The sequence below is a fragment of the Bacteroides sp. AM07-18 genome, assembly GCF_003602695.1.
Lineage (GTDB): Bacteria > Bacteroidota > Bacteroidia > Bacteroidales > Bacteroidaceae > Bacteroides > Bacteroides uniformis.
This window is the reverse complement of the sequence record NZ_QTLM01000011.1, coordinates 57,672-115,342: the sequence shown is the minus strand read 5'-3', so window position 1 is coordinate 115,342 and position 57,671 is coordinate 57,672. Positions and strand designations below refer to the sequence as shown.

41 protein-coding genes (2 of these 41 cut by a window edge) are annotated in these 57,671 nt (G+C 48.5%); 24 read left to right on the top strand and 17 right to left on the bottom strand.

Annotated features, from left to right (window positions below; all coding sequences use genetic code 11):
* Positions 1 to 1,127: the 3' portion of a prolyl oligopeptidase family serine peptidase gene (locus tag DW096_RS13625; protein WP_118931142.1), read on the top strand. Its footprint begins 1,411 nt before the window's first position; only the last 1,127 of its 2,538 coding nucleotides appear in the window; its start codon lies off the left edge, out of view; it ends in the stop codon at positions 1,125 to 1,127.
* A gap of 88 nt (positions 1,128 to 1,215) precedes the next feature.
* On the opposite strand, the gene DW096_RS13620 is transcribed toward DW096_RS13625, so the two are convergent.
* Both DW096_RS13620 and DW096_RS13615 read right to left on the bottom strand, forming a co-directional pair.
* Positions 1,216 to 1,398 carry a hypothetical protein gene (locus tag DW096_RS13620; protein WP_005828596.1) on the bottom strand — a complete coding sequence of 61 codons (183 nt, stop codon included), beginning with the start codon at positions 1,396 to 1,398 and terminating at the stop codon, positions 1,216 to 1,218.
* Between the two features lie 222 nt (positions 1,399 to 1,620).
* On the bottom strand, positions 1,621 to 3,048 hold the full coding sequence (locus DW096_RS13615) for a sigma-54 dependent transcriptional regulator (protein WP_005834908.1): 1,428 nt from the start codon (positions 3,046 to 3,048) through the stop codon (positions 1,621 to 1,623).
* 93 nt (positions 3,049 to 3,141) lie between these two features.
* Here DW096_RS13615 and DW096_RS13610 point away from each other — a divergent pair, with 93 nt between their 5' ends.
* The 7 genes from DW096_RS13610 (at position 3,142) to DW096_RS13580 (ending at position 16,947) form a co-directional block, all read left to right on the top strand.
* Positions 3,142 to 3,981 carry a peptidylprolyl isomerase gene (locus DW096_RS13610; protein WP_117866638.1) on the top strand — a complete coding sequence of 280 codons (840 nt, stop codon included), beginning with the start codon at positions 3,142 to 3,144 and terminating at the stop codon, positions 3,979 to 3,981.
* A 24-nt stretch (positions 3,982 to 4,005) separates the two neighbouring features.
* Positions 4,006 to 5,244, top strand: coding sequence for a pitrilysin family protein (locus tag DW096_RS13605; RefSeq protein ID WP_005834912.1), 1,239 nt, complete (start codon positions 4,006 to 4,008; stop codon positions 5,242 to 5,244).
* 1 nt (position 5,245) lies between these two features.
* A complete protein-coding gene (locus DW096_RS13600; RefSeq protein ID WP_008665947.1) occupies positions 5,246 to 6,589 on the top strand; it encodes an MATE family efflux transporter in 1,344 nt (447 codons plus the stop codon).
* 4 nt (positions 6,590 to 6,593) lie between these two features.
* Complete coding sequence (locus DW096_RS13595; protein ID WP_005828587.1) at positions 6,594 to 8,888, top strand: hybrid sensor histidine kinase/response regulator; 2,295 nt, start codon at positions 6,594 to 6,596, stop codon at positions 8,886 to 8,888.
* A gap of 107 nt (positions 8,889 to 8,995) precedes the next feature.
* Positions 8,996 to 13,546: a translocation/assembly module TamB domain-containing protein gene (locus tag DW096_RS13590; protein ID WP_120028814.1), complete on the top strand. Its 4,551-nt coding sequence runs from the start codon at positions 8,996 to 8,998 to the stop codon at positions 13,544 to 13,546.
* Between the two features lie 9 nt (positions 13,547 to 13,555).
* Positions 13,556 to 15,910, top strand: coding sequence for a BamA/TamA family outer membrane protein (locus tag DW096_RS13585; RefSeq protein ID WP_016274230.1), 2,355 nt, complete (start codon positions 13,556 to 13,558; stop codon positions 15,908 to 15,910).
* Between the two features lie 125 nt (positions 15,911 to 16,035).
* Positions 16,036 to 16,947, top strand: coding sequence for a nucleotidyltransferase (locus DW096_RS13580; protein ID WP_005834919.1), 912 nt, complete (start codon positions 16,036 to 16,038; stop codon positions 16,945 to 16,947).
* Between the two features lie 44 nt (positions 16,948 to 16,991).
* On the opposite strand, the gene DW096_RS13575 is transcribed toward DW096_RS13580, so the two are convergent.
* From DW096_RS13575 to DW096_RS13545, 7 genes are all read right to left on the bottom strand, one after another.
* Entirely contained in the window at positions 16,992 to 18,662 is a 1,671-nt protein-coding gene (locus tag DW096_RS13575) for an ABC transporter ATP-binding protein (protein WP_022402241.1), read from the bottom strand.
* Between the two features lie 22 nt (positions 18,663 to 18,684).
* Positions 18,685 to 19,848, bottom strand: coding sequence for a nucleotidyltransferase family protein (locus tag DW096_RS13570; protein WP_044467568.1), 1,164 nt, complete (start codon positions 19,846 to 19,848; stop codon positions 18,685 to 18,687).
* An 8-nt stretch (positions 19,849 to 19,856) separates the two neighbouring features.
* Positions 19,857 to 20,123 (bottom strand): PqqD family protein, encoded by a 267-nt coding sequence (locus DW096_RS13565; protein WP_005834925.1) that lies wholly within the window; start codon positions 20,121 to 20,123, stop codon positions 19,857 to 19,859.
* A 12-nt stretch (positions 20,124 to 20,135) separates the two neighbouring features.
* Complete coding sequence (locus DW096_RS13560) at positions 20,136 to 20,576, bottom strand: S24/S26 family peptidase (RefSeq protein ID WP_016274227.1); 441 nt, start codon at positions 20,574 to 20,576, stop codon at positions 20,136 to 20,138.
* Positions 20,577 to 20,602: 26 nt separating this feature from the next.
* Positions 20,603 to 21,529 carry a hypothetical protein gene (locus DW096_RS13555; RefSeq protein ID WP_016274226.1) on the bottom strand — a complete coding sequence of 309 codons (927 nt, stop codon included), beginning with the start codon at positions 21,527 to 21,529 and terminating at the stop codon, positions 20,603 to 20,605.
* Between the two features lie 246 nt (positions 21,530 to 21,775).
* Positions 21,776 to 25,354 carry a fimbrillin family protein gene (locus DW096_RS13550; RefSeq protein WP_120028813.1) on the bottom strand — a complete coding sequence of 1,193 codons (3,579 nt, stop codon included), beginning with the start codon at positions 25,352 to 25,354 and terminating at the stop codon, positions 21,776 to 21,778.
* Between the two features lie 13 nt (positions 25,355 to 25,367).
* Positions 25,368 to 25,583 carry a hypothetical protein gene (locus DW096_RS13545; RefSeq protein ID WP_016274224.1) on the bottom strand — a complete coding sequence of 72 codons (216 nt, stop codon included), beginning with the start codon at positions 25,581 to 25,583 and terminating at the stop codon, positions 25,368 to 25,370.
* A gap of 1,557 nt (positions 25,584 to 27,140) precedes the next feature.
* Between DW096_RS13545 and DW096_RS13535 the strand changes: the two genes are divergently transcribed.
* Both DW096_RS13535 and DW096_RS13530 read left to right on the top strand, forming a co-directional pair.
* Complete coding sequence (locus DW096_RS13535) at positions 27,141 to 27,473, top strand: DUF3795 domain-containing protein (RefSeq protein ID WP_118931140.1); 333 nt, start codon at positions 27,141 to 27,143, stop codon at positions 27,471 to 27,473.
* A gap of 233 nt (positions 27,474 to 27,706) precedes the next feature.
* Positions 27,707 to 28,483 carry a class I SAM-dependent methyltransferase gene (locus DW096_RS13530; protein ID WP_165853733.1) on the top strand — a complete coding sequence of 259 codons (777 nt, stop codon included), beginning with the start codon at positions 27,707 to 27,709 and terminating at the stop codon, positions 28,481 to 28,483.
* A gap of 74 nt (positions 28,484 to 28,557) precedes the next feature.
* Here DW096_RS13530 and DW096_RS13525 read toward each other — a convergent pair whose 3' ends face one another.
* Positions 28,558 to 29,406, bottom strand: a complete 849-nt coding sequence (locus tag DW096_RS13525; protein WP_118931139.1) for an AraC family transcriptional regulator — start codon at positions 29,404 to 29,406, stop codon at positions 28,558 to 28,560.
* A gap of 220 nt (positions 29,407 to 29,626) precedes the next feature.
* Here DW096_RS13525 and DW096_RS13520 point away from each other — a divergent pair, with 220 nt between their 5' ends.
* The 9 genes from DW096_RS13520 to rodA all read left to right on the top strand — a co-directional run bounded on the left by DW096_RS13520 (position 29,627) and on the right by rodA (position 42,964).
* Complete coding sequence (locus tag DW096_RS13520) at positions 29,627 to 31,120, top strand: ATP-binding protein (RefSeq protein ID WP_044468188.1); 1,494 nt, start codon at positions 29,627 to 29,629, stop codon at positions 31,118 to 31,120.
* Positions 31,121 to 31,224: 104 nt separating this feature from the next.
* The gene (locus DW096_RS13515) at positions 31,225 to 33,186 is read left to right on the top strand and encodes an ABC-F family ATP-binding cassette domain-containing protein (protein ID WP_120028815.1); all 1,962 of its coding nucleotides are present in this window, start codon (positions 31,225 to 31,227) and stop codon (positions 33,184 to 33,186) included.
* Positions 33,187 to 33,206: 20 nt separating this feature from the next.
* Complete coding sequence (locus tag DW096_RS13510; RefSeq protein WP_118931138.1) at positions 33,207 to 35,243, top strand: M13 family metallopeptidase; 2,037 nt, start codon at positions 33,207 to 33,209, stop codon at positions 35,241 to 35,243.
* Between the two features lie 160 nt (positions 35,244 to 35,403).
* A complete protein-coding gene (purH, locus tag DW096_RS13505) occupies positions 35,404 to 36,927 on the top strand; it encodes a bifunctional phosphoribosylaminoimidazolecarboxamide formyltransferase/IMP cyclohydrolase (RefSeq protein ID WP_009037258.1) in 1,524 nt (507 codons plus the stop codon).
* 122 nt (positions 36,928 to 37,049) lie between these two features.
* Positions 37,050 to 38,072, top strand: a complete 1,023-nt coding sequence (locus tag DW096_RS13500; protein ID WP_005828544.1) for a rod shape-determining protein — start codon at positions 37,050 to 37,052, stop codon at positions 38,070 to 38,072.
* Positions 38,072 to 38,917: a rod shape-determining protein MreC gene (gene mreC / locus DW096_RS13495; protein WP_005828542.1), complete on the top strand. Its 846-nt coding sequence runs from the start codon at positions 38,072 to 38,074 to the stop codon at positions 38,915 to 38,917. The genes DW096_RS13500 and mreC overlap by 1 nt, the downstream gene beginning before the upstream one ends.
* A 106-nt stretch (positions 38,918 to 39,023) precedes the next feature.
* Complete coding sequence (mreD, locus tag DW096_RS13490; RefSeq protein WP_005828540.1) at positions 39,024 to 39,527, top strand: rod shape-determining protein MreD; 504 nt, start codon at positions 39,024 to 39,026, stop codon at positions 39,525 to 39,527.
* A gap of 19 nt (positions 39,528 to 39,546) precedes the next feature.
* A complete protein-coding gene (gene mrdA, locus DW096_RS13485; RefSeq protein WP_034525656.1) occupies positions 39,547 to 41,415 on the top strand; it encodes a penicillin-binding protein 2 in 1,869 nt (622 codons plus the stop codon).
* A 91-nt stretch (positions 41,416 to 41,506) separates the two neighbouring features.
* On the top strand, positions 41,507 to 42,964 hold the full coding sequence (rodA, locus tag DW096_RS13480) for a rod shape-determining protein RodA (protein WP_009037257.1): 1,458 nt from the start codon (positions 41,507 to 41,509) through the stop codon (positions 42,962 to 42,964).
* A gap of 317 nt (positions 42,965 to 43,281) precedes the next feature.
* On the opposite strand, the gene DW096_RS13475 is transcribed toward rodA, so the two are convergent.
* The 5 genes from DW096_RS13475 to DW096_RS13455 all read right to left on the bottom strand — a co-directional run bounded on the left by DW096_RS13475 (position 43,282) and on the right by DW096_RS13455 (position 49,347).
* Positions 43,282 to 43,767: a gliding motility lipoprotein GldH gene (locus DW096_RS13475; protein ID WP_005828535.1), complete on the bottom strand. Its 486-nt coding sequence runs from the start codon at positions 43,765 to 43,767 to the stop codon at positions 43,282 to 43,284.
* A complete protein-coding gene (gene ricT / locus DW096_RS13470; protein WP_171030125.1) occupies positions 43,745 to 45,121 on the bottom strand; it encodes a regulatory iron-sulfur-containing complex subunit RicT in 1,377 nt (458 codons plus the stop codon). The genes DW096_RS13475 and ricT overlap by 23 nt, the downstream gene beginning before the upstream one ends.
* Positions 45,122 to 45,194: 73 nt before the next feature.
* On the bottom strand, positions 45,195 to 46,322 hold the full coding sequence (holB, locus tag DW096_RS13465) for a DNA polymerase III subunit delta' (RefSeq protein WP_117963524.1): 1,128 nt from the start codon (positions 46,320 to 46,322) through the stop codon (positions 45,195 to 45,197).
* Between the two features lie 72 nt (positions 46,323 to 46,394).
* The gene (metF, locus tag DW096_RS13460) at positions 46,395 to 47,348 is read right to left on the bottom strand and encodes a methylenetetrahydrofolate reductase [NAD(P)H] (RefSeq protein WP_008665978.1); all 954 of its coding nucleotides are present in this window, start codon (positions 47,346 to 47,348) and stop codon (positions 46,395 to 46,397) included.
* 91 nt (positions 47,349 to 47,439) lie between these two features.
* Complete coding sequence (locus tag DW096_RS13455) at positions 47,440 to 49,347, bottom strand: fimbrillin family protein (RefSeq protein WP_034525653.1); 1,908 nt, start codon at positions 49,345 to 49,347, stop codon at positions 47,440 to 47,442.
* A gap of 339 nt (positions 49,348 to 49,686) precedes the next feature.
* Here DW096_RS13455 and metA point away from each other — a divergent pair, with 339 nt between their 5' ends.
* From metA to DW096_RS13430, 5 genes are all read left to right on the top strand, one after another.
* A complete protein-coding gene (metA, locus tag DW096_RS13450) occupies positions 49,687 to 50,604 on the top strand; it encodes a homoserine O-succinyltransferase (protein ID WP_005828529.1) in 918 nt (305 codons plus the stop codon).
* Between the two features lie 18 nt (positions 50,605 to 50,622).
* Positions 50,623 to 52,488, top strand: a complete 1,866-nt coding sequence (locus DW096_RS13445; protein ID WP_118931137.1) for a U32 family peptidase — start codon at positions 50,623 to 50,625, stop codon at positions 52,486 to 52,488.
* 41 nt (positions 52,489 to 52,529) lie between these two features.
* Entirely contained in the window at positions 52,530 to 53,585 is a 1,056-nt protein-coding gene (locus tag DW096_RS13440) for a hypothetical protein (RefSeq protein WP_005828525.1), read from the top strand.
* A 76-nt stretch (positions 53,586 to 53,661) separates the two neighbouring features.
* Positions 53,662 to 53,949 (top strand): hypothetical protein, encoded by a 288-nt coding sequence (locus tag DW096_RS13435; protein ID WP_005828523.1) that lies wholly within the window; start codon positions 53,662 to 53,664, stop codon positions 53,947 to 53,949.
* 37 nt (positions 53,950 to 53,986) lie between these two features.
* The gene (locus tag DW096_RS13430) at positions 53,987 to 54,349 is read left to right on the top strand and encodes a type II toxin-antitoxin system VapC family toxin (RefSeq protein WP_044468412.1); all 363 of its coding nucleotides are present in this window, start codon (positions 53,987 to 53,989) and stop codon (positions 54,347 to 54,349) included.
* A 112-nt stretch (positions 54,350 to 54,461) separates the two neighbouring features.
* Here DW096_RS13430 and DW096_RS13425 read toward each other — a convergent pair whose 3' ends face one another.
* Both DW096_RS13425 and DW096_RS13420 read right to left on the bottom strand, forming a co-directional pair.
* Positions 54,462 to 56,918, bottom strand: coding sequence for a TonB-dependent receptor (locus DW096_RS13425; protein ID WP_118931136.1), 2,457 nt, complete (start codon positions 56,916 to 56,918; stop codon positions 54,462 to 54,464).
* 264 nt (positions 56,919 to 57,182) lie between these two features.
* Positions 57,183 to 57,671 carry the 3' portion of a LuxR C-terminal-related transcriptional regulator gene (locus tag DW096_RS13420; RefSeq protein ID WP_005828517.1) on the bottom strand. 123 nt of this gene lie beyond the right edge of the window, so only the last 489 of its 612 coding nucleotides appear in the window; the start codon falls outside the window, past its right edge; the stop codon is at positions 57,183 to 57,185.

Genomic DNA, 57,671 nt, shown 5'->3' with positions numbered 1-57,671 from the left:
TCAATCCTACAGTGTCTCCCGTGCAGTGGAACCGTGTGGACGGATGTATCTATTTCGATACGACTGATGGGGATTGCAGGCATATATACCGTTATGTTCCGAAGACGGGCGGCTTTGAAATGCTTCCGCTTGAAGAAGATGTGATTACTTCCTTCACGCTGGCCAATGACAATCCGGTTGTGGCTGCCTATGTGGGTGGAGGAAACACCAGTACGGGCGTAGCCTATACGTACGACACGAAGAAAAAAGTTTCTACCCTGCTTGCCAACCCCATGAAGCCCGTCCTCGACAAGATTGAGCTGGGACAGATGGAAGAGTGGAACTTTACAGCTTCGGACGGTACGGAGATAAAGGGAATGATTTGCCTTCCGCCGTCTTTCGACCCGAGCAAGAAGTATCCGCTTATCGTGTACTATTATGGAGGAACGACTCCTACGACTCGCGGTATAACTTCCCCGTACTGTGCACAGTTGTTTGCGTCACGTGACTATGTGGTTTATGTTATCCAGCCCAGTGGTGCCATCGGGTACGGCCAGGAGTTCTCTGCACGCCATGTCAATGCATGGGGTGAGCGTACGGCCGATGAGATCATTGAAGGTACGAAGAAATTCTGTGCAGCCCATCCGTTTGTCAACGATAAACGTATCGGATGCCTGGGTGCCTCTTATGGAGGATTCATGACGATGTATCTGCAGACTAAGACGGATATGTTTGCTGCCGCTGCCTCGCATGCTGGCATCAGCAATGTAACGAGCTATTGGGGCGAGGGTTATTGGGGATATTCCTATAACTCTGTTGCGGCAGCCGATAGCTATCCTTGGAATAATCCCGATTTGTTTACGAAGCATGGAGCATTGTTCAATGCGGACAAGATTAATACCCCTCTGTTGTTGCTGCATGGCACGGTAGATACAAACGTGCCTATCGGTGAAAGTATCCAATTGTATAATGCGCTGAAGATATTGGGTAAGCCGGTGGAATTTATTACCGTAGATGGTGAAAACCATTTTGTACTTGATTATGCAAAACGTGAATTGTGGCACAATTCAATCATGGCTTGGTTTGCCCGTTGGCTGCAGGATAGTCCGGCATGGTGGAATGACCTTTATCCAGAAAGACATTGGTGATGTTTTAATTAACAATTGATAATTAAAAAAAGCCGTTTCCCAGAATAGACAAGGAGGAAACGGCTTTTTTGTTGTAGTGTGCTTACTGTTATTGGGCCACTTTTGCTGTGTCTTGGACGTTCTCGGCTTTCTGCAAAGTATCCGTTACCACAGTGTCGTTAGACAAGGTTGTTGTCTTACTCGGCTGTTCTACCGGAGCCTTAGCTTGAGCCAAGAACGTTCCGCCACAAACAAACATAAACAGGGCTGCTACTAATACTAATTTTTTCATAATTCATTTGCTTTTAGGTTGGTATATCTTATTGTTAAGTCTAAGTGCTTGCTTGTTGTAGCGCTTGTTGCTTACGTCTAATATAGGTCAAATGGTGTGCCAGAAAGAGTGTGTGTTGGATAATGTTCTGATAGTTAGTGATATATGTTTCTATGCAAAGTGTGGCATAGTGTGGAAAAGTGTGGAATGTGTGGAGGGGAGTGTGGAATAATTCCACACCTTTTAGTCGGATATGTTATAAAGCTTCAACTTGTTGTACAGCGTTTTGCGGTCAATGCCCAACAGTTGTGCAGCGCGGCTCTTGTTGTTTCCCGTCTGCCGCAAGGCTTCGATGATTTGATGCTTCTCTGCCTCCTCATTGCGGAGAGGGATACCGATGATGGCCGGTGCGGGTTCTTTCAGTTCATTCAGTTCGTTGATAGTAATGAATTTGCCTTGTGCCAGCAAGGTTGCACGGCGTACCATATTCTTCATTTGGCGTAGATTGCCGGGCCAGGGATATTCCAATAGGGCGCGGGATGCCTTGTCATCAAAGCCGGTCAGTTGCTTGTCCATTTCGCGGTTGGCCTGGTCCAGAAAGAAATTGGCAAAGAGCAGGATGTCTTCACGGCGGTCTTTGAGTTGCGGCATGCGTAGGGTGAATTCATTGATACGGTGATATAAATCTTCACGGAACGCCCCTTTTTCGATGGCTTGCTCCAGATTTTCGTTGGTGGCGGATACCAGACGTATGTCCACGCTTATCTCTTTGTTTGAACCTACCGGACGTATCTTGCGCTCTTGCAAAGCACGCAGCAACTGTATTTGCACTTCATAGCTCAGATTACCTATCTCATCCAGGAAGATGGTACCGCCGTTGGCTTCGACGAAAGCGCCCGTTTTGTCGGTCAGTGCGCCGGTAAAGGCGCCCTTTATGTGCCCGAAGAACTCCGAAGCGGCCAATTCTTTGGGAATAGAACCGCAATCGATGGCTACAAACGGCTGGTCGGCACGCTTGCTGAGCTGGTGGATGCGGTGAGCTACGTATTCTTTGCCCGTTCCGCTGGCACCATTGATGAGTACAGACATATTGGTAGGTGAAACCAGTTTCACATAATTGTAGAGTTGTTTGGCTGCGTCGCTCTCTCCCTCAAGGAAGTCGGAGGAGGACAATGAGCCTTCTGCACCCTTCAGAGGCTGATTTTTCATCTTGTCGGAATGCATCGTCTGTTTGGGTGAAACGGATGGTCTGTTTGGGGTAAACGCATCATCTGTTCGGGACGAATGCATCATCTGTTTCAAAGCGGAGGATGATGCATTCAAGGCTTCGCCTATTTTTTTCAGTAATTCGTCCGGGTTCACAGGCTTGGCAATGTAATCGCAGGCTCCCAGTTTCATGGTTTGGACGGCCGACTGTATGTCAGCGTATCCTGTCATGATGATAAGCGGTATTTGCAGGCCGTGTTCGCCCAGCCATTTCAATAAGTCAATGCCATCCTTGTCGGGCAGGCGCAGGTCAGACAATATCAAATCTACGGTTTCCGACTCAATATGTTTTTGAGCACGGGCAATGCTGCTGGCGGAGGTTACTTGGAAACCTTTTTTGCCGAGCCATGTTTTTAGCATCATGCCGTAAGTAATATCATCTTCTACAATTAATATGGATGTCATTGCTTTAGCCTTTTATCTCTTTTATGTAGGCAAAGGTAAGTGCTTTTGTCTGATTTTAGTATATTTGCAAACTTAAATTAAATAAAAAACAAAATGAAAAGAAATCTTATTGTATTATTAACTATACTGGTTTGCGGTCTGGCTGCTTGCAAGCCGGGACAAAAGAAAGAGGAAGATATGGAAAAAGAAACGAAGCTGAAGATTGAAACAAGTGCGGGTGACATCACCGTGAAACTGTATAATGAAACCCCGAAACACCGTGATAACTTTATCAAGCTGGTGGAAGACGGCACGTATGAAGGTACGCTGTTCCACCGTGTCATCAAGGACTTTATGATACAAGCAGGTGACCCGGAATCGAAGAAGGCTCCGAAAGGCAAGATGCTGGGGGCAGGCGACGTGGGTTATACCGTTCCTGCCGAATTTGTTTATCCGAAGTATTTTCACAAAAAAGGTGCTTTGTCGGCTGCACGCCAGGGTGATGAGGTGAACCCCGACAAGGCATCATCCGGCTGCCAGTTCTACATTGTGACCGGAAAAGTGTATAATGACTCTACCTTGCTGGGGATGGAACAGCAGATGAATCAGATGCGCCTGAACAATGCTTTCAACGCGTTGGCGCAGAAGCATATGAAGGAAATCTACAAGATGCGTAAGAATAATGACCAGGACGGTCTGATGGATTTGCAAGATTCCTTGATTGCGCAGGCAGAGGCTCAGGTTGCCAAGGAACCGGAGTTCAAGTTTACCCCCGAGCAGGTGAAGGCTTATACTACCGTGGGCGGTACTCCGCATTTGGACGGTGCATATACCGTGTTCGGTGAAGTGCTGGAAGGTATGGATATTGTTGATAAAATACAGAAGGTCAAGACTGACCGTAACGACCGGCCCGAAGAGGATGTGGTTATTAAAAAAGTGACAGTGATAGATTGATGATAGATTCTGTCATTCCATTTTATGAAGATAAACAAAAAGATATTTGACAACGGTCTGCGGTTGGTGCACAATGAGGACACCAGCACGCAGATGGTTGCCTTGAATATTGTTTATGATGTGGGTGCCCGTGACGAACATCCCGAGCATACGGGTTTTGCCCATCTGTTCGAGCATCTGATGTTCGGAGGTTCGGTGCATATTCCTGATTATGACGCTCCTTTGCAATTGGCAGGCGGGGAGAATAATGCATGGACCAATAATGATATTACCAATTACTACCTGACGGTTCCAAAATCGAATGTGGAAATCGGCTTCTGGCTGGAGTCCGACCGCATGCTGGAACTGGCATTCAGTGAGCAAAGTCTTGAAGTGCAGCGTGCGGTGGTGATGGAGGAATTTAAACAACGTTGCTTGAACCAGCCGTATGGTGATGTGGGACATCTGCTTCGTCCTTTGGCTTATCAAACGCATCCTTATCGCTGGCCTACTATCGGGAAAGACCTCTCTCACATTGCCAATGCCACGCTGGATGAGGTAAAGGAATTCTTTTTTCGTTTTTATGCACCTAATAATGCAGTGCTGGCCGTTACCGGAAATATTTCGTGGGAAGAAACGGTTAGGCTGACAGAAAAATGGTTTGCTCCCATTCCCCGTAGGAATGTGCCCGTAAGGCAATTACCGCAAGAAGTTGTACAGACGGCAGAACGCCGGCAGACGGTGGAACGGAATGTTCCTCTGGATGCTTTGTTCATGGCTTATCACATGTGTAGCCGTGAGGATGCCGATTATTATGCCTTCGATATTCTGTCGGATATTCTGAGCAATGGACGTTCCAGTCGCTTGACCCGCAGGCTGGTGCAGGAGCAGAAGTTCTTTTCCAGTCTCGATGCCTATATCTCCGGTACACGGGATGCCGGCCTGCTGCATATCAGTGGAAAACCATCTGCAGGCGTATCTTTGGAACAAGCCGAGGCTGCTGTCCGGAAAGAGTTGGAAGAGTTGAAATCCGGGTTTGTTGGAGAGCAGGAATTGGAGAAAGTAAAGAACAAGTTTGAGTCTACACAGATATTCGGCAACATCAATTATCTGAATGTTGCCACGAATCTTGCCTGGTTTGAACTGACCGGGCAGGCGGAAGACATAGACCGTGAAGTGGACAATTACCGCTCTGTGACGGCAGAACAGCTTCATAGGGTCGCCCAACAGACCTTCCGCGATGAAAACGGGATTGTGCTTTATTACCAAAAAGAAAACCTTTAGTATGAAAAAATTATTTGATACGTATAAGCAGCACTATAAAGCATTGCTTCTCCTGGGGCTACCCATTGTGGTGGGGCAGTTGGGAGTCATTGTGCTTGGTTTTGCCGATACGCTGATGATTGGGCATCACAGCACGGAGGAACTGGGTGCCGCTTCTTTCGTAAACAATCTGTTTACTCTTTGCATTATTTTCAGTACGGGCTTCAGCTACGGGCTGACACCGGTTGTAGGGGGCTTCTACGGTAACCGCCGCTTTGCCGAGGCAGGGCAGGCGTTGCGGTGTAGCCTGGTTGCCAATGTGCTGGTGGCTTTGTTGCTGACTCTTGTCATGGCTGTTCTCTATTTCAATGTGGAGCGGCTGGGACAGCCCGGAGAATTGTTGCCTCTAATCAAGCCTTACTATCTGGTGTTGCTTGCTTCACTGGTCTTTGTCATGCTGTTCAACGGTTTCAAACAGTTTACGGACGGCATCACCGATACCAAGACGGCCATGTGGATTCTGCTCGGAGGGAATGCGCTTAACATCGTAGGAAACTATATACTTATCAATGGAAAGCTGGGCTTTCCGGAGATGGGACTGCTTGGTGCGGGTATCAGCACTTTGTTCTCCCGCATTGTGATGGTGGTGGTCTTTGCGGCGATTGTGCTTCGCGGCCGCCGGTTTATCCGTTACAGGCTCGGCTTCATGCGGCTGGGGTGGTCGATGCCGATGTTCAGGAAGCTCAATGCACTGGGCTGGCCCGTGGGTATGCAGATGGGTATGGAGACCGCTTCCTTCAGTCTGAGCGTCGTCATGGTGGGCTGGCTGGGGACACTTGCCCTAGCATCGCATCAGATAATGCTTACTATCTCTCAGTTCACCTTCATGATGTATTATGGCATGGGCGCTGCGGTTGCCGTGCGTGTCAGCAACTTCAAGGGGCAGGGAGACGGGCAGAATGTGCGCCGCTCGGCGTATGCCGGCCTTCACATCATCCTGTGTATGGAGGTGGTGTTGCTGGGTATCGTCTTTGCGCTTCGCGGTCAGGTAGGGGGATGGTTTACGGACAATGCGGAAGTGTCCGGCATGGTTGCCGCTCTCTTCTTCCCGTTCTTGATTTACCAGTTCGGCGATGGGTTGCAGATTAACTTTGCCAATGCCCTGCGCGGCATCTCGGATGTGAAACCGATGATGATTATTGCATTTATATCCTATTTTATTATATCTTTGCCCGTAGGGTACCTTTGCGGTTTCGTTTTCGGTTGGGGGCTGACGGGAGTCTGGATGGCTTTCCCGTTCGGACTGACCAGTGCGGGAGTGATGCTGTGGTTGAGGTTCCGTAAACAGACCAGGGAAAGGATTTGATAGTATGAATAATGTCTCCAAAGTAAAGATTGCCGTAGGCTACACTTTGTTGCTGGCGGTATTGTTTTTTTCCTTGTTTTTCGTACACCGGGAAATGGAGAACCTTATTCTTACTGATGACCGCGATGTACAATGGACAGACAGCGTGCTTGCTTTGATACGCGAGAAGGATACCAATACGATAAAAATGCTGCGCACGCTGAGTGAGGCGAATGACAGCATGGTATCCACCAGTGACATTGAGCAGATAATTGCCCAGCAGGACTCGGTAGTGACCCAGCAGCGTGTGCAGCACCGTATCATTACACATCGGGATACCGTCGTGACACGCCCTCGGAAGAAGGGGTTTTTCCGTCGTTTGGGTGAAGTGTTTGTCCCCCCAAAGAAAGATACGGCTATCCAGGTAAAGACCTCCCTTGAATTTGCAACGGATACGGTGATTGAACCCTATAATCCGGCCGATTCTTTGCATGAGAAACTGCGTGCCGTGGCCCAGCAGAAAAAAGCTGTAAACACTGTTATACAGCGACGTAAACGCTATCTGCAACGCTTGGACCATATGCTGACCGCTCGTATTGACAGCTTGCTGAAAGATTACGAGACGGAAACTCTGCTGCGTGCACGGACGGAAGCCGAGTATCAACAAGCGGTCCGACGCCGTTCGGCCAAGATTATCAGTGGCATTGCCGTAGGTGCGGTGTTGCTTTCCGCTTTTTTTCTTATTATCATCGGCCGCGACATAACCCGAAGCAACCGTTACCGTCGTGAGTTGGAAGAGGCCCGTCGTCGTGCCGAGGATTTACTCGCTGTCCGTGAAAAACTGATGCTTGCCATTACCCATGATTTCAAAGCCCCGCTCGGTTCTATTATGGGCTATGCCGACTTGCTTTCCCGTCTGACGGTGGATGAGCGTCAGCGGTTCTATCTGGACAATATGAAAACCTCATCGGAACATCTGCTGAAGCTGGTCGTTGATTTGCTCGACTTCCATCGTCTTGATTTGAACAAGGCCGAAATCAACCGGGTCACCTTTCATCCTTCCCGCCTGCTTGAAGAGATACACGTCAGTTTTGAACCACTTACGGCTGCCAAAGGACTGGCGCTTCATTGCGACATTGCCCCGGAGCTGGGCGGTACCTATATTTGCGACCCCTTGCGTCTGCGCCAGATTATCAACAATTTGCTGTCCAATGCCGTGAAGTTTACGGACCAAGGCAGTGTTACCATGACTGCCCGTTACGAGGACCGTCGACTGGTAGTTGCCATTGCTGATACCGGTAAAGGTATGGAACCTGCCGACCGGGAACGTATCTTCCAGGAGTTTACCCGCTTACCGGGTGCTCAGGGTAAAGAGGGGTTTGGACTTGGACTTTCCATTGTCCGTATGCTGGTACAGTTGCTTGAAGGCACGATTGATGTAGACAGTGTGCCAGGCAAGGGAAGCACTTTCACCATATATATTCCTATCTATCCCGTAAGGAGTGAAGGACGGAGAATGAAGGATGAAGAATCGGGATGTGCTGCCACGCCGAATGGCAATTCTTCATTCCCCGTTCCTCATTCTTCACTGAAGAATGTCCTCCTTATCGATGATGACCGTATTCAGCTTACCCTTACTGCCGCCATGCTTCAGCAGAGTGGTATAAATTCTGTCTCTTGTTTACAACTGGATGAACTGCTGGATGCCTTGCGCACTGCAACCTTTGATGTTCTGCTTACTGATGTGCAGATGCCTGCTATTAATGGTTTTGATTTACTGAAACTGCTTCGTGCTTCGAACATACCGCAGGCACAGTCTGTTCCGGTGATTGCTGTCACTGCCCGCAGTGACATGCAGCGTGAGGAATTTACGGTGCATGGATTTGCCGGATGCCTGCATAAGCCGTTTACCGTCAGTGAATTGCTACATGAATTGAATATGGAGGACAAAGGGATGGAGGTTATGGAAGTTTCGGAAACTTCGGCTTGCCCGGGGTATAAATTCTCTTCGCTCACTGCTTTTTCGGTCGATGACCCCGAGGCGGCAAAGTCCATTCTGGAAAGTTTTGTGGCTGAAACCCGCCTCAATGCGGAGCGTTTGCAGAAGGCTGTGGAGAATGAGGATGTGGACGAGATGGCTGCTGTCTCCCACAAAATGATTCCCCTCTTTACTTTAATTGGAGCAGCGGAACTGGTTGCATTGCTGAAACTGTTGGAAACTTCTCATGGAGTGCCTTTTACCGGAGAGTTGAAAGAACACGCCCTTGCCGCCCTCGTTTTGATAGAGGATGTCATTACTCAGGCAACAGCTTTTCCGTAATGGGGGAACAGAGAAGAATACGTGATTTTTCTCTGTCGGGAACCAAATGTCGAAAGAAATTGTTTACTTTGTAGGACTTTTAAATACGATGAAAGATTGACGTTCCGATGAGAAGAAAATGGTTGAGAACAGCACTGTGGGTGTTGCTTACTCCTATTATACTGTTTATAATATTGATGATATTGCTTTATGTGCCTCCCGTACAGAATTTGATACGGAAGCAGGCTACGGCAATTGCATCAGGTGCTACGGGTATGGACATATCCGTGGAGCGGATTGACCTTCGCTTTCCTTTGAATTTGTTGGTCCGCGGTGTATTGGTGGTACAGCCTGCCGACAGTGCTGTTGATGTGCAGCATCCCGATACCTTGCTGAATCTTGGAAGTTTGAACGTACGGGTACAGGCATGGCCTTTACTCAAAGGGAAAGTGGAGGTGGATGACATTACCTTGAAACAAGTTGCTGTCAACTCCTCCAATTTAATGGAAGGTATGTGCATCAAAGGAGTACTGGGGCATTTCTTTTTCGAAAGCCATGGCATAGACCTTACAAAAGAAGATGCCATCCTCAATAATATAGAATTGAGCGATACCCATGTGCAGGTGATGCTTGTAGATACCACTGAGACTCCCAAGGACACTACTGACACTGCGTTAAACTGGAAAGTCACACTCCATACTCTGAAGTTGAAGAACGTCTCGGTCGATTTACAGATGCCATTGGACTCCATGGGGCTGAAAGCCCATATAGGAGATGCTGAGATTGCGGACGCTGCTGCCGACTTGAAACACCAGTTCTATGGCTGGAGAAAATTCCTGCTGACTGGAACTTCTGTCAATTATGATACCGCTGGCCCGGGGAGTGCGATAGGCTTCGACCCCTCGCACATTGCTCTTCGCGACATTCGCCTGGGCATTGATTCTGTGATGTACTACGGCAGAGATATGAATGCCGTTATCCGGGAATTTTCCATGTATGAGCGTTCCGGTTTGAGCGTCACCTCCCTGACCGGGCGGTTGTTTGCCGATTCTACCGTTATCCGTATCCCTTCTTTGAAGTTGCTGACACCTCATAGTGAGATGAACCTTACGGCACAGACTTACTGGGAACTGATAAATATACCTACCACCGGCCGTCTGACAGCCCGTTTCAATGCCCGTATCGGCAAACAGGATGTACTGCTTTTTGCCGGTGGCTTGCCGGAAGCTTTCAAGGAAGCCTATCCGTTCCGTCCGTTGGTGATTCATGCCGGTACGGAAGGAAACCTGAAGCAGATGCAGATTTCCCGTTTTACGGCTGAGCTGCCCGGAGCCTTTTCGTTGAGTGGGGGAGGAGAATTCTGGAGCTTGACCGACAGTGTGAAACGCAATGGAAGCATGGACTTCGAAATGCATACGCAGAACTTGAACTTCCTGACCGGACTAGCTGACATTGCTCCCGATGGCTCCATCATTGTGCCGGACAGTATGCACCTTGCGGCACGTCTCGGTATGGAGGGGGCGCAGTGCACTGCCGCCCTGAAACTGAAGGAGAAGGAAGGCGCCTTGAATTTGGACGCCGCCTATAATCTTGCTACGGAAGCCTACCATGCCGACCTTGCCATCAACAACTTGCAGGTGCATCACTTCCTGCCCAAGGACTCTATCTATACTCTTACGGCAAAGATGTCCGCTAAGGGGCAAGGGGTGGATGTGGCATCACGAAAAACTGTGGCCGCTTTGAATGCCTCCTTGGAAAAACTACAGTATGGCCATTGGGACATTTCCGGTGTAGATGTGCATGCCGGACTCAAGTCATCCGTTGCTACCGTCCGTCTTGCCAGCGATAATGTCCTTCTCAAGATGCAGGGAAATGCGGATATGCGTCTTGACCGCAGCTATCTGGATGGCGCTTTGGATTTAAATGTGGAAGAGGTGAATCTGCATAAGCTGGGTTTGGTGCCCCGACCATTGAAACACCCGTTTGCCTTTACAATGGGAGCGGAGGCACGTCATGATTCTCTCAAGTTGAGGCTTGATGCCGGTGACTTGAATCTGCGTTTCCGCGCTCACAGCACGTTGAAGAAGTTGATGGAACAGTCGGATAAATTTGTCTCTATCCTGACAAAGCAGATTGATGAACGGCGTTTGGACCATGCCGCTTTGCGCCAAGTCCTTCCTTCAGCGGGCATGCATCTGGAAGCCGGTAACCAGAATCCCGTCAGCTATTTCCTGGCTGCAAAGGGTATTTCCTATAATGATTTCAAACTGAGCTTCGGATTTACTCCGCAAGTCGGCATCAATGGACGTACAGCTGTTCACGGATTGCGCATGGACTCCTTGCAGCTCGATACGATATTTTTTACAGTAAAGCAGGATACTGCCCGCATGAAGTTGCAAGGTGGTGTCATAAACGGTCCCAAGAACCCGCAGTTTGTGTTCCGTAGCACACTGACGGGTGAAGTCCGTAATGAAGATGCGGAACTGACTGTGGATTATGTGAATGGAAAAGGGCAGACCGGTGTTCTATTCGGTATTAATGCCCGTCCGTTGACCGAAGGACACGGTCGCGGTAATGGTGTGCTGCTGAACCTTATTCCTGCCGAGCCGATTATCGCTTTCCGTAAATTCCACTTTGCGGACAATAGTAACTGGATTTATCTGCATAAGAATATGCGCGTCTATGCCAATATTGATATGGACAGCGACGATGGTCTGTGTTTCCGTATGCAATCCGACAAGAATGATACCCTTTCCTTGCAGAATATAAACGTAGAACTGAGCCGATTGCGCTTGGATGAACTTACGGAGGTACTTCCTTATATGCCCCGGCTTACGGGATTGTTCTCCGCCGAAGCAAATTATATACAGACTGCCACTTCCCTGCAGGTGTCCGCCGAAGCCAATGTAGAGAAACTGACCTACGAACGCCAACCGGTTGGAGACATCGGCCTGGGGGCTACCTGGTTGCCGGGCGACAAGAATACGCACTATCTGAATACCTATTTTACATATGATAATGAAGAAGTGATGACCGCCGACGGTATCTTGACGCAGAAGAACGGAAAGGATACCCTGGAAGTGTCCACCCGTTTCGAGCATTTTCCATTGAAGATGGCCAATGCATTCATCCCTGACCAAACGGTGGCCTTTACCGGAGATATTGATGGAGGGCTTTATATTTATGGTTCGCTGGACAAGCCTCAAATGCATGGTGATATTGTTTTGGACAGTGTGTCTGTCTATGCACGCCAGGCGGGAGCACGTTACTGGTTCGACAACCGTCCGGTACAGATAAAGGACAATCAGTTGATATTTGATAAGTTTGCCATTTATACCACCAGCAAGAATCCGTTTACGATTGACGGTAAGGTTGATTTCCGGAATATGGAGCGTCCTACTGCCAACCTCAATCTGCTGGCAGAGAACTATACGTTGCTGGATGCACCGCGTACTCGCGAAAGTCTGGTGTATGGAAAGGTGTTCGTCGACTTGCATGCCACGGTGAAGGGGCCGCTTGACGGGCTCACGATGCGTGGAAACATGAATTTGCTGGGCAATACCAACGTAACCTACGTGTTGACCGATTCCCCTTTAACGGTGGAAGACCGTCTCAGTGGGCTGGTTACCTTTACCTCGTTCACCGATACGACGTCGGTAAAAGCAGATGAGGTTCCTGCCATGTCTTTGGGAGGATTGGAAATGTATATGTCCGTCCATATTGACGATGCTGTCCGTCTTCGTGCCGACTTGAGTCCCGACCGTAGCAAATACATCGAACTGGAAGGTGGCGGTGATTTGAATATGCAGTATACTCCCCAAGGGGATATGAGCCTTACCGGACGCTATACCCTTTCGGGTGGCGTCATGAAATATTCGCTGCCTATCATCCCGTTGAAGGAGTTCCAGTTCAATCCCGGCAGTTATGTGGATTGGCGGGGGAATATTATGAATCCTACGCTGAGCCTGAAGGCTACGGAACGTATGCGTGCTTCTGTGGCCGATGGTGACGGGGACGGTTCGCGCATGGTGAACTTCGATGTTTCCATTTCCATCAAGAACAGGCTTGACGCTCCCGATTTGATATTCGATATTTCGGCGCCCGAAGATGCCGCAGTAGAGAATGAGCTGCAGGCAATGGGTGCAGAAGAGCGTAGCAAGCAGGCCATTGCCATGCTTGCCACGGGTATTTACCTGAACAGTGGTGCCAAAGGAGGAGGTTTGTCAATGGGAGCCGCCTTGAACTCAGTACTTCAGAGCCAGATAAACTCCTTGGCGGGAGGTATAAAAGGGGCCAATATCAGTGTAGGTGTGGAAGACCGTACCTCTGCTGAAACGGGTGACACGCAGAAAGACTTCAGTTTTCGTTATTCCCAGCGTTTCTTCAACGACCGCGTACAGATAGTCATCGGTGGAAAAGTGTCCACCGGGGCCAATGCCACGAACGATGCGGAATCATTCATTGACAATATATCGCTGGAATACCGTCTTGATGCGTCGGGTACTCGATATGTCCGTGTATTCCATAATAAAAACTACGAAAGCATACTCGACGGTGAGATAACCGAAACGGGTGTCGGCCTTGTGCTGCGCCGGAAGATGGACCGATTGAGTGAACTCTTCATCTTCAGGAAGAAAAAGATAAAACCGGAGGCTGAAAATAGCGATATGAAAAAGTAGGAATGTGATATGAAACGACTGATATTATATATTGCAGGATTGATATTTCTGGCAGGTTGCTCCACCACGAAGCACTTGCCCGAGGGGGAGATACTCTATACCGGCCAAAAGCCGATGATTGTATTGAACCGCAGTGAAACGTCTGTTGGTGAGATTGCTATGGAAGAGGTGGAAGCCGCCCTTGCTACGGCACCGAACAATTCGTTGCTGGGAAGCTCTACTATCCGCTATCCCTTTCCTTTCGGACTGTGGATTTACAATGGTTTCCAGAAGTATGAGAAGGGATTCGGAAAGTGGATATTCAATAAATTTGCCGCCACTCCGGTGCTTATGTCTACGGTGAATCCCGATATACGCCAGAAGGCGGCGGTTAACTTGCTGCGCGATTATGGCTATTTCAACGGAAGCGTCAGCTACAAGACATTTATCGACCCGAAGGACTCGCTGAAGGCAAAGTTGCAATATACGGTGAACATGCGTAACCCCTACTTTATAGATACGGTATATTATCGTGGTTTCAGCGAGCGTACCACTCGCATTATGGAGCTGGGACGCCGACGTTCCCTTATCAGTTCGGGAGAACAATTCAATGTGGCTGATTTGGATGGGGAGCGTACCCGTATCAGTACCCTGCTGCGTAATGTGGGCTGTTATTATTTCCGTCCCGACTACCTGACCTATCAGGCCGATACCATGATAGTTCCCAATGGGCATGTCCAGATGCGCTTGATTCCCGTTCCCGGTATGCCAAAGGTAGCCGAGAAGCAGTTCCGTGTGGGGCGTAAATCCGTCTATCTTCTTGGAAAGCAGGGGCAGGAACCCAATGACAGCATGGATTACAAAGGCTTGACCATACATTACTACAACAAACCTCCGGTACGTCCCAACATGCTTTACCGTTGGTTGAACTATCAAGGTTATCGGCGGAAACGTCAGATACAGGACAGCGCAGGTATTGCCCGCCAGCGTTCTATGCAGAGTTTGTATAGTTTGTACCGTCAGACCCGTATTCAGGAGCGTCTGGCAAGCGTCGGTATTTTCCGTTATGCGGAGATGCAGTATATACCGCGTGATACGGCGTTTGTGTCTGATACATTGGATGTGAGGGTCATTGCCGCGCTCGATAAACCCTACGATGCGGAGTTGGATTTTAATGTCACCATGAAGAGCAATAACCAGACGGGACCGGGTGCCGCTTTTACGGTGACGAAGAACAATGTCTTCGGTGGCGGTGAAAGCTGGAATGTGAAGTTGAACGGTTCGTACGAATGGCAGACGGGCAAGGCAAGTTCTTCCTTGATGAACAGTTATGAACTGGGTATCTCCACTTCGCTTATCTTTCCGCGCGTGGTGTTTCCTAGGATGGGCGACCGTGAGTATGACTTCCCGGCTACAACGACTTTCCGTTTATATGCCGACCAGATGAACCGTGCCAAGTATTATAAGCTGCTGGCTTTTGGCGGTAATGTCACTTATGACTTCCAGCCCAAATCGACTTCCAGGCACAGTATAACTCCTTTCCGGTTGACATTCAATGTACTGCGCAATCCTACTGCCGCTTTCGATACGTTGCGTGCCGAGAATCCGGCACTCTACGTTAGTTTGCGCGACCAGTTCATTCCTGCCATGGAGTACACCTATACTTATGACAACGCTTCCGTGCGCGGCAAGCGTAACCCCATCTGGTGGCAGACCACCGTTGCGTCGGCCGGTAACCTGACTTCTGCCGTCTACCGTATTTTCGGCAAGCCGTTCAGTGAGGAAGGAAAGAAGCTTTTCGGGGTACCTTTTGCACAGTTCTTGAAGCTGAACTCGGAATTCAGGTACCATTACCGGATAGACAAGAACCAGATGATAGCCTCGCGTATTGCCGGAGGGGTGATATGGTCGTATGGCAACGCTACGACCGCACCTTATACGGAACAGTTCTATATCGGCGGTGCCAACAGTGTGCGCGCCTTTTCTGCACGCAGTATAGGTCCGGGCGGCTATCCTCCCGAGACGGATAGGAAATATACCTATATCAACCACGTGGGTGATATTCGCATAGAAGCCAATATCGAGTATCGCTTCCGTATGATTGCCGACTTGCATGGAGCGGTGTTTCTGGATGCCGGCAATGTATGGCTGATGCGTAAGGACGAAAATCGCCCGAACGGTGAGTTCACCTTGAAGAATTTCCCGAAACAGATTGCTTTGGGTACGGGATTCGGCTTACGCTATGACCTGGACTTCCTTGTTTTCCGTCTGGATTTGGGTATCGGGCTTCACGACCCGTATGATACCGGAAAGTCGGGATATTACAATATTCCTAAGTTCAAGGATAGTATGGCACTGCATTTTGCCATCGGTTATCCGTTCTAAATGTACGTTTTTGAACGGATAGTGGTAAAGAATGAACTAAAACTCCCTTCTGTCAGCCATAAATTTTTGTACATTTGCAACCGTTATCAACTGTGATACACTAACCTTTTTAAATAATAACTAATATGAAACCAACTTTATTCTTATTGGCAGCCGGTATGGGCAGCCGTTATGGTGGCTTGAAACAATTGGACGGATTGGGACCGAATGGCGAAACTATCATGGATTATTCTATTTACGATGCCATCAATGCCGGTTTTGGCAAGCTCGTTTTCGTAATCCGTAAAGATTTTGAACAGGACTTCCGCGACAAGATTATTTCCAAATACGAAGGCCATATTCCCTGCGAACTGGTATTCCAGTCCATAGATGACCTTCCTGAAGGCTTCACCTGCCCCGAAGGCCGTACCAAACCTTGGGGAACCAACCATGCTGTAATGATGGGTGCCGATGTAATAAAGGAACCGTTTGCTGTTATCAATTGCGACGATTTCTACGGTCGTGACTCCTTCCAGGTAATGGGCAAATTCCTTGCAGCCCTTCCCGAAGGCTCCAAAAACGTATATTCCATGGTAGGCTTCCGCATCGGCAATACGTTGAGCGAGAGCGGTACCGTATCCCGTGGATTGTGTGGAACGGATGCGAACAACCTGCTGACTTCCGTAGTGGAACGTACCAAGATTCAGCGCATGGACGGTGAGGTGAAGTACATCGACGATAACGGTGAATGGACTGCCACTCCCGAGACGACTCCGGTCAGCATGAACTTCTGGGGTTTCACTCCCGATTATTTTGCTTACAGTGCAGAGTTTTTCAAGAGTTTCTTGAGCGACCCGAAGAATATGGAGAACCTGAAAAGCGAATTCTTCATCCCGCTGATGGTGGATAAGCTGATTAACGATGGCACTGCTACCTGCGAAGTGCTTGATACAACCAGCAAGTGGTTCGGTGTGACTTATCCCGAAGACCGTCAGAGTGTAGTCGACAAGATTCAGGCTTTGGTGGATGCGGGCGAGTATCCTGCGAAGCTGTTCTGAGTTTGTTAACCAAAGGCAGATACCCGTTGGGGCTTATTCTCTGATTATAATCGGACAATAGATTCGCATGCCTCCGCTACTGCCGGATGGTGGGTGACGAAGATACATGTTTTGCCTGCGCAGTCTCTGCGCAGGTTTTTTATTAACAGCCGTTCCGTGTCGGGGTCGAGGGCAGAAGTGGCTTCATCTAAAAGAAGAATGTTTCCGGGGCGTAGCAGAGCGCGGGCAATGGCGATGCGTTGGGCTTGTCCTTCACTGAGTCCACCACCTCGTTCGCTGAGTGGGGAGTCTACGCCGTCGGGAAGGTGGAAGACGAAGTCGGCGGTGGCGGTTTGCAGGGCTTGATATATGGCTTCTTGAGAAGCTTGTGGGTTTCCCATCAGCAGGTTGTCACGGATAGTTCCGCTGAAAAGGGTATTGCCTTGCGGGACATATACGAAGTTCTTGCGGGTTTGCGGAGAGACGGTATGACTGGTTTCAAGTGGATGTTTGGCGGGTATCAAGAGTATCTGTCCCTCTTGTGGCGTTGCCAGTGCCAACAATAGCCGGATGAGCGTTGTCTTTCCTTTTCCTGTTTCTCCGACTATAGCTATGCAGCTACCGGCGGGGAAACGGCAGGAGAAGCGGCTGAATACCGGACGGTCATCGGGAGTGTAGCGAAAAGTCACGTCTTTCAGTTCCAGTTCCGGGGTAGAGGCGAGGAATATGCTGTCACCATCCGCTTCTGCCGGCAGTCTTTCCAATTCCAATAGCCGGTCTATGGCGGTAAGGGCATTGACTACGGAAGGTATCAGGCGTGAGAGGTCGAACACGGGACGCTGGACTTTTCCTACCAATTGCAAAAAGGCGGTCATCGTTCCGAAGGTGATACAGCCTGCGCTGAGGTGAACGGCTCCCCAAAGAAAAGCCGTGAGGTATCCGCCGGAAAAGGCAAGGGCCACTAACATGTGGGCAGAAAGCGAGAAACGGGTACGTCCCATGACTTGGCTGTGGAGCATGTCTTGCAAGTCATCGAGTTTGTCCAGATGCCGTTCGCCTTGTTCCAATGTTTTAATCACTATGCGATGTTGCAGGCTCTCTTGTATGACGGACTGGATGCGACCGTCACTGTTCCGAATATCATGTGTATAGCGTTTCATTCGTCGCATATAGAAACGGCTGCCTGATAGAAAGACGGGCAAGATGGCAACAATCAGCCATGGCAGTGAAGGGTCTAAAAAGTAGAAGAATAGAAAGGCTGCCAGCAGTTGTATACTCGTGACGATAAATGCCGGGACAGAAGAGGTGAGCAATGTGACGATGGCGGTGGTGTCTTGTTCTACCCGGTTCACTACGTCTCCGGTATGGAAACGCTCCAATTCGTTCCAGCGGCTTTGCAGTAAGCGCGAGAAGAGGCGGTGGCGAAGGGCGTTGCCCGTCTCTATCTGCATACGGGTACTTATCCAAGTGTCAGCAGCTCCGCACAGTAATTGGGCAGTCAGCAGGACAACGGTGAGAACGGCGATATGCGTCAGGTTGTCGTCTGTTATTCCGGTAGCGGTGTCTATCACCCGTTTGGTTGCATAGATAAAGGCTAGGGCAAAGGCCACGCCCAGAATGCCGGTGAGGCAACTTAGCAGGATACGTCCGCGTTGTTCGGCAGATACCTCTCGAATATACCTAAGTTTTTCACGTCTGTCCTTTTTCACTTTTTTGTCCTTCTGTTGCTTTTTCATTCCTTTTATTTTCCGGGTTCTTTTATTTCTTTGTCCTTGCTTTCTTGTCTTTTACTCCTTTTGATCGGTTTATTTGTATAGCTATCGTTCCCCCTATCAGAGTCACGGGATACCAGAGTGCTTCGTACGGTGCAAATTGACGCAGTTCGTTGCAGCGTCGGGTGGCGCGGCAGAAGGTGTACCACTTTCCTGCCCAATATCCTTTGGGGCGTGGCTTGATGCGGTTATCATGTTGCCCGAAGTTACCGGTAGACAGGATGTCTTCCAATAATTGTTCTCCTATCTGCTTGGTGCCTTCCAAGGGGAAAGGAAGCCGGTTAGCGGGCAATCCCAGTCGGGTGACGGCAATGTAGCCGAATGCTTGTGCGGCATGCAATAGTCCGAGGTCCTGCAACTGGCGAAGCAGGGTGGTGGCATCTATTTCTTTGTGGCGATTGGCAAGCAGACAAGTCCAGTCGCATAGCTGGCGCAGGCCGATTCCGCTGTTCAGGAAATGTACAAAGGCATGCAGGAAGATATAAAGTGCATTGAAGGTGGCCGGAGGTATGGCGATACTGACGGCCTTCGAGTCCTCTTTCCCGGTTTCGGAGAATAGGGCATAGTCTGTTTCCTGCGGGTACCATTTTCTGATAATCTGCTGAAAGTGCCGGTTGGCAAGCGGACTGTTCAGCCGGAGGATGATGCGGTGGTTCTCGATGTGTACTCCTTTCAAACTGTAGCTGGCATGCTTGTCGGACGCTTCTCCCTCGACTATGGCGCCTTGTTGCAGCAGGAGGCGATTGGCTATGGGTTGCCCTTGTTTTCCTAAATAGATGTCGATGTCTCCGCATTGCCGGTGCAAGGGAGTGCGGTAGTTGGTGCCGATGCCTTGCCCTTTCAGCAGTACGGGATGCAGCCCGGCTTCCCGGTAAAGGGTATTGAGTTCGGGCAGAAGCTGGTTGAGGCGTTTGTTGGCTTGTTCTATCTGTGCAGTCCGGGCAGCCCATTTCAGATAGAGGACGCGTGGAGGGCGCAGTTCGGCCGGCAGACTGCTTATGCCGTCAAAAGTCAGTGCAAGCAGGGCTTGTGAGTTTGCCATGCGGTACACGGTTTCCCAGTCGTCCGGCGAGACCGACCGGAAGAGTTGTCGGTCTGCCGGAGTGCCCCACAGGCCGGAGCGTACCAATGAAAAGAAAGCGTGTTGCATATCCGTCCTTATTCTATGATTCCTTCGCGGTCAAGGGAGTCGATAAACTTCTGCGCATCGCGACGGGCCGATTCGTTATCTACATCATAGCGGCTGGTCAGGGCTTCTGTCACGCTGTCTGTATCGAACTCTTTGTTTTCTATCTCTTGCCAAAGCATGGCGGAAGTTTGGTTCAGGCTGATGACTTTGCTGAAGTCCACGTTCGACGAGCCGTCTTGCATGATGATGTAGTCATCGCCTATCCGGTGCAGGATAAATCCTTGTTTGATTTTCATGGTTATTTTGTTTTATATTCTTCTGAACAGGGCGAGCAGCCAGCGGCGAGCGGGGTTTAGCTTCATCCACCAGTAGGAGTAGAGCTTCCAGACTTTGCCGTCGGCGGTGTACCGTTTGTCTTTTCGCATGGCTTCGGTCATGACGCCCATTACCCGTCCGATGTCGGTTTCTTCGGTCTGGGCGAGGTTGCCGTCGCCTTGCAGGATGAGTATGTCTCCGTTCCGACGGATGATGCGGTGAAAGACGATGCGTTCCGTCAGGTCGCGTGCCAGTACGGTGACGCCCGGTTGCAGCTGTTCTGTGGTGAAATCGCCCAGTGTCACCCGGTCACGGCGGTCCACTAAGAAAGGATTCATGCTGTTGCCCCGCACGGTGATGGTTACTGTATGTCCCTCTTTGATGAGACGCGCCACTTCGGGAAGCAATATCTCGTTGGGAATGCTTTTCTTCATCGGCTGTTCAGTTCATCATTCATAACTTATCCTTCTACCGTCTTTCTGCAAAGTTCCGTCGCTTCACGGTCGGGTAGGCATTTCAGATGATAGACGGGTGCCAGCGTGGCAAGTTCCGTCACAGTGGCGACAATGGCGTTATAGATTTCCTTGTTCTGCTTTAGGCAAGAGCAGGAGGGGAGGAGGGTGGCGAAAGCATGTGCTGCTCTCTCTTGCTCTATTTCATTCTGCGGTGCTTGTTCCAAGCGGACGAAGGCGCCTACGGTCATGGATTCTTTCCGATAGCAAGGTGTCTTTCCGCTCCACGGAGAACCGAAAACAGTGGCTTGCTTGCCGAGGCTGTCCACATGTACTATCGGATTGTCATCGTTCAGTAGATGGCAGTCCGAGAACTGTTGCAGCCAGAGCCCGGTGTGCGTACTTTTGCCCGTGCCGCTTTTCCCTAAGAAGAGGTAGCCTTTGCCTGTTTCAGTAGCGACAACCGAGGCATGCATCAGCAGTGTATGGTGGCGGGCGGCATTGAAGGCATAGAGCATCATCAAGAAGTTGTTCAGTACGAAGTTCGTTTCGTTTTCCGGAGCCGGTGTTTCTGTCCTGCAGGCCGGTAGGTGGATGAAGCATTGCCTGAAGTTATCGTTGCACTCCATCCAATAGTTTTTCCCGCTTTTCCGTGGGGTGATGGATACAAGGTGTGAGCTGTGGGGCAAAGGGCGAATGATGCAATCGGCATCTTCCCAGTTGAAACATATATCATCGGGAGTTTTCGCTATGGTTCGTTTTGTCGTTGTTTCGTCATCGTCTATCTCTGTTTCAAAGATTACTTTTTGCGTCGTGTCTATTGTTGTGATGAACGGAATCAGTGAAGGCAGCGCCTTGAATATATTGAAGTCGGAAGGTTTCACCATGCGAAAGGTGTGCGGTCCTACTTGATAATCCAATATCTGTATTCTCATATGTTTTGATTGTTAGTTGTTATTCATGATACTTTGGGCTACTCAGAAAAATAATGAATGTTTGTGTGAATGAGGAAGATTTGAGAGATTTTTCAACTGTCTTGTTGTCATTCTTTAGACGCGGAGGACGCAGATCTATAAAAGAAAATCCGCTGTCCGCCGCATCTAAAAGATAGTAATAAGGCGATTCCGATATCTCTTCGTTTGGTTTGCGAGGATATATTGCTTCCTTTCTTAGAATTTGGCTTATCGGTTCTCCTGACTTGTTTGGCCAACAATATATTCTTTCCTCCCATCACCGACTTTGTGGGCTGCTGTATATACACTGCCGTCACGGGTAACCTCGTAGCCTGTTACCAAATAGGACTCATTGTCGTCCATATTCGGATTTGCCGGGTTGAAATTGATGAACGTTCCACCGGACACCTGGATGCTGGCAGTGTTCTTGTCTGTATTCTTTAAGTTCAGTACCCAGTATCTGCCATCCGTGTCGTTGTTGGGTGTACCATATTTGCCGGATTCAAATGTTCCTCCATAGATATTGATTTTCCCATTCTCTCTTGCATAAATCAGGTCTATCTGGGTGTTCAGTTTCTGGGTGTTATAGTAAGAACCGCCATGAATATTTACTGTCCCGTATCCTCGGGCTTCAATTACCATGCGATAACCATCGTCTTTCGCTGTAGCAGATGCATCGCACTTCACATTGCCGTTGCCTGAAATGTTTAGTGTTCCGTTCTGTACAGTAAAGATTTGTGTGAAAGGAGTGGCATCAGCTGTTTCTGAGGAATTGATGATGTCGTGGCCATTCAGGTTTAAGTTTGCCGTTGCGTTTGCAGCATTCAATATGTAGCCTGTGGCAAGCTCCGTCTTGGCGATGTTGATATTTGAGAGAAGTTTTATATCCACAGTTGCGTTGGTTGCCATGTACTTCAGTACGCTTGGGTCGGAGAATGTACCGCCGGAAACAGAGATGATACTTTGGGCATTTTCGGTTCCCACGGATGCATCTACCTTTAAGTCACCGTTGAAAGTACCGCTTGTGATATTCAGCTTCATAAGTTCGGTATTTCCTGCACTCTTGGAAATTTCCACTTTTCCATTGATGACGCTCGTACCGCTTACCGTAACCGTGACTCCAGCAGTGTACTTTGCATAGCCGCATACGTCGAATGCAAATTGATTCGCATTGCTTCCTGCGTTGATAGTGGTATTGTTGATGCTTATGTTGCCACAATTGTTGCTTACTACGTATTGGGCATTTGTGTCTTCTACTGTCATATTATCTAATGTCAGGTTGCAGTAGTTCTGAATCATGATTTTGTTGTTGTCACTCTTCAGCGTTCCGTTCTTGAAAGTAACGTTTGAACCTTCGAGTAATTGACAGCTGTTCGTTTCGGTGCCGGTGGAACCTACGGTCGGGTCAGCAAGTGTAAGAATCTTGCCGCCTAAGTCCATCGTCAAGGTTTGTCCGCTTGTGGTCTTGAATCCCGGGCAGGTCTTGTCGGCGGTCAACTTTATGTTCACATTTGCATTTGCCTTCATGTACTTCAGCGCGCTTGGGTCGGAGAATGTACCGCCGGTAACGTTGATGACCGGTGTATAAGTGGTGCCTTCTGTGATGAGTGACTTTGCTTCGGCAATCAGTGTACCGCCTTTGATGTTTACTGTGGCAATGCCATATGCTCCACTTACGTTGATGGCGGCGCAGTCCAGTCCTCCGGTACCGTCGCCCCAGTTGCCGGTGCTACCTGTGCCTTTACTGGTAATCAAGGCTGTACCTTCCACATTCAGAGTGCCTCGTTGGATGCATACACCTCCTGCGGCACCATAAACCTTGCCGCCACTGATGGTCGTTGTGCCGGATTGGGGCAGATAGACTGCATAGTCAGCAGTAGAAATGAGTTCTCCGTCTGTGATGTTGATGATGGAGTTCTGCGTCTTGTAATTGCCGTTGCCTGCCACTGCAAACCATCCGGCTTCTATCTTGCCGCCTGTCATGGTGAAGTCTCCACCGTCCGTCACTCCGACGCCATATTGGCCGTTACTGTCCGGAGTCTCTCTGACTGCACTGATGTTGCCGCTTTCCATGGTCATGGAGGCATCTTCACCGGCTATTTCAATCAGACTGCCATTATAAGAAGCCGCTGTATAATCCTGGCTGGCAACTATCTTGCCTTTCTTCTCGGTAGAGCTGTCCTTCAGTGTCATCTTGCCCAAGACGATGATTTTGCCTGTTGCGCTGTTGTCGGCAGTCAGTGTATATCCGTTCAAGTCAAGAACCACGGACTTTCCGGCGGGTACACTGACGCTTTGCCCTGTGATGTCGGCATCGGCGGACAATTTAAAATCTTCGCCGTTGGCGAAAGCGGTCTTTAGGACTGCCACGTCGGATTGAACTACAAATTTGCTGTCGATTGTTGCCGGAAGTGATGCTTCAGTTCCTTTTATTATATAGATTGTGGTATTGCCGGCATCGTGTACCAATTGTTCTACCTTTCCATATATCTTCAAGTTACCGCCTTTTACGGTCAGCTTCTTTACGGTGACGCCTGCATTGATAATCAATGTCTGCTGGGCGGTAGTGGCAGTCACTTCATTGTAAGTGGCTTTATTGCCTACTGCTGCCAATGTAACGGTGGTGCTTGGCATGGTGATGGCTACAGAAGGAGCTTCTTGCTCTGCTGTGGTTTCCGGCACAGCCAAGGATACACTGTTGGTGGCAGTGGCGGCGGGAGTACTTACGCTGGTATTGGTCTTGTCGGTCAGCTTTAACGGGGCAGAAGTGCTGGTTGTCGGGGCTGTATTGAACGCTAGGTTGATGTCCGAGTTCTGTAAAACCGGGATGGCGATGCCGTCGTTGCTGCCAGAAGTGGTATTGAAGCTGCCGCTGACTGCAATGTCGGTTACAGTTGCTGCTGTCGGTGCTTCTTGTGGGAGATTTTTTGAATCAGCTAAAGCTGTACTAAGCGCACTGGGGGTTGTAGCATCTACAACAACGCAATCCAAAGGAGGTACTACCAATATGTCTCTTCTCCCTAAGATTTTGTCATTAAGCGTCTTGGTAAAATATACCTTGTCGCTTCCATTCGTCAGTTGGGCAGTGATGGAACTATAAGTACCTGTGGGCAAAGGAATGTAGAAGTTGCGAGACTTTATATCAGCTGAGGCTGTGAAGGAGGCGGTGATTTCCTTGCTTTCATCGCTCGTTACTGCCAGTATCGGGTCTGCTGCGGTTAAGTCTACCGTACAAGTACCTGCAATGTTATTGGAGGCAATAATCTTGAAAGTAGTGGCCTCTGCCGGAATCTTGTTGATGGTCAGTTTTATCATGGCTGCCATGTGCTTGAAGGACAGAGCGCTCAGATTGTCGGGATTTGTCACCTTGGCATACATCGGGCCATTGCTGCTGCCGTTATAATTTGTAAGCGTGGCAGGTAGAGTCATGGTCAATGTATTGCCGCTTACGCTCATGTTTTGTTGGTAAGGATAGATGGAGAATACAGCCGTTTCTCCGCTTGGCTTGCTGCCGTTGAAAGTGGCGGAAGTTTGACCAGCACCGCTTGCATATTCTAATTTTGTATTGCTATAATTACTTTCTGCATTACTACAGAACAACCCTAGGGCATCGGTATCTTGCCATAGAATCTTGTATTCATCGTTTACGGTAGTACGGGTGTCGGTACCTGCGCCTTCAAACGTTGCGTTAACGGTGATGTTTCCTTTCCGCCCGCTGTTTTCAAATTCCTCTTGGCTGCAACTGAATGCGGTCAAGGCAGCAGTTGCCATGCAGGCAACTTGCATAAGGTTTCTTAATTTCATCATAATGAAGTCCCCCTTAGTTTTCTACGGTTAAGATGTCATTGATTAGGTCTTCCAAGTCGCTGCTGGATGCCGAATTGTAGCTATGGGTAGAGGTGCTGCCCGAATAGGAGCGCGTAATGGGATGGTAAGGTTCGCCGCTTGTTGCAATGACTCCTTCATTCTCCATTTTGATAACTTCGATAGACGGAGTGATGTATGCTTCTCTACCGTCTGGTGTGTTCTGTTTCATATACACAAATTATTTAAAGGTTAAACAATAAAAAAAACGTGAGTAACTATGTTTGTATATCCTTTATTCAGGCCTTCGCATTGCCTTACAGATGAATATACAACAGTCACCCACGTCGTTTGTGTATATACCATCCCCCTGATGGGAGAAAACCATATAAACATAGACGTGAGCATCCTTGTTGTTATCTTCATCTGTAATTTTCAAAGTTGCGAAGTTTGAATAAAGAAGATAATTTCAATAATGCTCTTACTAATATGTAAATAAACCCACTACGCTATAGCGGATTTGTGACAAAGATAATTGTTTTTTGTTTAAGTGTATCTATGTTTCTCTATTTTTTTTGGGAAAGGCTCACGTCTCTTTCATTTATAGGAGTTAGGAGAGTTATCACTTCTAACTCCCGATAACTCCTTCAAATATTTAGTAACTGTCTGCATTGTCTTTGAGGATGTTTTTCTGAGGAGCATAGCGGCTATGTGGCGAATAAAGAGGGGAAGACAGACCGAAAAGAAGCTGAATAAAATCTTTTTAAGCAAAATTAAAACAGAGATTTGATATACTTTAAACAGAACACCCTGCAAACTCCGGCTTACTCTGTCCGGCAGTTTGCAGGGTGTCTGCTTGGTTCTCTCGCGTGTACGTAGCTCCTTACGCCACGAACGGAAGTCGATGCCATAGCAATTTTTCATAATAAGACTTTCCATATTTTTGCAAATGTCCGTACTGCCTTTGGCTGAAACAATTTATATAAGTAATTGAAGTTTCGTAAGTGAGTATGCCTGCTGATAAATGGGAATTTATCGCACAGAGCGCGAAGCCTGCTCTCATAACCTATGGAGAGCACGAGTGAAAGCTTGTGGATTTTTATCTAAAACATAGGTATTCCTTTACTCTTCTCCCTTTATTTGTCTGCTGTGGCATAGGGAATTTATGACGCCTAACGGCCATGAACAACCCTGCTTACGGCCATAAAGCGATCGCTTGACGACCGTAAGCAGGGTTGTTCATGGCCGTTAGGCGTCACTAACTCCAGAGCTATTGCGGATGAAGTACGTAGCCCGAACCTATTGCGCACAAGGCGCAAACGTATTATACAACGGTGTAAAAGACATTAGAGTGCATTATTCATAGTCGGCCTTTGACTCCCGATAACTCCTACTATGCCCCTACAGTCCAACTCCATATCTGTTGACTTCACAGTAAGGACAAGCCCGAAAATGCAGGAAAACCGAACCTGCCGATTCATGTAATCTGCATGCAGTATTATGGTAGGGGATAGCAGCTTACTGCAAAACTCAGGCGTTTCAGGCAGGTGGAAGCAAATTTTGCTTCCACCTTTTCAGGTTGCTTCCACCGCAGGGCAAATGCCGATGGACAGGGGGATGCAGGAGGTGGGTGGAAGTGTGGAAGCAAAGTGATGGAAAATTAATTTGGCATTCACACAATAATAACCGTATATTTGTAGCATGGCTGTCTGCCTCCTCTTAAATTCAGATAAAGAGGAGGTAGACAAATGCTTGCTATGAGAAACACATAAATGGTTATAACCAAGTGATGAAACAATTAATTGCATGTTGCGGACTGGATTGCGAAAATTGCACCGCCCGTATAGCCACTGTCAATAATGACGATGAGCTGAGAGAGAAAACCGCCAAAGAGTGGAGTGTGCTGAACAATACGCCGGAAATTACGCCGGAAACCATCCATTGTATGGGGTGCCGTGCAGACGGGGTGAAGTTTGCCTATTGCAGCGATTATTGTGCTATCCGCAAATGTGTGTACGAAAAAGGTTTCAATACTTGTGGCGACTGTAAGGAACTGGATACTTGCCAGGTGGTAGGTGCGGTTCTTCAGCATGCGCCCGGTGCAAGGGAAAATCTTTATTAACCGTAAAATCTTTGATTAAATAAAATATTGCTTATCTTTGCAGTATGACAAAGACATTTAAATCGGATTTGGTTTTGTAAACAATCTGTGTTCCATGCACAGATTGTCCCTTTCGTTTACTCTCGGATAACTTCTTTCGAGGGCGTTTTTCTATTGTTATAATTCAAGTTTAATCTGCATATTATGCTGAAGGTGTTGTGATACTTTCCGTATATGCAAAATATAGTAAGAAAATGAGTAACGAAAATAAAACTATCCACGATTTCGAATTTAATTTAATCTGTGACTTTTTCTCCAATATGGAACGGCAAGGCCCTGGCAGTCCTGAAGTGACGTTGAAGGCATTGAGCTTTGTAGACGGTCTTACCGATGAATCCCTTATTGCCGATATCGGTTGTGGAACGGGTGGTCAGACAATGGTATTGGCTGGCCATGTTCCGGGACAGATTACCGGAATTGACCTTTTCCCCGGCTTTATTGACATCTTCAACCGTAATGCAAGGCAGTTGGGCTTGCAGGACAGAGTAAAAGGAATTGTCGGTTCAATGGATGCCCTCCCTTTCGGTGAGGAGGAGCTGGATATGATTTGGTGTGAAGGTGCTATCTATAACATCGGCTTTGAACGTGGCTTGAAGGAGTGGCGTAAATATCTGAAACCGGGAGGGTATATTGCCGTATCCGAGAGTTCATGGTTTACGGACGAACGTCCTGCGGAAATCAATGACTTCTGGATGGACGCCTATTCTGAAATGGATACACTTCCCAATCTGGTAGCCAAGTTGTACAAGGCGGGTTATCTCCCCGTTGCTACATTCATTCTGCCGGAGAATTGCTGGACAGAGCATTACTTTGCTTCAAAGGTTGCGGCCCAGGAGATTTTCCGTAAGAAATATGCCGGTAATAAAATTGCCGAAGAGTTCAGCTCACTCCAAATGATTGAGGATGAACTATACGGCAAATATAAGGAATTCTACGGTTATGTGTTTTTTATTGCTAAGAAGGTAGGTTGATGGCAGACTTCTCTTATTGAGGAATGCGGGTATTCTCAGGACAGAATATCCGCATTTTGTGTTTTGAGTGGATTTTATTGTTTTGAGGATGTACGGAACTTCTGAGGAGGTATTCCCGTATGACGTTTAAAGAATTTGTTGAAGAAGGCCGCATTATTAAAACCTAGACTCACGGCTATATCCTTTATCGGAGTGTTGGCGGTACAAAGTTGTGCTTTGGCATCCATGATGATAGTATTGTTGATGATTTCCATGGCTGTATATCCTGATTCCTTTTTGACAAGGCGGCAAAGAGCTGCCGGTCTCATATTCATTTTCAATGCATAATAGGACACTTGATGCTCCCGGACATAGTCTGTGTGTACCAATCGGATAAAAATGCGGTATTGGTTGAAATGCCTGCTGCCCGGAGTCTCTTTTATTCTAGGGCGTTCCGGACAGAGTTCGGATATACCTTGTAACAGATAGGTCAGTAGAGTTTGCAATGAAACTAGACTTGAGGGGCTTTCTGTTCTTTGGTAGAGGTGTGACAAATAGGTCATGAACTCGGCATAAAGCTGGAAGTCCGTTTTCGATAGAGGAAAAATATAGTGTTTGCCTATAATGTGAAACTTATCCATCATGACCTTGCCGGCCCCTGAACTCTGGATAAGTTGTTGGGAAAATATGACGACATATATTTCAGCATCGTCTGACGTGTGTAGCAATTGTACGAAGGTCTCGGGAGGAATAACTAGGAGGGCGTTAGCTTCAACCCTGAATTGAGTATGGTTTATGATAGTTTTCAGAACTCCTTTGGTGCATAGAGCGAAGATACTGGCCTTGGTGTGGTATGGCTTTTCCACTAGCGGATTCAGTTCATTGGTTGTGATATGATTGCAGGCAATGAACTCGGCATTTATATTGAATTCGGATATATTCATGTTGGAGATTTTAAGACGCAAAAATGGGGGATAATAATGTATAAATGACAGAGATAACAGTTAAAATCAATATTACGCTCAATTTGTCTCTGTTAAATAAGGTAAAGTTGTGAATAATAGAATATATACATGCTAAAACGGAATATTGATTTATAAGGGTTTGTTTGTGGCATAAGCATTTTAGCCCGAACTTTGCTCCTTGTATGATAAAACAATTCTGATGAATCCGAATGTTCCTCAAGAAGTACGTATAATAAATGCCATCTCCGAGCAGTTGTTCAACTCATGGCCCGTCAGCATTATTATGATTGATTTGGAAGATTGTATCTGGCGTCTGAATCAGCAGGTGATGAATGAACTCCAATTGAATGAGCATGTGATAGGGCGGCATATCACTGACTTATTGGAAGTGGTATGTGATAAAAAGAATGTGTTGGAAGCCCTTTTGCTGCAACTTCGGGAGAGGGATGTACGGATTATTCCCTTGGATACCAATTGCTTTATACGTGAATTAAAGAGTGGTATCAGTTTTCTGATACAAGGTGCTATGGTGGGAATTCATGAAGATGGACAATTGGTGAGGATTGTACTCTATTTTAGGAATGTGTTGGAAGAACGGACACAGAAGCATTTGCTGAATATTGCGCTGAGCCGCACCCAGATATTTCAATGGTCTTTCGACATGGAACATAATCTGATGATTATAGAACCGCGTTATTTTGAATATTTGGGGATTCCTACGCGTGACTATACGCTGACGCCTGAGGAATTCGCATTTCTGATTCATCCGGACGACCGGAAGGGAGTGTTTGATGCTTTGGCTTTACAGTTGCGTGGTAATTTGTACGAACGCCCAGTGGAATACCGTCTACGGAGGGGAGACGGCAAGTGGGAGTGGTTTGAGGCGCAATCTACCTATGTGGGACAATTGACGGATTTGCCGTTCCGTATCATCGGTATTTGCATGAGTACGCAGAAATACAAGGATACGGAGAATAAATTGAACGAGGCTTTGCAGAAAGCGCAACGTAGCGATGAGTTGAAGAGCGTATTTCTTGCTAATATGAGCCACGAGATACGTACGCCACTAAATGCCATTGTGGGCTTCTCTACACTACTGGCTTGTGGGGATGCCGACTTGTCGCGGCAGGAGATTATGGAATTTACGTCTTTGATTGAAAAGAACAGCCAGTTGTTAATGGTGTTGATTTCAGATATTCTGGATTTGTCCAAGATAGAATCGAACACGATGGAATTCCATTTTGAGAAGGTTTCTTTAAATGGCATATTGGAAAGCATTTACAGTGCGCAGAAGATGAATCTTCGGAAAGGAGTGGAGCTACTGCTAGACCTTCCGGACCGGGCGGCAGTTATCTATACAGATCCTACGCGTTTGGGGCAAGTTGTCAACAATCTTATCAATAATGCGGTGAAGTTCACTGCTGAAGGACGCATAACCATAGGGTATAGGCTGAAGGACTTTGCTACATTGGAAGTCTTTGTGGAAGATACGGGAACTGGCATGTCGGAAGAAGTTCTGGCGCACATTTTTGAACGTTTCTATAAGGGAGATGCTTTTGTGCAGGGCACGGGATTGGGATTGGCCATTTGCAGGACTATCGTTGAAAGGTTTCATGGAAAAATAGAAGTGGCTTCAACTCTTGGCAAGGGGAGCCGCTTTGCAATTGTCCTTCCGCAGGAAATGCGGGAGTAGTGTTCTCTTTCTTGGATATTTGATGTAATTATGTGAGCGTATGATATTGTATAACGTTGAAAATCGCTACCTTTGCAGTCTTGAACGATAAATTCATTGACACTATGATATCTGTAGAAGGACTGAAGGTAGAATTTAATGTCACTCCTCTGTTCGAAGACGTCTCTTATGTTATCAATAAGAAAGACCGTATAGCTCTTGTCGGCAAGAATGGTGCCGGTAAGTCCACCATGCTCAAGATATTGGCTGGCATTCAGCAGCCCACTGCCGGCATTGTTGCCGTTCCTCGCGAATGTACTATCGGGTATTTGCCCCAAGTGATGATACTCAGTGACAAGCGCACCGTAATGCAGGAGGCTGAACTTGCCTTCGAGCATATTTTTGAGATGCAGGCGGGCATCGAACGCATGAATCGGCAACTTGCCGAACGTACCGATTACGACAGCGAGGATTACCAGAAACTGATTGACCGCTTCACTCACGAAAACGAACGTTTTCTGATGATGGGCGGCACCAACTACCGTGCCGAAATAGAGCGCACGCTCCAAGGGCTGGGCTTCAGCCGCGAGGACTTTGACCGCTCTACAAGCGAGTTTTCCGGTGGTTGGCGTATGCGTATAGAGCTTGCCAAGCTGTTGCTTCGCCGTCCGGATGTGTTGCTGCTCGACGAGCCTACCAACCACCTTGACATCGAGAGTATCCAGTGGTTGGAGAACTTCCTTTCCACCCGTGCCAATGCGGTGGTGCTTGTCAGCCACGACCGCGCCTTTTTGAACAATGTCACTACGCGTACCATCGAAATAACTTGTGGACGCATTTACGACTATAAAGTGAAATACGATGAGTTTGTGGTGCTTCGCAAGGAGCGCCGGGAGCAGCAACTACGTGCTTACGAGAATCAGCAGAAGCAGATACAAGATACGGAAGATTTCATCGAACGTTTCCGGTACAAAGCTACCAAGGCTGTGCAAGTGCAGAGCCGCATCAAGCAGCTCGAAAAGATAGAGCGCATCGAAGTGGATGAGGAAGACAACTCCTCTTTGCGCCTGAAGTTTGTTTGCAGTAGCCGTAGCGGTAATTATCCCGTTATCTGCGAGGATATGGAGAAATCCTACGGTGGGCACGTTGTTTTCCACGATGTGAATTTGACTATCAACCGAGGAGAGAAGGTTGCTTTTGTCGGTAAGAACGGCGAAGGTAAGTCTACGCTTGTAAAGTGTATTATGGGTGAGATTACGGATTATACCGGTAAGCTTACACTGGGACATAATGTGCAGATTGGATATTTTGCCCAGAACCAGGCACAGCTTTTGGATGAGAGCCTGACTGTATTCGATACGATTGACCGCGTGGCCGTAGGGGATATCCGCCTCAAAATCCGTGATATTCTAGGTGCTTTCATGTTCGGCGGTGAGGCTTCGGATAAAAAGGTGAAGGTGCTCAGCGGTGGAGAGCGTACCCGGCTTGCCATGATAAAACTGCTGTTGGAGCCGGTGAATTTTCTGATTCTCGACGAACCTACGAATCATCTTGACATGCGTTCCAAAGATGTACTGAAGGAGGCTATCCGCGATTTTGACGGAACGGTGATAATAGTCAGCCATGACCGTGATTTTCTGGACGGACTTGCGACTAAAGTGTACGAGTTTGGTGGCGGACTGGTGAAGGAACATCTGGGAGGAATTTATGATTTCCTGCAAAAGAAGCAGATAGAGAGCCTGAATGAGTTACAGAAATCCCCTTCACTTTCCGCTTCGCCCACTGCCGGTAAGGCGGCATCGAGAAATGCTGGTGCAGAACCGGTTCAACCCTCGGCAGCCAAACTCTCTTATGAGGAGCAGAAGGAGCTTAATAAGAAGCTCAAGAAACTGGAACGTCGCGTTGCCGATTGTGAAGCGGAGATAGAGCAGACGGAGGCTGCCATTGCCATTCTTGAGGCCAGGATGGCCACACCGGAAGGTGCTTCGGACATGTCGCTTTATGAGCAGCACCAAAAACTGAAAGAGCAGCTTGACCGCGTGATGGAAGAGTGGGACGCGGCTACTGTAGAGTTGGAGAATCACTAACTATTATATTTTATATATTTATGAAAGCAAATCATTTGTTACCCATTGCAGCATTCTGTCTGATGACGGCATCCTGCAACACCGGCAAGCAGCAGGCTGAACTTACAGCAGGCATCCAGCTCGCCAATCTTGACACAACGGCTCTACCCGGAACTGACTTTTACCAATACGCATGTGGCGGTTGGATGAAGAACAATCCGATTCCTGCTGAATACTCACAGTACGGTTCTTTTACTATCCTTGCAGAAAACAACCGCAAGCAGATTCAAGGACTGATTGAAGAGCTTGCCGCCACCCAGCACGAAGCCGGCAGCGTGGCACAAAAAATCGGTGACTTGTACAAAATCGTGATGGACAGCGTGAAGCTGAACAAGGACGGTGTAGCCCCCATCAAGGCTGAACTCGACCAGCTGGCTGCTTTGAAGGACAAGAAGGAGCTTTATGCCTTGCTGGGCGATATGCAGAAGAAGGGTATCATCGCCTACAACGTGCTGTATGTTGGCGCTGACGAAATGAACAGTAGCATGAATGCTGTACAGACCTATCAGACCGGGCTGAGCATGGGCGAACGTGAATACTATCTGGAGAATGATGAGGCTACTGCCAAAATTCGTGATGCTTTCCGTACACATGTACAGAAGATGTATCAGTTGGCTGGTTTCGACGAGGCTACTGCCAAGAAAGGTATGGAGGTGGTGATGGATGTGGAAACACGTCTTGCCAAGGCTTTCCGCTCTCGTACGGAGTTGCGTGACCCGCATGCCAATTATAACAAGATGAGCATGGAAGAGTTGAAGAAGAATTATCCTACTTTCGATTGGGATGCTTATTTGTCTGCCATGGGCTTGAAGGATGTGAAGGAAATCATCGTAGGCCAGCCCGCTTCACTGAAAGCTGCTGCCGATATTCTGGATACGCTGCCCATTGAACAGCAGAGCCTTTATCTGCAATGGAAATTGATTGATTCTGCTGCAAGCTTGCTGAACGATGCTATGGCAGAACAGAACTTCGACTTCTACAGCCGCACCATGAGCGGTACACAGGAGATGCAGCCCCGCTGGAAGAGAGCGGTAAGCACTGTAAGCAGCGCGCTGGGCGAAGCTGTAGGTCAGATGTACGTGGAGAAATATTTCCCTGCTGCTGCCAAGGAGCGTATGGTGACTTTGGTGAAGAACTTGCAGGAAAGCCTGGGCGAACGTATCCAGAATCTTGCTTGGATGGGTGATTCCACTAAGGTGAAAGCTCTGGAGAAACTGGCTACCTTCCATGTGAAGATTGGTTATCCCGACACTTGGAAAGACTACTCCACACTGGAAATCAAAAACGACTCTTACTGGGCAAACATGGAACGTGCCAACGAGTGGAGCCATGCCGAAATGATAGCCAAGGCCGGCAAGCCGGTGGATAAGGACGAATGGCTGATGACTCCGCAGACCGTCAACGCTTACTATAACCCGACTACGAACGAAATCTGTTTCCCCGCCGGTATCCTGCAATATCCTTTCTTCGATATGAATGCGGATGATGCCTTCAACTATGGTGCCATCGGTGTGGTAATCGGTCATGAGATGACTCACGGATTCGACGACCAGGGTCGCCAGTACGACAAGGACGGTAACCTGAAAGACTGGTGGACTGCTGAAGATGCCAAGAACTTTGACGAGCGTGCTCAGGTGATGGTGAACTTCTTCGATAGCATCGAGGTTGCTCCGGGCGTATATGCCAACGGACGCATGACATTGGGTGAGAATATTGCCGACCACGGTGGTCTGCAGGTTTCTTATCAGGCATTCAAGAAAGTTACGGCTGCCAATCCGCTGCCGGTGCTGGATGGTCTTACTCCCGAACAACGTTTCTTCCTGGCATACGCAGGTGTATGGGCCAATGATATCCGTCCCGAAGAAGTGCTGAACCGCACGAAGAGTGATGTGCACTCATTGGGCGAATGGCGCGTAAACGGTGCATTGCCGCAAATCGGTGCTTGGTATGAGGCATTCAACGTGACAGAAAAAGACCCGATGTTCTTGCCGGTAGCAAAACGTGTATCTATTTGGTAAACCAACAAAATAACCCTTAAAAAAAGGCGGCAGACTGGAAACAGATGCCGCCTTTTTTAATTATACCTAATTTATTGTGTATGAATGTATGTATGAATAAACAAAATTTGTAACTTTGCGCATCAAATACTAATATACGCATACTTTAATACGCAAATCCATGTCTGAAACAAAAAGAATCAAAACAGCTCTGGTATCTGTTTACCATAAGGAAGGTTTGGACGAAATCATTACCAAACTGCATGAAGAAGGTGTAGAGTTCCTCTCAACCGGTGGAACCCGTCAGTTTATAGAATCCCTGGGTTATCCCTGCAAGGCAGTGGAAGACCTCACTACATACCCTTCCATCCTGGGCGGACGCGTGAAGACTTTGCATCCGAAGGTTTTTGGAGGTATTCTTTGCCGCCGCGGATTGGAGCAAGACATGCAACAGATTGAAAAATATGAAATCCCCGAAATAGACCTCGTCATTGTTGACCTCTATCCGTTTGAGGCTACCGTTGCCAGTGGTGCCGAAGAACCTGCCATCATCGAAAAGATTGACATAGGCGGTATCTCCCTGATTCGTGCCGCAGCCAAGAACTACAACGACGTGGTTATCATCGCTTCGCAAGCACAATATCAACCGTTCCGCGACATGCTGATGGAACACGGAGCCACTACTACCATCGAAGAACGCCGTTGGTTTGCCAAAGAGGCTTTCGGAGTGTCTTCACACTATGATTCTGCCATCTTCAACTATTTCGATGGCGAGGAAGGTTCCGCTTTCCGTTGTTCTGCCAACAGCCAGAAGACTTTACGCTATGGTGAGAATCCGCATCAGAAAGGTTATTTCTATGGCAATATTGATGCTATGTTCGACCAGATTCACGGTAAGGAAATCTCTTATAACAACCTGCTCGACATCAATGCTGCCGTTGACTTGATTGACGAATTCAAGGATACGACTTTCGCTATCCTGAAGCATAATAATGCTTGTGGACTGGCTTCACGTCCCACTGTGCTCGAAGCATGGAACGATGCGCTTGCCGGTGACCCGGTATCCGCTTTTGGTGGTGTGCTCATTACTAATGCCGTGATTGACAAGGCTGCTGCCGAAGAAATCAATAAAATTTTCTTTGAGGTGATTATCGCTCCCGATTATGATGTGGATGCGTTGGAAATCCTCGGTCAGAAGAAGAACCGTATTATCCTGGTCCGCAAGCCGGCAGCTCTGCCTAAGAAGCAGTTCCGTTCTTTGCTGAATGGCGTATTGGTTCAGGACCGCGACCTTAAGGTGGAAACTCCTGAAGAATTGAAGACTGTAACTACGAAGGCTCCCACTGCACAGGAAATTGAGGATATGCTCTTTGCAAACAAGATTGTGAAGAACAGTAAGTCGAATGCCATTGTGCTGGCAAAAGGAAAGCAGTTGTTGGCAAGTGGTGTAGGTCAGACCAGCCGTGTGGATGCTTTGAAGCAGGCTATCGAGAAAGCCAAAAACTTCGGTTTCGACTTGAATGGCGCTGTAATGGCAAGTGACGCATTCTTCCCTTTCCCCGACTGCGTGGAAATTGCCGGCAATGAAGGCGTAACAGCCGTCATCCAGCCGGGTGGAAGCATCAAGGATGAACTCTCGTTTGAATATTGCAACGAGCATGGCATCGCCATGGTGACTACGGGATTCCGTCACTTTAAACACTAATTCGGATTTACGATTTGACGATTTACGATTTACGATTGAAGTTACATCGTAAGTCTGAATCTCAAATTGTAAACAAGAGGAATATCAATCGTAAATCGTAAATAGTTAAATCGTAAATATTAATGGGATTATTCTCCTTTACACAAGAAATAGCGATGGACCTTGGCACAGCCAATACCATCATCACCACGAATGGCAAGATTGTGGTGGATGAGCCTTCGGTGGTGGCTTTGGACCGTCGTACCGATAAGATGATTGCCGTGGGTGACAAGGCAAAGATGATGCACGAAAAGACCCACGAAAACATACGTACCATCCGTCCGTTGCGCGATGGTGTGATTGCCGACTTCTATGCCTGCGAGCAGATGATACGTGGACTTATCAAGATGGTGAACAACCGTAACCGTCTTTTCTCTCCGTCACTCCGCATGGTGATTGGTGTTCCTTCGGGCAGTACCGAAGTGGAGCTGCGTGCCGTGCGCGACTCTGCCGAGCATGCCGGCGGGCGCGACGTTTATTTGATTTTCGAGCCGATGGCTGCTGCCATCGGTATCGGTATCGATGTAGAGGCTCCCGAAGGCAACATGATTGTTGACATAGGTGGTGGTTCTACGGAAATTGCCGTTATCTCTTTGGGAGGTATCGTAAGTAACAACTCCATCCGCATTGCCGGTGACGACCTGACTGCCGATATTCAGGAATACATGAGCCGCCAGCACAACGTGAAGGTCAGCGAGCGTATGGCTGAGCGTATTAAGATTAATGTGGGTGCTGCCTTGACGGAACTCGGTGAGGATGCTCCTGAAGACTATATCGTTCATGGTCCGAACCGCATCACGGCATTGCCCATGGAAGTGCCGGTATGCTATCAGGAAGTGGCGCATTGCTTGGAGAAGTCTATCTCTAAGATTGAGACAGCCATCTTGAGCGCATTGGAAAATACGCCTCCCGAATTGTATGCCGACATCGTTCACAACGGTATCTATCTTGCCGGTGGCGGTGCATTGCTTCGTGGACTGGATAAGCGTCTGACTGATAAAATAAACATACCGTTCCACATTGCGGAAGACCCCTTGCATGCCGTTGCCAAAGGTACGGGCGTGGCATTGAAGAACGTTGACCGCTTCTCATTCTTGATGCGGTAATGCGAAATTTATTAAACTTTCTCATTAAATATAATTACTGGTTCCTCTTTCTTCTGTTAGAGGTTGCCAGTTTTATTTTATTATTTCGCTTTAATCATTACCAGCAGAGTGTGTATTTCACCTCTGCCAATGGCGTGGCGGGGAAGGTTTATGAAATATCGGGTGGCATCACTTCCTATTTCCACTTGAAGACGGCCAACGAAGACCTGCTCGACCGCAACATGTGGCTGGAGCAGCGGCTTTCGTTTCTGGAAAATGTCTTGAAGGAGAAAGGATTGGACTCCGCCAGGTTGTACAGCATGGAACGGCTTGCTCCTACGGAGTATCAGATATTCAAGGCGAATGTCATAAAGAACAGCTTGAACAAGGCTGACAATTATATCACTTTAGACCGTGGAACAACAGAAGGTATCCGTCCTGAGATGGGAGTTGTAGATGCCAATGGCGTGGTGGGTATTGTGTATAAGACCTCTCCCCATTACTCGTTGGTCATTCCGTTGCTGAACAGCAAGTCAAGCATCAGCTGTAAGATTGTGGGCAGTGATTATTTCGGTTATTTGAAGTGGGAGGGAGGTAATTCCCGTTTTGCCTATCTGAAGGATTTGCCCCGGCATGCCGAATTCAATCTGGGAGATACAGTAGTGACCAGCGGCTATTCCACCGTGTTTCCAGAAGGTGTCATGGTGGGGACGGTGGATGACATGTCTGACTCGCACGACGGGCTTTCGTATCTGTTGAAGATAAAGCTGGCTACGGACTTTGGAAAGGTGAGCAATGTGCGCGTCATTTCCCGCAACGGGCAGGATGAACAAAAGGCATTGGAGTCGAGGGCAGACGAGAAGTGACTAAGAAATTAGGGATTAGGGGTTAAGGATTAGGGATTAATCATCTTTATATCTTATAACTTATACACTCAATAACTTGTAACTCGTAACTTATAACTCATTAGCGTTGTTAATTAATTATCTGCATAAAATAGGATGGTTCATAGGCTTGGTACTGTTGCAGGTGCTGATATTGAACAATGTGCATATTGCAGGATATGCCACTCCATTTCTGTATATCTACTTGATACTGAAGTTTGAGTCGGACACTCCCCGCAATGCGTTGATGTTGTGGGCATTCTTTTTAGGGCTGGCTGTCGACGTCTTTTCCGACACACCGGGGATGAACGCTGCCGCTACGGTGTTGCTGGCTTTCTTGCGCCCCACTTTCCTGCGGCTGTTCGTGCCTCGTGACACGCTGGATACACTGGTTCCGGCCATCCGTACAATGGGGATTCTTCCTTTCCTGAAATATCTGGTTGTGAGTGTGCTGATACATCACGGCTTGTTGCTTACCCTCGAATTCTTCTCTTTTGCCCATATTGGTACGCTGTTGTTGAGAATTGCGGCAAGTACCCTGCTTACTGTGACCTGCATTATGGCTGTTGAGGGAATAAGAAAGAAAGGATAAAGGGATTAAGGATTAGGAATTGATGAAAGACTATACACTGGAAAAGCGGAAATATGTAATTGGAGCGGCGGCTATTGTCATCGTTCTTATTTACGTGTTCCGGCTGTTCGACCTGCAAATCATGACTGATGACTACAAGAAGAACGCGGACAGCAACGCTTTTCTGAACAAGATACAATATCCATCACGGGGGGCTATCTACGACCGTAACGGTAAGTTGCTCGTGTTTAACCAGCCTGCCTATGATATTACGTTTGTGCCTCGGGAGGTGACGCAGCTGGATACACTCGACCTTTGCAGTGCCTTGAACATTACCCGTGAGCAGTTTGACAAACGGATGAAGGACGTCAAGAACCGCTGGATGAACCCCGGTTATTCCAAATACACCCATCAGGTGTTCATGACGCAGCTTTCTGCCGAAGAGTGCGGTGTGTTTCAGGAGAAGCTGTTCAAATTTCCAGGTTTCTATATTCAGCGGCGTACTATCCGTCAATATACCTATAACTCTGCCGGCCATTTGCTGGGAGACATCGGCGAAGTGTCCAAGAAAGACATTGAGAACGATGACTATTATATTCGCGGAGACTATATAGGCAAGCAAGGCATCGAGAAATCCTATGAAAAGTATCTGCGTGGAGAGAAGGGGGTGGAGATTCTGCTTCGTGACGCTCACGGGCGCATCCAGGGACACTACATGGACGGACAGTTGGACCGTTCCTCCGTACCCGGCAAGAACCTGACGTTGGGCATCGACATTGACCTTCAGATGTTGGGAGAACGACTGCTTCAACACAAAATCGGTGCCATTGTGGCCATCGAACCGGCTACGGGTGAGATACTATGTATGGTTTCCTCGCCTACCTTTGACCCTCATCTGATGATAGGGCGCCAGCGGGGAAAGAACCACCGCCTGCTGCAGATGGACAAGCGGAAGCCTTTGTTGAACCGTGCCATCATGGGAGCTTATCCGCCGGGCTCCACCTTCAAGACGGCGCAGGCGCTGACCTTCCTTCAGGAAGGGATTATCCACGAAGATTATCCGACTTTCCCTTGTGCGCATGGTTTCAATCATAAAGGCCTTCATGTGGGATGTCACGGACATGGTTCGCCTCTGTCGCTGATTCCTGCCATCGCTACCTCTTGTAATTCCTATTTCTGTTGGGGATTGTATCGCATGTTCGGTGATAAAAAATACGGTTCGCCGCAGAATGCCATTACCGTATGGAAAGACCACATGGTATCGCAGGGCTTCGGCTATCGGCTCGGTACCGACCTCCCCGGCGAACAGCGTGGACTGATACCGAATGCAAAGTTCTACGACAAGCCCTATCGGGGTTCGTGGAACGGTCTGACGGTGATTAGTATCTCCATCGGGCAGGGAGAGATTCTCGCCACCCCGTTGCAGATAGCCAATCTGGGTGCCACCATTGCCAACCGGGGGCATTTCATTACTCCGCACATCGTGAAGGAGATAGAAGACAATGAACTGGACAGCATCTATCGCAATCCCCGTTATCCCACCATCGACCGCGAATATTATGAAATGGTGGTGAAAGGCATGCGTGCCGCTGTAGACGGAAGTACGGGTAGCGCCACTTGCCGCATGGCGGGAGCCATCCTGCCGGGTGTGGAGGTCTGCGGAAAGACGGGCACGGCACAGAACCGCGGCAAGGACCATTCTGTCTTTATGGGCTTTGCCCCGATGGACAACCCTAAGATAGCCATTGCCGTCTATGTGGAGAACGGTGGTTTCGGTGCCACGTATGGCGTACCTATCGGTGCCATGATGATGGACCAGTATCTGCATGGAAAGCTGTCGCCCGAGAATGAGATACGGGCGGAAGAATTCAGTAACCGGGTGATACTTTACGGAGATGAGGAGAGATGATGATGAGGGGTTGGGGATTAAGGATTAGGGGGTAGGGATGAACGGTGAGTGACTTCAATAGTAAATAGTAAATCGTAAAATCGTAAATAAATTGGTGACAAGGAGAGATAGCATATGGAAATCATTGGACTGGGTGACGATTGTCGTTTACCTGCTGCTGATTGTATTCGGCTGGTTCAGTGTCTGTGGGGCGAGTTATGATTATGGTGACCGTGACTTTCTGGACTTCTCTACGCGTGCCGGCAAGCAGTTTGTCTGGATTATATGTTCCTTCGGGCTGGGGTTTGTGCTGCTGATGCTGGATGATTCCCTCTATGACATGTTCTCCTACCTTATATATATAGGGCTGATGCTGTTGCTGATTGTCACGATATTCATTGCGCCCGACACGAAAGGGTCGCGGTCGTGGCTCATCCTGGGGCCGGTCAGTTTGCAGCCGGCGGAGTTTGCCAAGTTTGCCACGGCGCTGGCGCTTGCCAAGTATATGAGCGCCTACTCGTTTACGATGAAGAATTGGAAAAGCTCCCTTATGTTGGCTTTCCTGATTCTCTTCCCCATGTTGCTGATTATCCTACAGCGGGAGACGGGTTCGGCATTGGTGTACTCTGCATTTTTCCTGATGCTTTATCGGGAGGGAATGCCGGGCGTGGTACTGTTCTCGGGTATATGTGCAGTGGCCTACTTTGTGGTGGGCATCCGTTTTGATGCGGTGATGATTGCCGATACACCGACGCCTATCGGGGAATTTGCCGTACTGCTGATGGTACTGCTCTTTGCCGGAGGTATGGTGTGGGTTTATAAAAAGCGTTGGGAACCCACACGGAATATTATCGGCGGTTCGCTGGGAGTGCTGCTCGTGGCTTATCTGATTTCGGAATACGTGGTACCCTTCAACTTGGTGTGGGTGCAGTGGGGGCTTTGTGCACTTGTTGTCGGGTATCTTGTCTTTCTTTCTTTAAGCGAGCGCCATTTATCTTATTTTCTGATTGGGCTGTTTGCTTTGGGTTCGATAGGTTTCCTCTACTCCAGCGACTACTTCTTCAATAAAGTGCTGGAGCCCCATCAACAGATACGTATCAAGGTGGTGCTCGGTATGGAAGAGGACCTTGCTGGTGCCGGCTATAACGTGAACCAGTCGAAGATAGCCATCGGCTCCGGGGGGCTGACCGGCAAAGGTTTCTTGAATGGTACGCAGACAAAGCTGAAGTATGTGCCGGAGCAAGATACGGACTTCATTTTTTGCACCGTGGGTGAGGAGGAAGGATTCGTAGGGTCTACGGCTGTACTGTTACTGTTCCTTATTCTTATTTTACGGCTGATTGTCGTGGCCGAGCGGCAGCAATCTCCCTTTGGCCGGGTGTATGGTTATTCTGTGCTTAGTATATTCTTGTTCCATCTATTCATCAATATAGGCATGGTGCTGGGGCTGACCCCCGTCATCGGTATCCCGTTGCCTTTCTTCAGTTACGGAGGTTCTTCTCTCTGGGGATTCACAATCCTGCTGTTTATCTTTCTGCGGATTGATGCGGGACGTAATCGTCGAATTTAGTTATGACCGTTTCCTTGTGGGACATACGAATGGACTTGATTATCATTACATTGCATTTACACATTGTTTACATCGTAATGTAACGGCCGTTACACCGCATTGTAACGTCCTTTACGCTGTATCGTAACGACTTTTACGCTATATTGTAACGCCCTTTACATGCTGGTGTAACGGTCGTTACATCCTGGCGTAAAAGACGTTACGCTATGAGGTAAGAGGGCAAGTTATGATACCCCGCCCGTTTCCGCTTCAAGGAGACGTGAGTGGGAGACTGAGGTGGTTGTTAGAAGAAGGTAATAAAGAACAATAGGGAGTTCCTATCTCTTCAGTTTGATGCCGATGTCATTGATTCCTTGCAGCCTTTCGTCCGGTAGCGTATAGGCCACTTTAAAGAGGTAGGTGCCGGGTTTGCCGATTCGAACGCTTCCTGCGGAGACGGCAGTCTGATAGAGACCTCCCCAGCCGTCACCTTTCCAGATTCCTTCTTTGTCCGCGAGGATTAGCTGTATGGTGTCCGTGGGTGACGGAATGGAATCTGCGGTGGTGTAGCAGATGGATAGAGGTAGATTCTGATAGGGGTAGTTGCTTCGGTTACGAACTTCCAAAGACAGTTTGTAGTAGGTCAGTGAGTCGGTGACCTTCACGTCGAAAGAGAGCGTGTCTTCGCGCAGCCAGCCTTCGGTGGGAAGGGATTGGAAGGAATGGTATACAGTCTGTTTGTCGCAAGCGCTCAGCAGGCTTGCGACAAACAGTAGTATGATACCTTTCAGGCAGAGATTCCTATTCTTGAGCTGGTTTGTCATTTTGGGCAGGTCTTTCACCTTGAGGTTTGGGCTTATTGTTACGGGGCGGACGACGGTTGTTATTGTTCCGTTGTTGACGTTCGCCTTGTTGCTGTTCACCTTGTTTGGGTGCTTGCCGGTCTTGTTTCTGTCTCGGTTGCCGGTCTTGCCTGGATTGTTCTCTCTGGTTGTTGGATTGCGGAGCACCCTGCTGCTCACCTCCTTGCGGACGACCGTTTCCACTCTTTTTCTTTCTCTTGTTACGGCTGTTGTTGCTGTTCTCGCCACCGTTGCCGTCACTGCCACTCTTGCCTTTCCGGTTGCGGTCAAAGCGAGTGAGACTCTCTTGTTCCAGCAAGTCCACCGGCTTTTTGGGTTCGGAACGATGGGTTTCTTCTATCAGGCTGTCGGGCTTGATGCCACGTCTGTTCAAACCGATAATCTCGAAGGCGCGTCTGCCGCTGATGGTCACCAGGTTGGCGGGGATGTTCTTGTCGCTTGAGTAGGTTATCTGGTTGCTCAGAATGTCGGCTTTGAAGAAGAAGAACTCACCGTCTTTGGTCTCTAAGGTAATCTCGCGTGAGGGCAGGCGTTTCTGTGCTTCCACGTAGCAGTCTACTTCGTAGTTGAGGCAGCACTTCAGTTTGGCGCATTGTCCGGCAAGCTTCTGCGGATTCAGTGAAATGTCCTGGAAGCGCGCCGCGCTGGTGGATACCGATACGAAGGAGGTCATCCAGGTGGCGCAGCAGAGTTCGCGTCCGCAGGGACCGATGCCACCGATGCGTCCGGCTTCCTGGCGGGCGCCAATCTGTTTCATCTCGATGCGCACGCGGAAGGCGTCGGCAAGGACCTTGATGAGCTGGCGGAAGTCCACACGCTCGTCGGCGATGTAGTAGAAGATGGCTTTGTTGCCGTCTCCCTGGTATTCCACGTCACCAATCTTCATGTTGAGGTTGAGGTCCAGGGCAATCTGGCGCGAGCGTATCATGGTGGCGTGCTCGCGGGCTTTTGCTTCGTTGTACTTCTCCATATCTACGGGCTTCGCCTTGCGGTAGATGCGTTTGATGTCTGCCTCGGACTTGATATTGGCTTTCTTCATTTGCAGCGGCACGAGGCGTCCGGTTAGGGTCACCACGCCGATGTCATGTCCGGGGGTGGCTTCTACGGCTACGATGTCGCCTTTCTCCAGGGGTATCTTGTTGCTGTTGCGGAAATATCCCTTGCGGGTGTTCTTGAACTGAACTTCCACCAGCTCGCTCTCATCGGCATTGCCCGGTATGTCGGCCAGCCAGTCGTAGGTGTTCAGTTGCTTGTCCTGCCTGCCGCAACTCTTGCAGCACAGGCCTCCGCTTCCATTATGTAGTTTAAATTCCATCATCTGTTTATTTACGATTTGACTATTTACTATTTACGATTTGATACTTTGCATTTCATTGTCTTGCCACTTTTCATTGTTTCAATAAAACAATCATTTTGAGGGAGAAGTCGAAGAACACCATGCGGGCGTTCACGTTCTGCTCGATGTGGCGCTGCGCTTCACTCAGTTCGTCCATGATACCCACGACGTTACGCTCGTTGACAAAGGGGGCGAAGCGGGTGGCGAAGTTCTGTTCGGGCAGCGTCATGTAGTTCATCTCCTTGCGGTACAAGTTGTAGATGAAGTTCTCGCGGGTCATACGCTGGCAGTAGTCCAGGAAGTTCTTCTGCCGTTCGCGTCCCATGGCGGCAAGCTGCTCGCTCCATTGTTTCATTTCCCGTATCTTGCGCTGGTAGGAGAGTCGCATCAGGCTGACAAAGAGGTTGAAGAACAGTTCGTTCTCTTCGTTCAGATGGATGGTCTCCAATGCTTTGATGAAGTCTCCGTTTGCCAGATGGGCTATCGTCTCGCTGTCGCGGGGCTGCACTCCGTACTTCTGCTGCAGGGCTTCGGCTATGTCGGCTTCTTCAATCTTGGGAATGTTGAAGCGCTGCGTGCGGCTGAGGATGGTGGGCAGTATCATTTCCGGAGCTTCGGAGATGAGGAGGAATATCGTTTTCTCGGGTGGCTCTTCCAGCAGTTTCAGCAGCTTGTTGGCGCATACTTCATGCAGCTTTTCGGGTAGCCATACGATGGTGACTTTGTAACCTCCTTCACTGGATTTCAGACTCAGCTTGCGGGTTATCTCGTCGCTTTCCTTGGCATAGATGATGGCTTGTCCGTTTTCGGCATCCATCTCGTTCAGCCAATGGTTCAGTCCGAAGTAGGGGCTGTTCAGCAGCAGGTGCCGCCAGTTGGCGATATAGTCGTCGCAGACTTCCTTTTTCCCTTTGGCACTCTTGACGATAGGGTATACGAAGTGTACGTCCGGGTGCACCAACTTGTTCCATTTCACGCAGGAGGGACAAGTACCGCAGGCATCGGTTTCCGTCCGGTTGGGACAGCAGATGTAGCGGGCATAGGCAAGTGCCAATGGGAGTTTTCCTACTCCGGCAGGGCCACAGAAAAGTTGTGCGTGGGGAATACGTCCTTCCTGCACTTCTTGTATCAGCCTTTGTTTGGCTGCCTCTTGGCCTATTATGTCCTTGAAACTGAACACGGGTTAATTAGTTATAAGTTATTACTTGTGACACTGCCAGTTGTCAATTGTCAACTATCGATTATCTATTGTTTAGTAGATTTGTTTGGCTACTTCCCTGATGCTGTCTGTGGCTCCTACCGAGTAGAAGTGGAGGCTTGGGACGCCATGGGCTATCAGCTCTTTGCACTGCTGCACGCACCATTCGATACCCACTTGCTGAGCTTCCGCATCGGTGTTGCACTTCAGAACCTCTTGGGTCAGTTCCTCGGGCAAGTCTACCTTGAACGTCTTGGGTATTATGCTGAGTTGTGACAGCTTCTTGAAGGGCTTGATGCCCGGGATAATCGGGATGGTGACACCGGCTTGACGGGCACGTTCCACGAAGTCGAAATATTTCCGGTTGTCGTAGAAGAGCTGGGTCACGGCATACTCTGCACCCATTTCCATTTTTTTCTTCAGCCAGTAGATGTCTGTATCCATGTTGGGGGCTTCTTCATGCTTTTCCGGATAGCACGCCACACCGTATGAAAACGGGGTATTGGTAACTTTCATCTCGGAGCCGTCCACAAAAATACCTTTATTGAAGTTGTTGATTTGCTCTTGTAGTTCGACGGCGTGGTGGTAACCGTTGCCCACGGGGATAAAAGAGGATTCGTGCTTTGCCTTGTCGCCACGAAGCACCAGCAGGTCGGTGATGCCGAGGAATTGCAGGTCGAGCAGCACGTACTCCGTCTCCTCGCGGGTGAAGCCGCTGCAAAGGATGTGCGGCACCATGGTGATGTTGTACTTGTTCTGGATGGCAGCAGCTACGGCTACGGTGCCGGGGCGGCGGCGCAGGCGGTTTCGCTGGAACAATCCGTTGCCGAGGTCTTTGTACACGTACTCGCTGCGGTGCGTGGTGATGTTGATGTATTTGGGGTCGAATTCCCGTAACGTATCTATGGTTTGATACAGCTTTTCGATGCCCGTACCTTTCAGTGGTGGCAATATTTCAAAGGAAAAAGCTGTTTTTTCGTTACTGTTTATCAGGTCGATTACTCTCATTTCTCTTTCGTTATCTTTGTCCGATTGGCAAAAATCTTGCACATTGGGAACAAAAATACAAAAAAGAAATGAGAAATGCCGAAATTGCCGGCTATTCTTTTATACAGCGGATGGAAAGAGCTTTATAGTAGGGCTTGCCGGTGACATGGGCAGCGCTTGATACAAACTCGTCGCTTTCGCCGAGAAAATAAATGGTGCTTTCCGAAAGGGTATGCTTTGTATGATCCCAACTCCAAAAGGCGGTCATTTTATTGGGGCTGTTGTGTCCTTTGTTGTACCACATTCCTACCGGGAAAGCATTGAACCGGGTATGGTTGTTGACGGGGGCAACTTCACCGGATACCATTGCCTGCCATTCTCCTGCTTTTAGTATGGAGGCATCGTTGCCGGTGTAGTTTTTCAGCTGTTCCCAGTCTGCATCCGATGGAATTTTCCAGCCCTCGGGAGCCAGCTCTCCTGCCAGTATGGATTCTCCATTGTAAAAATAAATGTCATATTTGTCCGGCTTGTAATATCCGGCTTTGTCTGTTCCCAAGTCACTCTGTTTTTTCAAGGGAGCTCCGTCACGGTAGGTGGTGGCATGGAGCTCTTTACCCATCCAGTATTGGGCTCCAATCTTGACAATGGGGTATTCGGTAGACACTCCTTTTCTGATGTCTCGAAGGGTGTAGCATGCCACATTCACTTTGATGGCGTTTTCCGGTTTATCCAGAAGTAGCTTATGGTTATTGTCTATATAGAGCTTGTCTATGCCGGTATATTCCCCTTTAGTGTAGGTAAATCCATAGTCGTCTGTATTCCAGCTTATTCTTCCTCCGCAGATGGTGTCTTTACGGTCTGCAAGCTGTAGGATGACTCCATTGCTCAGGTCGGTCTTTTCATTTTCGCCTATGGGATAGGCTATAACGGCTCTGGAAGTCAATGACGCTGATTTGAGATATTCCTTGCAGACTTCTGCAATGGGTATCCCTTCGTGATAAATTCTGTACACATTTGAAAGAGAAAAGGAGAGAGCGGAGATATGTATGGCAGTGTAATCTTCCATATTGTCGGTGTCGATGGGAGGGAGGCTGCTCCATTCCTTGATTTTTCCGGCAAAACTGCTCAGTACGTTGCTGTTGCTCTGCATGGCTGATATGTTAATGATACATTGCGTGCTGCTACTCATTTCCACTTCGGGTATTGCACAACTGTATATACGTCCGCTCCACTCCATAATGAAGGATTGCTTGCCATCATTTATCGTTTGGGGTATGATGATGAATTCCTTGCCGGTAAGTTTGTTGTCTTTGACGCTCCATTCGCCGGAGGCTATGATGTCTTGTGTCCCCGTAAGATTACTGAAAGTCCCGTCTTCCAGATTATAATCGGCCGAGGTCTTGAGCCCGGTTGCGATGATACGCGGATTGGCTTTCAGCAAATCATTGGCAGAGTTGCTTGCGTCGGGTGTCAGAGAGATTGCCAGTTTGGACAGCTTGTGTTGGAACTCCAGGGTTACAGATTTGGTTTTACTGGTGATTCCTTGCGCTTTAGCTACCAAGAAGTCACTTTGTGCGCGGTTTTTCTCATTGCTCTGGTCTATCTGCACAGATACGGGAAGAACGGGTGTACCGGCAGCTACCCCTTCGGTTTGGTAAGGGTGGTAACTGATAAAGTCCAGTGACACATCTCCTTCCGGATAGAATACTGTCTTTTTGGGAACTAGTGTGGAGCCTTCCGTATATTCCAGGGCCAGATTGTCAATATACCGTTTTCCCTTGATGGAGCCGGAGGAAGTGGTTGCAAACAAGCCCATTCTGTCTCCTTTTTCAAAGGCGGTGTTTGTGACCTTGGTACTGGCCTTTTCCATTTTGATAGAGAACGTGATAGGTGTCGTCCCTTCCTCGATTTCCGCTTCTGATTCTTCGTCAATCCGGTTCACACAAGCTGTATTCCCTAAGGACATGCAGCAGAATAAAGAGGCAGCCAAGACTCCTCTTGCAAGAATAAGTTTCTTCATTATATTATTATTGTGGGGCAACGGTTTTTCCGCTTTCCCAATTATACTCAATGAACCTTGTCTTAAAAATGTGGATTTAGCAGAGCTATAACCGGTATGGAAAAGTCTTTTACGCTTTTGGATGCTAATTATCAGTATCACGCTTGATGCCGCAGTGCTTTTTAATCTTATTTTTAATAACTTTTAATAGGTTTCGGGTACAAATGTAATTAAACGTGTTAAATGAAGAGGGATAAATCGATAAAACTTTTATAATTTATTTATCACACTCTGATTTTTTGCCTAACTTTACACGCTAAAATCGTAGACAGTAATAAGTTAAACCATAGATATAAACTCATGCCTTTAAATTTACCCGATAAACTACCCGCTATCGAGTTGCTGAAAGAGGAGAATATTTTTGTCATTGACAATTCCCGGGCAACCCAGCAGGATATCCGTCCGCTGCGTATCGTGATTCTGAACTTGATGCCGCTAAAGATTACAACGGAAACGGACCTGGTGCGTCTGCTTTCCAATACTCCGCTTCAGGTGGAAATCTCGTTCATGAAGATAAAAAGCCATACTTCCAAGAACACTCCGATAGAACACATGAAAACATTCTATACGGATTTCGACAAGATGCGCGGTGAAAAGTACGATGGCATGATTATCACCGGTGCTCCGGTAGAGCAGATGGATTTTGAGGAGGTGACTTATTGGGATGAGATTACTGAAATCTTCGACTGGGCGCGTACGCATGTCACCTCTACGCTCTACATCTGCTGGGCGGCGCAGGCAGGGCTCTATCATCATTATGGAGTGCCGAAGTATGCACTGGATAAGAAGATGTTCGGTATCTTTGAACATCGTACCTTGCAACCGTTGCATCCCATTTTCCGTGGATTTGATGATATGTTCTATGTGCCGCATAGCCGCCACACGGAAGTGCGCCGGGAAGATATACAGAAGGTTCCGGAATTGACGCTGCTTTCCGAGTCGGAGGATGCTGGTGTATATATGGCGGTGGCCCGTGGAGGGCGTGAGTTCTTCGTGACCGGCCATTCGGAATACTCCCCGCTGACATTGGATACAGAGTATCGCCGTGACTTGAATAAGGGCCTGCCCATTGAGATACCCCGTAACTACTATGTGGACGATGACCCGGACAAAGGAGTGCTGGTGCGTTGGCGTGCCCATGCCAATCTGTTGTTCTCCAATTGGCTGAATTATTTTGTATATCAGGAGACGCCGTATAATATTAATGAAATAGGGTGAGTTACTCGTAACTAAACGATGATAAAGCAACGTAAAATAGAGCTGCTGGCTCCTGCCAAGAATTTGGAGTGTGGCATAGAAGCAGTGAATCATGGGGCAGATGCGGTATACATCGGTGCACCCAAGTTCGGTGCGCGTGCGGCTGCTGTCAACTCTTTGGAGGATATTGCCGCTTTGGTGGAGCATGCCCATCTGTATAATGCCCGTATCTATGTGACGGTCAATACCATTCTGAAAGAAGAAGAGCTGAAAGAGACGGAGAGGATGATTTGGGAGCTGTACCGCATCGGTGTGGATGCACTGATTGTACAGGATATGGGGATTACGCGGTTGAATTTGCCGCCCATTCCGTTGCATGGCAGTACGCAGATGGATAACCGTACGCCGGAGAAAGTACGTTTCCTTGCCGATGCCGGTTTCCGTCAGGTGGTGTTGGCACGCGAACTTTCTTTGCAGGAGATACGCGGTATCCATGAGGCGTGTCCCGACGTGCCGCTCGAAGTCTTTGTACACGGGGCTCTTTGCGTCAGTTATAGCGGGCAGTGCTATGTCAGCCAGGCTTGTTTCGGACGGAGTGCCAACCGGGGGGAATGTGCGCAATTCTGCCGTTTACCCTTCAGTCTGGTAGATGCCGATGGCAAGACCATTGTGCGTAATAAGCATCTGCTTTCTTTGAAGGACCTCAACCAAAGCGAGGTGTTGGAAGAACTGCTGGATGCCGGAGCCACTTCGCTGAAGATAGAAGGCCGCTTGAAGGATGTGAACTATGTGAAGAATGTGACGGCGGCTTACCGTAGGAAGCTCGATGCCATTTTTGCCCGTCGCAAGGAATATGCCCGTGCTTCTTCGGGCACCTGCCGTTTCGATTTCCAGCCACAGTTGGACAAGAGTTTCAGCCGCGGTTTCACCCATTATTTCCTGCAAGGAAGGGGAGGGGAGATCACTTCGTTCGATACGCCCAAATCTTTGGGAGAGGAGATGGGCACTTTGAAGGAACAGCGCGGGGGATATCTCACGGTGGCAGGCGTAAAGCCTTTCCACAACGGAGACGGTGTCTGTTTTCTTGATGAGCAGGGACGTTTGCAAGGTTTCCGCATCAACCGGGTGGATGGTAACAAACTCTATCCGGCAGGGGAAGTGCCTCGTATCAAACCCCGTACCCGACTTTATCGTAACTTCGACCAGGAGTTTGAACGTATTCTTACCCGCAAATCCTCCGAACGTAAAATCGGTGTTTGTTGGGAGTTGTCAGATACTTCTTTCGGGTTTAGCCTGACGGCTGCGGACGAGGATGATAACCGCGTGACGCTCTCTTTCCCTTATCCGAAAGAGTTGGCACGTACACCGCAGGTGGATAATCTGCGTAATCAGCTGGGTAAGTTGGGGAATACTCCTTTTGAGATAGCAGGATATTTGTCTGAAGATGCTTCGGGCATCAGGCTCAATCTTTCTGCTAACTGGTTCCTTCCTGCTTCTGCGGTGGCGGACTGGCGCCGGCAGGTGATAGATAAGCTGATTGCGGCTCGGCGTGTTACTTATCGTCGTGAGCTGGCTGTTTGGAAACCGACCAGCCATGCTTTCCCGGCTACTTCGCTGACCTATCTGGGTAATGTGATGAACGGTGCTGCCCGGAGTTTCTACCGTGAGCACGGGTTGTCGTCCATAGCACCTGCTTACGAGGCACAAGCGGTTCCGGATGCTGTACTCATGTTCTGCAAACATTGCCTGCGTTTCAGTATGGGATGGTGTCCCACCTATCAGAAAGGACATTCTCCTTATAGGGAACCTTATTATTTGGTTGGGACGGACGGCAAGCGTTTCCGCTTGTCTTTTGATTGCAAGAATTGCCAGATGAAAGTCATTGCTCATGAAGAGCCGCTTTAATGAAGGATGAAGAATGAGGAATTACTAATAAAGACTTGAAAATGAGGAGTGAGGAACGGGCACATAATGAAAGGCTGGCAAATGACCGGTACCGGGAAGCGGGCAGGGACAAACATCCTTTGCGTTCACTGCGTTCCCTCCTATTCTGCATTCTTTATTTTTCATGCTTCATTGCTTTAGTTTCCTGCCATTATTCCCGTCCTAATCTTGAAGATGAACATCTGTCTAAGGAGACGCGTGATTCGCTGGCCTATCTTTTTGAGCGGCATTATACTTGGAATACCAATCTGGAAGTGCTGGCAGATTCTGTGAATTTGGCTTGTCTGCCCGTGAAGGACTGCTATAATATGCTTTATCGGGGAGACCGCGTGGTGGTTGCCGAGTTCGCCATCCATCCTGCCGACAGTGTGGATAGTGTATGGGTGAAGCTTGCCCATTCGCAGGAAGTGCAGGGTTGGTTGCGGGAGTCCGAAATGATGCATGCCTTTGTTCCTACAGACAGCATTTCGCAGGCCATCTACTTGTTCAGTGATACCCATGCCTCTTATTTTATCATTATTTTTGCCTTGTTTGTGGCAGTCTGGCTGTTCCGGGCTTTTCGACGCAAGCAGTTGAGGATGGTGTACTTTAATGATATAGACAGTCTCTATCCGTTGTTGCTATGTCTGCTGATGGCGTTCTGTGCCACTATTTACGAATCTATACAAGTGTTTGCACCGGAGACGTGGCAACACTTCTATTTTAATCCTACCTTGTCGCCGTTCAAGGTACCGCTTGTGCTTTCTGCTTTTCTGATGGGTATCTGGCTGTTTATAGTGGTGTTGCTGGCGGTACTCGACGATTTGTTTCGCCAGTTAAGTCCGGCGGCGGCCGTATTCTATCTGTTGGGGCTGGCCTCCTGCTGCATCTTCTGTTATTTCTTCTTTATCCTGACTACATCTATCTACGTCGGATACTTGTTTTTGACCGCTTTTGTATGGGTATTCCTCAAAAGGCTTCGCATTTCGCTGCTGGCTTCACGCTATCGTTGCGGCAGATGCGGGCAGAAACTGAGGGAGAAGGGAGTCTGCCCACATTGCGGAGCTATCAATGAATAAAAAAGCTTTGTAACTTTTCCATATTCAGTAGGAAAATGTAACTTTGTAGTTGAACTTTTAAAAGGAGGAATTGATTATGAGTAGTTTGGAGTTGGAAGCCGGAAAATTGGAGTTGATTCGTGAGATAGTCAATATCAATAGCAGTACTGCATTGGAGAGCCTCAGAAAATATATGAAGGAGGTTTTGAATAAGAATAGTCATTCCATTCCGACAGCGGCAGATAGCAAATTGCTGACTAAGCGTATGCTTGCAAAGTATGCCGGTAGTTGGAAGGACAATCGTGATTCTGATGAAATCAATGATGATATATATGCATCACGCCTTTCTCGAAAAGAAGAAAACTTTAGCCCCTTTGACGAATGAAACGATATTTGCTTGATCTAATATTTGTGTTCACTTCATGCGTCAGAAATTTGGAGTAGACGAACATATTGAAAAGGTGGGCTGGGAACATTGTTGCATTTCGGAGGTTACGGTAGCAGAGTTGTTGTTCGGTGCAGAGCGAAGTAATAATGTGGAGAGAAACTTGCAGCTTGTTACTGATTTCTGCCAAGATATCAAGGTAATACCTTTGTCCTCGGCTTTATGTTGTTATGCCCGGAGTAAGGCTGCCTTATATAGTCAAGAAACTCCCATTGAGGATTTGGACTTATTTATAGGATGTACAGCGGTGGCTAACCAAATGATAATGGTTACTGAAAACAAGAAACATCTGGAAAGAATACCTAATATTGAAATTGAAAACTGGGTACATAGAGGATAACTTCTCCTCTGTCAGATAGAAACATAGAAACGGTCGTTCGGGTATGCAATGTGTAAGTACCCGAACGACCGTTTCTATTTTCCTTTACTTTCGGAGGGACAAAGCTCTCCAATCAGAACCTGCACCTCAACTCTATTCCCGCCTGCACAGGCCGTCCTTTCTGCATAAATCCGTTCCCCATACTCTCAAAATAGAACGAAGCATACTCTTTGTCCAGTGCATTGCGCACCCAGAAATCAATCTGTCCATGTCCTTTCTGGAAGCTGATACGTCCGTTCAGCGTGCCGTAGAAGGCTTGGCTCACGGTATTCTTCTCGGTCCAGTAGATGCGCCCGGCACCGGTGTAGTTAGCGTTCAGCTGGATGCGGTCCAGCCAGTGCCCCGGACGGATGCGGAAGATGTACTGACCGCCCACGTTCATGGTATGCTTGGGAACAAAGGGTACGTACTTGCCGTTGTAGCTGATTTCCTGAAGCTCCCCATTCACTTTCTCGTTGGTGATGTAATCCTTAAAGGTGGCATAGGTATAACCATAACTTGCATTCAGCGTGAAGTCCGTAGCAACGGCAGCCGTTAAGGCAACCTCTGCCCCCTGGCTGCGGCTTTTGCCGGCATTTGCCGTTTCGCGTCCCAGTCCGCTTGGGGCGAAGCGTGAAATCTGCTGGTCGCGGGTTTCCAGCCAGAAGATGGCGGCGTCGGCATGCAGACGTCCGTCCAGCAGATTCAAGTGTGTTCCTATTTCGTAGTTCCAGGTCTGTTCGGGCTTGTAGACGGTGGCGGATTTTGCATCCGGATTCTCTCCCGCATCGGGGAAGTATTTGCCCACCAGCTCTTTGTAGGCATCCGGCACGTTGGGCATAATCGCCTCTTTGCTTTGCCGCATCATGTCATTCTTCAAACTGGATTGCAGCAAGTCGGAGAACATCTGCACGTTGTAGCCTCCCGAACGGTAACCTTTGCTGACCGTAGCGTAAACATTTCCTCTGTTTCGCGCAAAGTCATACTGCAAAGCAAACTTGGGCAACAGCTGAAGATAATCCTTATCAATGTTTCCTTGGTAGCGCGACTCTACGGTCAGTGCCGTCTCCGGCATCATCTCCATTTCGCGGATGACGACGTCGCCCCGCTTCATTTCTCCCTTGATGCCCACCTTGTAGTCCAGGCTGGTGCCGGAGTTGTAATCCATCTTCATACGCTCATAATCCAGGCGTAACCCGGCAGTGAACGACACTCCTTTCAGCCCGAATAAATCTCTGAAGGTGGATTGATGAAAGAGTGCCCCATTCAGCAGCGGAGTGTCGAAACTGCCCCCGATGGGCATGGTCTGGCTGCTGATGCCCAGTGAGGGCAGGATATTCATGCTCATGGATGGTCCCATCTCTACTTGTATTTGCGATGGGATGACACTGCCCAACATCTGGTTCAGCATCCCCATTCCGGCTTCCCTGAAAGTGACGGGAGCTTCCGTATTCAGCCATTGGTAGAAGCCGAAGGCGCCGGTGGTCCATTGCCAGCGGCTGCCGCTTTTACTCTTCAAGATGATTTCCTCGCTCAGTGCGTGGGAGCGTTGTTTCTGTTGCAGGGTATAGATGTCGTTGGCGGTGAAGTCCTGGTCTATGTCCATGCAGTCCTTTAGAAACTGGTAGCCGGTGACCATGCTCAACGTGAAGTGCTGTGCCTGGTATTCCAGGTTCAGACCCGTGTTCAGCAGGTTGCGGTAGTAGTTGCTACGGGCGTTATTGGAGATTTTTCCGATGTAGGGCTTCAGCGGCTCGCTCTGTGCTTCGGGAGCCAGGCTGCCTTGATAGAAGTATGGGTAGCCACCCTGGTCGCTGTATTCGTAGTTGATGTTTAGGTCCACCTTCCAGTTGTCCGAGGGGAGGTAGATGGCGCGGATGCGTCCGCCTGCCGATTGCCCCTTGTCCGCTTTCTCGTCCCTCACCGTGTTGCGGAAGAATCCTCCTTGATAATCGTAAAAACCTCCGGTGGAAAAGGCGAACCGTTCCGAAAGGCGGTGATAGTGGGTCAGCGAGGTATTATAGGCATTGTACGTACCTGCCCCCATGCGGAAGTCCGTCCCCTGGTAGGAGAAGGGCGATTTGGTGTGCACCTTAATCAATCCGCCCATGGCATTGCGCCCGTAGAGCGTGCCCTGCGGACCGCGTAGCACGTCGATGCGCTCTACGTCGGCATAGCTGAAGTCGAAGGCTGACTTGTCTATATAAGGTATATTGTCTACATAAAGTCCTACGGAGGGAGTGTTGATGCGCGAGCCGATGCCGCGGATATAGACTGCCGAAGTCAGTCGCGAGCCGTAGTCGGGGATAAACATATTGGGCACTACGGATGTCAGATTCTTGATGGAGTTCACCTGTGCGTTCTGCATGTCCTGCTGCGAAAGCAGGGTGACGGCGGCGGGCTGCTCGCGCAGTTTCCGGTTTTCTTTGGGGGCGGCGATGACGGTTATTTCCTCTACATCCACCACTTTCAAGGTGTCTGCCTCTTCGGCAAGTACGTTGCCGGTTGCCAGGAGGCAGAAGATACCGGTCAAAATTCTATATCTATTCATAAACTGGTTTTTTAGCGCCTGCAAAGTAAAGGGATTCTTGCGGAAGGGACAATCCTCATTTATTAGGATTTCGTTCCTGGAGTGCTAATCTTAAATCGTTCCATCATGCGGAAAATATCGTTCCTCCGTGGGGTAAAAATCGTTCCACCATGGTGGAACGATTTTTACCCCACGGAGGAACGATTAGATGTTGGCACATTAGCACACTAATTGGGGCGAAGTTTTTCTGAAAAGACTTCGCTTCTGATGTATCCGGTTGTAGGATTATATTCTGTCCGCTTCCACATATCCGTGCATCACGGCATAGATAGTCAGCCCGGACACGGACTTGATACCCAGCTTCTCGGTGATATTCTTGCGGTGTGAGATGACGGTGGTCAGGCTGATGTTCAGTTTGTCGGCAATCTCCTTGTTGATGAGACCTTTGGTAATCAGCACCAGCACTTCTATTTCGCGGGCGGAAAGGTCGTGCCCGGCGGCTGTATTTATTGCCATATCCGAGTGTCTGGCGGGTGCCGGCTTTCCGTGGTTTTGTCTGTATTGGTTTCCGTATTGGCGCAGCTGCAGAATGTTTTTTGCCAGATTTTGTTCGTCCTGATAGATGTTTAGCGTCGGCATGCCCGACAGTTGGGGGACGGTTTCACCATTGACCAGCACAATGGTTTTGGGCTTGCGCTCCAGAAAGAAAGCGGTATGCTCGAAGTAAATCTGTGAAGAGATGAAATAATGCACATACATGTCAGGCGTATCATC

Bases quoted from the DNA above. Each gene is read 5' to 3' on its own strand.
- DW096_RS13620 (WP_005828596.1), bottom strand. From the start codon at position 1,398: ATGAAAAAATTAGTATTAGTAGCAGCCCTGTTTATGTTTGTTTGTGGC.
- DW096_RS13615 (WP_005834908.1), bottom strand. From the start codon at position 3,048: ATGACATCCATATTAATTGTAGAAGATGATATTACTTACGGCATGATG.
- DW096_RS13610 (WP_117866638.1), top strand. From the start codon at position 3,142: ATGAAAAGAAATCTTATTGTATTATTAACTATACTGGTTTGCGGTCTG.
- DW096_RS13605 (WP_005834912.1), top strand. From the start codon at position 4,006: ATGAAGATAAACAAAAAGATATTTGACAACGGTCTGCGGTTGGTGCAC.
- DW096_RS13600 (WP_008665947.1), top strand. From the start codon at position 5,246: ATGAAAAAATTATTTGATACGTATAAGCAGCACTATAAAGCATTGCTT.
- DW096_RS13595 (WP_005828587.1), top strand. From the start codon at position 6,594: ATGAATAATGTCTCCAAAGTAAAGATTGCCGTAGGCTACACTTTGTTG.
- DW096_RS13590 (WP_120028814.1), top strand. From the start codon at position 8,996: ATGAGAAGAAAATGGTTGAGAACAGCACTGTGGGTGTTGCTTACTCCT.
- DW096_RS13585 (WP_016274230.1), top strand. From the start codon at position 13,556: ATGAAACGACTGATATTATATATTGCAGGATTGATATTTCTGGCAGGT.
- DW096_RS13580 (WP_005834919.1), top strand. From the start codon at position 16,036: ATGAAACCAACTTTATTCTTATTGGCAGCCGGTATGGGCAGCCGTTAT.
- DW096_RS13575 (WP_022402241.1), bottom strand. From the start codon at position 18,662: ATGAAAAAGCAACAGAAGGACAAAAAAGTGAAAAAGGACAGACGTGAA.
- DW096_RS13570 (WP_044467568.1), bottom strand. From the start codon at position 19,848: ATGCAACACGCTTTCTTTTCATTGGTACGCTCCGGCCTGTGGGGCACT.
- DW096_RS13565 (WP_005834925.1), bottom strand. From the start codon at position 20,123: ATGAAAATCAAACAAGGATTTATCCTGCACCGGATAGGCGATGACTAC.
- DW096_RS13560 (WP_016274227.1), bottom strand. From the start codon at position 20,576: ATGAAGAAAAGCATTCCCAACGAGATATTGCTTCCCGAAGTGGCGCGT.
- DW096_RS13555 (WP_016274226.1), bottom strand. From the start codon at position 21,529: ATGAGAATACAGATATTGGATTATCAAGTAGGACCGCACACCTTTCGC.
- DW096_RS13550 (WP_120028813.1), bottom strand. From the start codon at position 25,354: ATGATGAAATTAAGAAACCTTATGCAAGTTGCCTGCATGGCAACTGCT.
- DW096_RS13545 (WP_016274224.1), bottom strand. From the start codon at position 25,583: ATGAAACAGAACACACCAGACGGTAGAGAAGCATACATCACTCCGTCT.
- DW096_RS13535 (WP_118931140.1), top strand. From the start codon at position 27,141: ATGAAACAATTAATTGCATGTTGCGGACTGGATTGCGAAAATTGCACC.
- DW096_RS13530 (WP_165853733.1), top strand. From the start codon at position 27,707: ATGAGTAACGAAAATAAAACTATCCACGATTTCGAATTTAATTTAATC.
- DW096_RS13525 (WP_118931139.1), bottom strand. From the start codon at position 29,406: ATGAATATATCCGAATTCAATATAAATGCCGAGTTCATTGCCTGCAAT.
- DW096_RS13520 (WP_044468188.1), top strand. From the start codon at position 29,627: ATGAATCCGAATGTTCCTCAAGAAGTACGTATAATAAATGCCATCTCC.
- DW096_RS13515 (WP_120028815.1), top strand. From the start codon at position 31,225: ATGATATCTGTAGAAGGACTGAAGGTAGAATTTAATGTCACTCCTCTG.
- DW096_RS13510 (WP_118931138.1), top strand. From the start codon at position 33,207: ATGAAAGCAAATCATTTGTTACCCATTGCAGCATTCTGTCTGATGACG.
- purH (WP_009037258.1), top strand. From the start codon at position 35,404: ATGTCTGAAACAAAAAGAATCAAAACAGCTCTGGTATCTGTTTACCAT.
- DW096_RS13500 (WP_005828544.1), top strand. From the start codon at position 37,050: ATGGGATTATTCTCCTTTACACAAGAAATAGCGATGGACCTTGGCACA.
- mreC (WP_005828542.1), top strand. From the start codon at position 38,072: ATGCGAAATTTATTAAACTTTCTCATTAAATATAATTACTGGTTCCTC.
- DW096_RS13475 (WP_005828535.1), bottom strand. From the start codon at position 43,767: ATGACAAACCAGCTCAAGAATAGGAATCTCTGCCTGAAAGGTATCATA.
- ricT (WP_171030125.1), bottom strand. From the start codon at position 45,121: ATGGAATTTAAACTACATAATGGAAGCGGAGGCCTGTGCTGCAAGAGT.
- metF (WP_008665978.1), bottom strand. From the start codon at position 47,348: ATGAGAGTAATCGACCTGATAAACAGTAACGAAAAAACAGCTTTTTCC.
- DW096_RS13455 (WP_034525653.1), bottom strand. From the start codon at position 49,347: ATGAAGAAACTTATTCTTGCAAGAGGAGTCTTGGCTGCCTCTTTATTC.
- metA (WP_005828529.1), top strand. From the start codon at position 49,687: ATGCCTTTAAATTTACCCGATAAACTACCCGCTATCGAGTTGCTGAAA.
- DW096_RS13445 (WP_118931137.1), top strand. From the start codon at position 50,623: ATGATAAAGCAACGTAAAATAGAGCTGCTGGCTCCTGCCAAGAATTTG.
- DW096_RS13440 (WP_005828525.1), top strand. From the start codon at position 52,530: ATGAGGAGTGAGGAACGGGCACATAATGAAAGGCTGGCAAATGACCGG.
- DW096_RS13435 (WP_005828523.1), top strand. From the start codon at position 53,662: ATGAGTAGTTTGGAGTTGGAAGCCGGAAAATTGGAGTTGATTCGTGAG.
- DW096_RS13430 (WP_044468412.1), top strand. From the start codon at position 53,987: ATGCGTCAGAAATTTGGAGTAGACGAACATATTGAAAAGGTGGGCTGG.
- DW096_RS13425 (WP_118931136.1), bottom strand. From the start codon at position 56,918: ATGAATAGATATAGAATTTTGACCGGTATCTTCTGCCTCCTGGCAACC.